Source organism: Rhodococcus sp. WS1, assembly GCF_003797745.1.
Lineage (GTDB): Bacteria > Actinomycetota > Actinomycetes > Mycobacteriales > Mycobacteriaceae > Rhodococcus_F > Rhodococcus_F erythropolis.
In genome coordinates this window covers 2,586,936-2,644,281 of sequence record NZ_RKLZ01000001.1, presented here as the reverse complement: position 1 = coordinate 2,644,281, position 57,346 = coordinate 2,586,936, and the positions used below count along the sequence as shown (strand labels likewise).

The window sequence follows — 57,346 nt, the reverse complement described above, 5'->3', positions numbered from 1 at the left end:
GCAACGATCAGGTACTCCACCAGAACCCGAACGGTGCTCGGGCGGCGTTCGAAAAGTCGGTAGCCGAACTCGTCGAGGCGGCGAAGGGCGTCGACGCCTTCTACAACGGGCATCGTGCGCACCTCGAGCAGGCGACGGTCACGATGTCCGCCATTCCCGTCCTCGGCCAACAGGCCCGAACCCTGGCAAACGCCGTCCGGGAAAAACTGGCTGCCACCGATCAGCGCTATCGCGAGTACCCGTCGGTGGTGACGGCCTCCGAACACCTCGACGACGCGGTTGCAGCGCTCGACAACGCGCGCTCATCCGGTCGCGCCGACGCAGTCCGCACGCGGTCCGAGAGTGTCCGCGAAGCGGTATCGGCGCTCGAGGAAGCATTGGCAGAAGCCCCGTCGACCCAGCACCGTGCCGAGATGACGATCTCCTCGGTCTCGACCAGGTTGTCGGCAGTGCGCACTCGAGTGGACCGCCTCGACCCGGCGTATTCCGCACTGCTGCGCGAGTTCAACGCCGCGAGTTCCGCTGACCTCGTCGACAACAGCAGTCGCAGTCGAGCGCATATCGATCAGGCCGACATCGATCTCAAGGAAGCGAAGCAGTCGCTGGCTGCGGGAAACCCCGAACATGCACTCGCTTTGATGGCCGAAGCCCGCGTGCACCTCGCCGACGCCGAAGCGTGTGCCGACGCCGTGACGGACCGTCTCGCTACTCTGCGTGCAGTTCGGGCAGATCCGAGCCAAAAGGAACGTGAGGTTCGTTTCCGGCTGAAAGACGCCCAGATGTTCGCTGTTAACCAAGGGTTGGTGGCGGAGTGGGGCTCCGTACTCGATGCTCAACTAGCAAGGATCGAGCGAGCGAGTGCGTCACTGTCGGGAACTCATCCGGACTACTGGTCGTATGTATTACAGCTGGACTCGGTATCGACGTTCATCACCGAAGTTGTCGAGAAGATGCGGGCGCGAGCCGGCAAAAACTGAATGGTCGGGCCGATCGGGGGATCGGAGTTGCTCGACGCGTTGTCACAGGGGGTCGTTTCATGGACTTGATTGCGGTTACAGAGAGAAGAGAAATGCAGCACTTTCAACATCTCGAGGATGACGTGCGGGAGCAACTGTTCCTGCATGCGCCTCGGTCGTTCGCGGATTCCGACGAGAGGGATCTGCTCGCGATTGCTCTGGGTGCAACTCTCTACGTTCCTGCCACTCGAGCCGGGTTGGCCGACATCGTGGTCAAGCGTGCGTCCGAGGGCGTCAGCTCGATGGTGCTCGATCTCGAGGACGCCGTCGCTGATCACGAGGTCGAATCGGCGCGAGCGAACGCGGTTGACGCTCTCGACAAGATCGCGTCCACCGACGCCGTCGGCATGCTGCTGTTCGTGCGGGTTCGTGAAGTCGCGGACATCCACAAGGTCGCCGCGTCGTTGACCGAGGGGCGCGCCGCGCTCACCGGGTTCGTCATCCCGAAGTTCGGCAGCGAGTCCGGCCCCGTGTTTCTCGACGCCGTCGCGGACGCATCCGAGTTGCTGGGTAAGCATCTCTACGCGATGCCGGTACTCGAATCACCCGCGCTGGTTCACCGCGATACACGTGATCTCGAATTGCGCACCATCAGTGGGATTCTCGCGCAACACCGCGAGCGCATCCTTGCCGTCCGCATCGGCGCCACCGACATGTGCAGCACCTTCGGTATCCGCCGCGACCGCGATCTGACCATCTACGACGTGCGCGTGGTGGTCGACGTCATCGCCGACATCGTCAACTACCTCGGGCGTGCCGACGGTTCGGGTTTTGTCATCACCGGGCCGGTGTGGGAGTACTTCGCCGATCACGAACGCATGTTCCGGCCGATGCTGCGCGCCACCCCGTTCGAGGAACATGACGCCGTCCGGTTCCGTCAGCATCTCGTCAGCCGCGACCTCGACGGCCTGCTCCGTGAGATCGCGCTGGACCGAGCCAATGGAATCCAGGGCAAGACGGTCATCCACCCGTCGCACGTCGCGGCGGTCAATGCTCTCTCCGCGGTCACGCACGAGGAGTACCACGATGCCCTCGACATTCTCGGTGCCGATGCCGGGGGAGTGCAGGCCTCCGGCTACCGGAACAAGATGAACGAGATGAAGCCGCACCGCAATTGGGCCCATCAGACTGCGCTCCGCGCTCACGTGTTCGGTGTGACCAACAAGGGGATCACGTTTGTCGAGTTGCTGACGGCGTTGGTCGATCGATGACAGAGGTTGTCCAGTCCCGGGACGTTCCCTGGGCTACAGCAGAATTCGGCTTGGACCTCGTTCACGGTGATTCGTCACTCGGGCATTCGGTGCCCGATCTGGTGATCCCGGGACTTCGGCGGAATCCGCGTCGCGCTCATCTGCTGGTGTCCACCGTGCTGGGAAAGCACGTGCCCACCGAGCCGTCCGTGGTCATCGGCGCTGCCGACGACCTCGGCGATCTGGTGCGGACAACCCTCGGTGAGGGTGTCGACGTCGTCGTGCTCGGGTTTGCCGAAACCGCAACAGGTTTGGGCCACTGCGTCGCAGCTCGCCTGCACGCTCACTGCTACCTGCACTCCACGCGCCGAGACGTACCAGGTGCCGCGACGCTCGCCGGATTCGAGGAGGGGCACTCGCACGCCACGAGCCATCTGATGCAGCCGACGTCCGCCGAACTGTTCGAGAACGACCTGCCACTGGTCCTCGTCGACGACGAGATCTCCACCGGCGCCACCGCGATCGATGCCATCCGGGCACTGCACGGGCAATGCCCGCGCAGCCGCTATGTCGTGGCCTCGCTGGTGGACATGAGAACCGAGGAACACCGAGCCGCCAGCGAAGCCGCGGCCACGGAACTGGGTGTACGAATCGACTACGTCTCTCTCGCTTCGGGTTCGACGGTCCTGCCCGACGGCCTGACCGAGCGCGTCACGGCGCTGGATGCTCCGGATCTCAACCCGATCGGTGATCGCCGCGGCACGCTGTCTCGGATGGATCTGCCGTGGCCCGCGCAAGTCCCCGACGGAGGCCGGCACGGTTTTCTCGATGGCGACACCGCGGCATTCGAGTCAGCCGTCGAGGCAGCGGTGTCCATTCTCGGATCGTCGATCGACGCGTCGCGTGCTGTGGTCGTGATCGGTCACGAGGAGTTGATGTACCTGCCACTGCGCATCGCCGCGGGCTTGGAAAGCTCTGGGCGAGCGGTTCGGTACCAGACCACGACGCGTTCACCCGCCTACGTCGTCGACGTGCCGGGATACCCGCTGCGTCGCGGGTTCACCTTTCCGGCACCGGAACTGGGCGAGAACGAACCCCGATACGTCTACAACGCGCAGTGGCCTGACGCGGCGGTCGACGCCCTTGCCTTGCTCGTCGTGGACGAGCCCGCCGATACCGATCGGTTGACGGCGATGGACGGGGTGATCGAGGTGTTGCGGAACTCCGGCACCGACGTCCTGGTTGCCACCGTTCGCGGGGCCGATCCGTCGGCGCTGCGAGAATCCAGAGCAGGAGGCTCGTCATGAACGAACCATTGGTCGGGCCCGAATTCGGTTCGTACGCGCCGGGCGAAGTGAAGTGGCTGCTCAAGGATCTCTCGCACGTGGATCTCGAAGCGGATGTATCCGTGCGCGAGAAGCGTATTCAGTCGGGTGAGGCGCACTATGCCGAGTCTCTCCCCATCGAGTACCAACCCGATCAGGCATACCGGGATCTTTTCGAGACGGTGCTCGCCGAGAGCGCTCCACGGTTGGCGCGCGCTGTCGGGACCGTGATGGACCTGGTCTTGGCCGAGCGGGGGAGTGACATCACGCTGGTCTCACTCGCCCGGGCCGGAACACCGATCGGGATTCTGATGCGGCGCTGGGCCCAGCAGACCCGCGGGTTGACGTTGCCGCACTACGCGGTGTCCATCGTCCGTGGCAAAGGAATCGATTCCGTCGCACTCGATTATCTTGCGCACCATCACGACTCGGAGAACGTCGTCTTCGTCGACGGCTGGACGGGCAAGGGCGCCATCGCCCGCGAACTCGACACAGCGTTGACGGAGTACCACGAGGCAGGCGGAGCGAAGTTCGACTCCGATCTGGCTGTTCTCGCCGACCCCGGACACTGCGTGCGAACGTACGGAACCCGCGACGACTTCCTGATCGCGTCGGCGTGCCTCAATTCGACGGTGTCCGGCTTGGTCTCACGAACAGTCCTCAACGACACCCTCATCGGGCCCGGCGATTTCCACGGCGCCAAGTTCTACGCCGACCTTGCCGACGTCGACGTCTCCAACAGGTTGCTCGACGTGGTCTCGGCCGAGTTCGACTCCGTTCGCGGCGCCGCAGCGGATTCTCTTGCTGCAGTGCTTGATTCCGACCGGACGCCAACCTGGGCCGGCTGGGAGTCGGTGGAGAAGGTGCAAGCCGAGTACGGGATCTCGACGGTCAACTTCGTCAAACCCGGTGTCGGAGAAACAACCAGGGTGTTGCTGCGACGGCTCCCCTGGAAGGTTCTGGTGCGTGAACTCGACGCCCCGGAGCATGCACACATCCGGTTGTTGGCGCAGGCCCGCGGGGTTCCGGTCGAGGTGGTACCCGACCTCGCCTACTCGTGTGTCGGGCTGATCAAGGACATCACGTGAGCCGTGCGGACACCGCTGCGTCCCAGGTCCTGATCGCTACGGATCTGGACCGCACGATGATCTATTCGCAGGCCGCGATCGGCGGCGATCCCAGTGGCTCCGACCTGGATTCGGCGCCGAGCCCGTTGTGCGTCGAGTACTACAACGGCGGTCCGCTCTCACACATGAGCGTCGAATCGATCGAACTGCTGACCGCGCTGAGCTCGCGGGTTCCGGTGATTCCGACAACCACCAGGACCATCGCACAGTTCCAGCGGATCGATCTTCCCGGCGGACCGTGGAAGTACGCCATTACGAGCAACGGCGGAAACATCCTGGTGGACGGCGAAGCCGATCGCGAGTGGCGAAACGAGATCGACCGTTCGACCAGCAAGTCCGGCGCCGAGTTGCCGCAGGTTCAGGCGGAACTGGAATCGCGGATCGACTCGAGCTGGGTCAGCTCCGTTCGTGTTGCCGACGACCTGTTTCCGTACCTGGTCGTCGATCTGGCCGTGATGCCGAGTGAATTCGAAACCGAATGGAATCACTGGTGCGTGACGCGGGGCTGGAACGTTTCGCGTCAAGGCCGGAAGATCTACACGATGCCCGACGCCGTGTCGAAGTCACGTGCACTGGCAGAGGTGCGCCGCAGACTGGTCGAGTCGGGTGATCTGGATCAATCCGCAGTCGTGATCTCGGCAGGTGACGGCGCATTGGATGCGGACATGCTCGAATACTCCGATTTCGCGATCCGGCCGAGGCACGGTGAGCTGGAAGAACTGAATTGGCAACGGCCGACCGTTACTGTGACAGAAAGGTCCGGTATCGCAGCGAGCGCGGAGATATTGCGGTGGTTCTCTTCCGCGCTCGGGTAATACACGCTCTCTATGAAGGGGATTTAGTTGTCTGTATCGCTTGCCAAAGGGCAGAACGGCCCGCTGGACGTCTCGGATGTAGTTGTGTCGGTTCAGCTGGCTGCAGCCGCTGACCTGTCTGCGCTCCTCGTGACGAGCAACGGAAAAGTTCGTTCCGACGCCGACTTCGTCTTCTTCAACCAGCCGACCGGACCCGGCGTGCAATTGGTGCCCAACCCGGGTGGCATTGCCTCACTCCGAGTCTCGCTCGCCGGCGTCCCTGCCGATATCGAGCAGGTTCGCGCCGTGATCACGCTCGACGACGCTTCGTCGAACTTCGGGCGCAGCGCTGCACCCACCGCTCGGGTCTCCGACGCGGCCGGGAACGTGTTGTACGAGTACGTGATCGACGGTCTCACCACCGAGTCCATCGTCATCGCGCTCGAGGTGTACCGACGCCAGGGTGCGTGGAAGGTGCGCGCCGTCGGCCAGGGGTACGCGGGTGGATTTGCCGCGCTGGTCACCGATCACGGTGTGTCCGTCGACGATGCGCCCGCGCCGCCGCCGCCCACTCCGGTCGCGGCTCCGGCTCCGATCACGCCGCCCTCGTCCGTCGCTCCTACTCCGCCGGCGTACAACCAGCCGCCGCAGCAGCAGCCTTCGTACAACGCGCCGCCGGTTCCGCCGGCCCCGCCCGCATACAACCAGCCGCCCGCCTACAACCAGGGACCGACGCCGCCGGCCTACCCGCCGGCGCAGCAGCCTGCGTACAACCAGCAGCCGACGTACAACCAGGCACCCCCGGCGCCTCCCGTGCAGAACCAGCCGCCGGCGCAGCAGCCCGAGGTGAGCCTGGTCAAGGGACGCCCCGTCAGCCTGACCAAGGGCCAGAAGGTCACGCTCCGCAAGGAGGGCGGCGTCGCGCTCACCATGATCCAGATGGGTCTGGGTTGGGATCCGATCAAGAAGAGCGGTCTGTTCGGAAGCCGTACCGCCGACGTCGACCTCGACGCTTCGGCACTCCTGTACGCCGACGGCAACCTCGTCGACGTCTGCTACTACGGTCAGCTGACGTCCAAGGACGGCTCGGTCCGTCACATGGGTGACAACCTCACCGGCGACGGAGACGGCGACGACGAGGTCATGCTCGTCGATCTGCAGCGGGTCCCGGCTCACGTGACCACCGTGATCTTCACCGTGACCTCGTACCGCGGACACACGTTCGAGCAGGTCTCCAACGCTTTCTGCCGTCTCGTGGACAGCACCACCAACTCCGAGCTCGCTCGATACACGCTCCAGGGCGGCATGGCTTTCACCGGAATGGTGATGGCAAAGGTGTACCGCGCGAACGGCGAATGGAAGCTGCAGGCCATCGGTGAAGGTATCCAGGCCAAGCACGCAGGAGAAGCTGCGCCGCAGCTGGGACGTTTCCTCACTGCTTGAGTCGAGACTGCATAGTCGAGATGAATCCGGTTCGGCGGTAGGTGGTTTCGATCGCCGTCCGCCGAATCGGACATCGTTGTCCCCTCCGTGCGTTAACCTCATGCGGCATGTCGAGCCGTCAGTCGAGCGGCCGTGCGCGAGAGGACTTGGCACAGTAGATGATCACTCGAGGGAAACTTCTCGGTCGGGCGGCGGCCGTCGCAGGCGTTGTGCTGGCGCTCGTGAGCACCGGAATCGCGCAGGCTTCGGTACCCCAGTCGGCACCGCCGGCAGGTTTTTCCGAGACCGGGATCAAGTACGTCGCCCTCGGTGACTCCCGCGCCTCCGGTCCAAGGCTGGAACCGATGTACCCCGACGCCTGCTCGCGTTCGTACGAGAACTTCGCGGGCAAAATCTCGCGGGCGCTCGACGTGGCCGAGTTCGCTGATGTCTCTTGCAGCGCGGCACGCGCCGAGAACATCATCGACACCCCACAGCTGATTCCGAACTACTGGCCCGTCCAGCTCGATGCCGTTCACCCGGACACCGACCTGATTACCATCTCGATCGGCGGCAACGACTCCAACAGCATCTTCCTCGGCCCCCTGTGCGTCGCTCCGGGACCAGGAACCGATCGTGGATGCCGGTACGACCCGCTCGCGAATTCCGTCGCCCAGTCCGGAATCGACCGGGCTGCCGGAGAATTGGATCGCATCCTGACCGCGGTCACGCAGCGCGCGCCTAACGCTCGCATCTACCTGATCGGAGAGGGCGGCATGATCTCCACTCGCGGATGCTGGCCGAACATCCCGTTCTCAGACGCCGACGCATCCTGGTTCATGGACTACTTCGCTCGCTACAACACGAAGTTCGACGAGGTCGCCCACGCCCACGGTGTCCGTACCGTCGACATTGCGGCGGCGAGCATCGCCGGCGGGCACGATGCGTGCGCGAGTGCAGATCAGCGTTGGTTCGAAGGACTGTTCTCGGAGTCGACGGCGCAGCGCTTGCACTTCACGGACGCCGGGATGACCGCGGTGGCCGATCTAGTGGTGGCGGACCTGCAAGGCTGACCGAGAGAGCCCGGTCATGGCATAGTTCGCTGCTGTGGGTATGACTTTTGTTCCCGGACAGAACGCGCCGCTGCAGGCGCCCGTGGTGACGTTTCGAGCCGAGAGCCAGACGCCGTTCGACGTGTCGGCGCTGGTAGCGGACGCGAACCTGCGGGCATTGACGTCCGAGGACTTCGTGTTCTACAACCAACCATCCACCGCTGGAGTGCAACTCGACCAGAGCGGCATCCGGGTGGAACTCGATCGACTTCACCCCGATGCCGCAGCAGTGTTGTGCATCGTCAGCGTGGATCCGGCAGCGACGGCCGCGGGAGCCTTTCGCACGGCCGAGCTCTCCGCCACCCTGAGCGATCAATCCGGTTCGGTCCTGGCCGAATTCGCGATCCCCACCGCAGGCACCGAGACAGCGGTCATCTGCTGGGAGCTGTACCGAAAGTCCGGTGCCTGGAAGATTCGGGCCGTAGGGCAGGGCTATGCGGGTGGTCTGGCGGAACTGATCTCGGTGCACGGCGTCGAGGTCGACGACGAGCCGGCACAACCAGCCCCGACAGCCGCGCCCGCGTGGGACTCCGCGGTGGAGCCGTTGGAGGTGGGCCGCGGCCTCGAGCGTGCGTGGATGATCTTCGAGGACGCCTCCCGATCTGCCGCTTCCTTCGTCTCCAGCAGTGAGTACGCGCTTGCCCGTTTGGACGAGGATCTGACCGCAGCCGTCGCAGATCCGTCGTTGCGGAACTCGGCAGCGGGAGTGGCGGCGCGCGATGCCGCACAGAAGCGTCACGACGACCTCGTCTCACTCGCGCGTGACAATCACGCCCGCGACAGCGCTCAGCTTGCGCACGAACTCGGTGTGATCGACGGCGTGCTCCCACGGTCGATGGCGTCGTGGAAGTCGGTGTCGTGGGCGGGAACAACTGATCCGGCCAGATCACGGCCGTCAGCGACGGTATGCGTCTTGGCGAGCTGTCGGCTCCGGACCGCGGCACGCTCACCGTTCCCTACTGCGTCCCGCTCCCACTGCGTCGGCCCATCTGGGTGGACAGCACGTCGAGCAAAGCAGCGCTCGGACTGATCAGCGCCGTCACCGTGCGCGTCATGGCCGCCGGCCCGATGCCGCTACTCGACGTCGTCGACCTGACCGGCTCGCTGACGCCACTGACCGACAGACTGGCACCGATGCTCGCGGGGCCGGTCATCACCGCTCACACCGAGATCTCGGCGCGCTTGCGGGCACTGGCCGAGGCCGTCGACATGGGCGAACTCGCGCGAATGAGTGGTGTCGCAGATGGCCCCAGTTCCCTGCGCCTGTTGATCCTCAGCGATTTCCCGCACGGATACTCCGCCGAAGACGCACAGACCATCATGTTCCTCGCCGAACGCGGACCGGCAATCGGTTTGTCGATACTGATTGTCGGAGAGGACGAGTCGAACTTCGCGGAAGAATCCGTCGCCGCACTGTCCGAGGGGTGCCAACATCTTTCGGCAGCAGGGCAGACGGAGGTTCACGATCCGTGGACCCGCACGCAATGGCACTTCACCCCGGACGTGCTCGACCCGATCTCCGAGTCGCGAATTCTGGCAGTGTTCGACCGCACCTAGTGGCCGATGGCGGATTGCCGAGCGCACAGGCAGAGTGGTGGTACGACCACGCGCGGTGTGTGGCGGCAATACTCGAGGAGACTCATGGCATTCTGGGATCAGTTGAAGGCTAAGGCTCAGGAGATGAACGGCCAGCTCAAGACAAAGACCAGCCAGTTCCAGAACAAGGAATTCAAGAACGCGAGCATGGCAATGTGCGCGTTGATCGCCGCCGCAGACGGTTCGATCGATCCGTCGGAGCGTCAGAAGACCGCCGCGCTGATCATGAGCAACGAGTCGCTCGCGGTCTTCCCGCCGGACGAGCTTCGTGAGCAGTTCGACTGGTACTGCAGCAAGCTGTCCTCGGACTACGAGTTCGGCAAGGTCGAGGCAACCGCGACCATCGCCAAGCTCAAGTCGAAGCAGGATCAGGCCCGCGCGGTCATCCAGATCGGCATCATCATCGGCGGCGCGGACGGCAACTTCGACGAGCACGAGCGCGGCGTCGTACGCGACATGTGTTTTGCAGTCGGAATCTCTCCGGCCGAGTTCGATCTCTGATCGATCCAGAGCATGAAAGCGGGTGCGGCGCGAAAGCGCTGCACCCGCTTTTCTTTTCAGTACTCGGGATAACCGTCCTCGGGTCCCAGCATGCGCTCGATCCTCGTCCGCGTGATCTTGGCGAGCTCGTCGACGCAGACCTTGCGCTCGACGGACCTCTCGTTGGACATGCGCTGGCCGATGTTCTCGAGCAGGTCGTCGGCGTCGTGGCCGTGCGAACACCACAGATACCGGAAGCCGAAGTTCCGCTCGTACTCCTCGCCGGCGCGATAGATGGTTGCCATGACGGCGTCGTCCGGAACCCAGATCGAGCATTGCTCGAGGTGGGACGGCACGCTGTTCCTACGGACGCCGACCGGTGGATGGCATTGCAATGCTCGCTCGACGTCCTCGTCCGAGAGGTTGAGAATCGCGTCCTCGGCGCGCGAGAGGATCTCCGCGTGATCGGCGAACGGACGTCCGTCGCTGACCCACCCGGCCCAGGTCAGCGAGCAGCAGCACTCGAACAATGCGTGAACCGCCTTCTGTCGCGGTAGTTCGTTGAAGCGCTCCAACCCGATCGATTGATGTAGCAGCATGTGACCTCCCGGCCCGTTGTGCCTTCAGGCGCGCTCGACATGCCGCGCGGTAACCAGATGCGCGGCCATTTCGATAATCCGCCGCTTCACCTGGGAAAGGAAGGTTTGCTCACCGAGTTTTCAGGTTCTTAACGCGGCGTAACGAGCTGACCCACACAACGCAGGAGCCCCACCGGCGACAACCGGCGAGGCTCCAGACCGGGACCCCTTGGAAGGAAAAGACCCGATCGTGACTGACCTTCTTCTCTGGTCGGCCCGTATCCAGCTAGGCGCTTTGCTCGCTCGGGCTCGCGATCGCCACCGGCGCCTTCGTACCTTCTTTCGCCGTGCAACGAGACCTCACACTGCAAGCACGGATCATCGAAAACCTCGTCGGGATCTTCCCTGCGAACGCCGACAGCGCAACCATCGCCATCACCAGCAAGCTCAAAACGAACACCAAGGTCGTTAATAGGGCGCTCGCTGCGAAAAAGTGCGCAGAGACCAGTTCCGCGGTCGACGTTGAGTAGTTGTACGGATTCGCGGGTGTCGCTGCGCGTGCAGGCTCAGGATGTGACCATCTGGCGGAAGATCGGCGTGTTGTTCCTTGCATTGGTCTGGACGCTCGTGGCGGCGGCCTTGGTGTTGTTCGGTCTGTGGGATTCAATCGACACGAGCTGTGACGGACCTGCGGAACGCGACATGGCCGGTGGCGGATGGCTGGTGATCGCGACGTTGTCCGTATGGTCTGGGGCATTCGTCGTCTGCGCGCTTCGTCTCCACACCGTGACTGCGGCCGTGCTCGCGACACTGTCGGTCGTATCGTCGACACTGGTCGTGGTCAACATGCTCGCCACTGCCTCGGGCCTTTGTTGGTGAATGTCTATTCGCCTTCCTGGTCGTTCACGCGTTCGGATTTTTCGATGATCGCGTGCATCGAAAAAATGCTTATACCCAACGTGATCACCCTCTCGAACTTCCCGAAAAGAACCGCGTTAAGAAATTCAGAAGTGTTGCAGGAAAACAATTTTGGTCCCGGGTTGCATAGGTGATCAAGTGCCCCACAGATTCGTTACCCCAGTTCCGCCCGTTCTGGACAGGCTTTCGGGTTCCGCTCATTAGCCACCGTGGTCTTGGACATACTGAGGTCATGACGAGCCGAGGAGTGGTACGTAGTTGGGACGTGGGGGGTATGCAGGGCGTGATCGACTCCGCAGACACTCCGGGCGGTAGCTGGACCTCATGGACATCTGTAGTGGTCCACGGGTTCCCGGGTTTGGTCGAAGGTCAGGAAGTCGAGTTCGAGTGGAATCAACTCGACGAGGCGGCAGACGGTTACGACTTTCACACCGTGCAGGCGTGGCCAGTCGGCGAGGACCACACGCCGCCGGGACCGCCCGGTTTCAGGGCTTGGGATATCGATCCCGACGGCACCGTTCACGAGGTCACCGATCTAGACATCACCGACCTCGACGATACGATCGCGCCCCCGATCGGCACCCCAGCGATCGGTGTCGTCACCACGTGGAATGGTGAGGAAGGCTGGGGAGTCATCGACTCCGCGGACACTCCGGGCGGTTGTTGGACCTTCTACAGCGCCCTACACCCCGACGAAGTCATCAACGCTCGGCCGGGCGACAGTTTCAGCATCGGCGGAGGGATCAGCGCTCTCGTCGTCGGAGAGCAGGTCGACTTCGAGTGGGAGCGGTCATCGATCAGGACGGATACAAATTTCGTGCGATCAAGGTCAGGCCGCGGCGGGATATCCCCCCGTGGCGCGTCGAACGAATCGGTAGGTAGCTCGACATCGACGGCACGTCGACGACCACTTGCCCTGCCTCGAACGCCGCGAAGCGCTCGCCAACCGCAGCCTCGAGCACCCTCGCATCAAAGTCCCACCTCACTGGCTCAACGTCGACGGACCGATCATGCTCGAGGTAGCCCTTGGGCATGCCTCTTCGTGCGCATTCGAGCCCGAAGACAACCATCAATCGTGCACCGTGCCACATCATTGCCCTCACCACGCATTTCCAGCCACACCTTGTGTGCGCCGTAGACCGAATAGTTCTCGGTACGCACGGCTGACCTCGGCTGTAAGTTCTTCGTCGCGCACGGTCCGCTGGCCCCTCGACTGCAGGAGCGGCACCCGAAGATGGTCGAACCAGTACGCCGGCGCCGCCGGTTCGCGCAGAATGGAAGTCGGCGCAGACACCGACGAACCACGGGAGCGATGCGATGATCCGACGACGGCTCGGCCAAGCATTGATGGTGATCGCACTCGCCTCCGCGGCCGTTTCGACCGCGCCCGTCCACGCGCAGGAACCGTCGTCAATCACGACGCCGGGCACAGTGACCGCGGCAACTTCCCTGCCGCACTCCTTCTGGATTCCCGGCGCCGCCAACGCATCAAAGCTCACGTACTGGTCCACGGGACCGCTGAACCAGCCCGCGTTGAGTACGGGCGCGCTCTTCCTGCCCCCCGGCGATCCACCCGACGGTGGCTGGCCGGTCATCTCGTGGGCTCACGGCACTGTAGGTATTTCCGACCAGTGCGCTCCCACCGTGACCGGGACCGTCGGCAGTCCGTACCTCACGAACTGGCTCTCGCAGGGCTACGCGATCGTCGCGACCGACTACGTGGGGCTCGGCACGCCGGGAATCCACGCGTACCTGGACGGACCGTCGGCGGCGCACAGCGTGATCGACATGGTGCGCGCCGCGCGTGCGGTCGAACCGTCGCTCTCACCGCGGTGGTTGGCACTCGGACAGTCTCAGGGCGGGCAGGCCGCTATGGTCACGGCAGCGATGGCCACACGGTACGCACCCGAATTGGACTACCGGGGCGCGGTCGCGACCGGGGCGCCGTCCAATCTGGAGAACCTTGCACCACTCGTGGGGCCGGACTTTCCCCGCTTGCCACTGACCGGCAGCACCGTGTTCGTCTCGTACCTCTTGGCCGGACTCCGGGCGGCGCGACCCGATCTCGACATCGATCGCTACCTGACACCACGCGGCACGGATGCCCTGGCCCGAGCCGAAACCGACTGCTACCAGGACATGGCATCGGGCCTCGGCGACGTCACGATCGGCGATCTGGTGAACCGGCCCCTCGACGATCCCGCGGTGCTGGCTGCTGCTCGCGGCATGCTGGAGATCCCGACGACCGGGTACGACCGACCAGTGTTCCTTGGGCAGGGGCTGACGGACGAGATGGTGCCGGCACCGCTGGCTTTGAAACTCGCGGCCGAACTCGCCGCCAACCGCCAGCCAGTTACATTCCGCACATATCCGACCGGTCATATCGAGACGATGCGGGCAGCGCTCCCCGAAAGCCTCTCCTTCGTCCGGAATCTCTTCCAGCCGTAGGTGAATTCACGCGTTTGTCGCATGGCTGGCAGGCGTCCGCTTGCGGCTCGCGATCTCGTCGGAGAGCTGCTGCACGTGGGCGGGGTCCGCGTCCCTGGCAAGGGCGACGTAGTGGTCCATGACGGCCGGCCGGTAGCGCACGGGCAACGTCTGTCCCGGGGCGAGTCGTGTCAGTTCGGTGATCGTGAGGTCTTCGTCTGCGATACCGCGGAACGAGATGCCGTCGGAGGTCTCCACGTCGAACATCAGGACCGCGCGTGGATTGCTGTTGACCTCCCGCCAGTCGACGAGAACGCCGAGCGCAAGCGCCCCCGTACGTAGTTCCGCATTGCGCTTGCGTGCATCACTGCTCATGAGCGGGTTCGGGGCGACGCCAGGAAAGTCGGGCCCGACGCCGAGCGATTCCCGACTCAGGTCAGGCCGGAGCTTTGACATCACATCGTCGAGCGTCATCTTCGAATCGTGGCGCTTCTTCTTCCAACCGAACATCCTGCCCCTCCCTCACATCGGGGCCGGAATCTCGGCCTGGCGCTTCGCTCTGACCGCGATTGTATGTCGCGGTCATTCCCGATCTCCGTCACATCGTCCCGTCGCGATGGGGTCACCGCCTGCGGTCGTGGACGGGCTCGGTCAGGGCACCTGTCTGTCGGACGAGTCATAGACCAGGAACCCTTGTCAGTTGGATCATCTACTGCATTCGCCTGCTCGGCGGTCCGGCCACCTGCGGTGTCCACGCGAAGAGAAATTCGCTGCGCTCCGCGATGACCTTTCCGCAGCGCTGGCAGGCCATGATCGAGCACCACGAGACCACGCCCGAACAGACCTACACGTGGGCAATTTGGATAAAAACTAAGGCGCCACAACAAAACCCGACGCCAGTCGAGATTCGGCCGACTCCCAAGCTGGGCGCTCCGGAGCGAAAACTAGCCGACCTCGACACCACCAAGTTTCATATCCACTGGCGCCCCGATGCCGATCACCACATGCAAGCAGGGCTGGGCGGAGGGTTTCGTGGTTGTCGACGCCGTCGAAGTCTCCTATGGCATCTCCGATGGAGATACGTCCAACCCTGGGTCAGCATCGCCGGAAAGTCGAGTATGGTCCGGTCATGGGCCGACTCACAGAACTACTCAAGTCCGTAAAAAAACTCGGATCGCGCAAAGACACCGCCGCCAAGCAGGAAAAACGCGCACTGGATCGGTGGGAAAACGAAGGCGGCCCTGTCGCAGAGGATCCACGACAACGCTGACCTCGGACGAGTGCCAGCGCGCCTGGACCGATCAACCCAGCCAGAATGGGCCGCAACGACCTGATCGGCTCCTCAAAGCCGCACCCACACTGACTCCGGTCAGTGGGTCGGCGCCGGCAGCGCAGACCTCGACGCACACGGAAATACAACAGACGTTTTCGACGGCTGAGGTCGGTCGCACCACGTCGTGGGCAGTGACGAATCCCCTTGGTGACCAGTGGCTATGACGACCACCTGAACAACAGCGTCTTCAGGCATCTCGGGGTAGTAGTTGACCCGGAGTTGTCTTGCGAAATTCGTCATGTCGGTGCCTGGTGAGCTGCTAGCGGCGACAGATGAGCGAGATCGTACGTTTCTACAGCGGTGACCTGTCCTGCAAGGGGGCGGGCGGTCGGGTGATTGTCGAAGATGAAAATTGCCGGCCCTTCGTGTATGTCTTCGCGCCAGCGGACGGTGGAAACTTTCGCGCCAGAAACCACTGCCGTGTAATGCTTCTGATGAAAGTGCACGGTTTGAGCAGGCGCGCCGGTCGTCATGTTCGCATTGTCCACTAAGTGTCTGCTCCGGACCATAGATCGAACGAAGAATCGCGTTCAACCACTCCCCGCCCCGGTAAGTCCGTCCTGCTCCCAACTGCTTGTCACTGATGTTCGCCGACTTCTGAGGCTGCAGATGTTCACCGGATGCGTTCTCGCAGGATGCTCGAACCTCGTGGCCGAGGTCGGTTGTGCCAGAAGCAATAAACAAAGCCGGCTGTGCGAGCAACGGCGCACCGGTACCCGCGTGAGCGGTCGGTGGGAGTGCGGCGTCAACCGACGTGGACGTGTGGCCGTCTGGATTGGTCGGGTTCGGCGCGGCGGAGAACCTCACGGGTCACCGGAGCGGTTTCGCCCTCACCGATGAAGAGGAATCGGAGCAGATACATGATCGGGTTTCCCTCGGTCCACTCGAAGTAGACGTCGGGAATCACGCCGGTGATGTCCCTCGTCCGCAGGAGAACCGCCGCAATGGTGTTGGGGACGGCAGGGCTGTCGACCCAGAGAATCCGGTGCTCACCGCGCTGTCGGCCGTGGACGAGGAGGTCGGTGCTGAATTCGGAGGAGTCCGTGACGTTGACCTCGATGAAGATGATCGACTCCGCCTCCGGGATGTTGCTTTCGGCGCGCTGCTGCGATTCCTTCTGCCGATACTCGTCCTCGTCGAGACGATCGACGTCGTGCGCCACCATCGCGAGGTAACCCTTCTCGGCTGCCTCGGCGATGAATCGCAGTGCAGTCTCGTCGAATTCGACAGAGGTTGCCCGTAGTTCGAAGGCTCGCGAGATCCGGGAAAGGAAGGACACCACCATGATCGCGGCGATGAAAAACGACGCCACTTTCACACCGTCTGGACGTTCGAAGATGTTCGCGATCGTCGTGTAGACGAACAAAACTGCGACAAAACTGAACCCTACGAACAGTTTTCGCTGACCGTGCTTGCGAGCGGACAGGGCAACGGCGACGGTCGCCGACGAGATGAGCACGAGGACACCGGTTGCGTACGCGGAACTCTGAGCGTCGACACCGGCGTCGAAGTAGATCGTGACAGTGATGGCGATGACGCTGAACACGAGGACCAGCGGACGCACGGCGCGGGCCCACGACGGCGCCATGCCGTAGCGGGGGAGATACCTCGGAACAAGATTGAGCAACCCTGCCATTGCCGACGCACCGGCAAACCAAAGGATGAGGATCGTGCTGAGATCGTAGACAGTTCCGAAGATCTCACCCAGATAGTCGTGCGCGAGGAAGGCAAGCGCACGTCCGTTGGCAGCGCCTCCGGGCTGGAACTCGCTTTCTGGGATCAGGATGGTGGTGACCAGGCTCGACGTCAGCAGGAATCCACTCATGATCAGCGCCGCAGTGGTGAGCAGGCGCCGTGCGCCTTTGATTCGGCCACGTGGATTCTGTTCCGTGTCGTGCGGATCGCCCTTGATCTGCGGCATGACCGCGACGCCGGTTTCGAAGCCGGACAGACCGAGAGCCAACTTCGGGAAGACGATCAGCGCGATCAGGATCATCATCGCCGGGTTTCCGTGCTCGGTGGTCATGGCGCGCGTCCAGTCGGTGACCAACGACGGCGCGGTCGCGATGTGCCACAAACCTACGGAGATGACCACCACGTTCAAGGCGAGGTAGACGGCGACCAATCCGACCGCGATACCGATCGCTTCGGTGAATCCGCGGAGGAATACCGCAGCGAGGAGCGCGAGCAGAACAAGGGTGACGGCGACGGTGTGTCCGGAGAGAAAGGTTGGAGCAAAAGGATTCTCGACGAGGTGCGCCGTGGCATCGGCAGCCGAGAGCGTCATGGTGATGAGGAAATCGGTGGCCGCGAATCCGAGAAGCACGAGAACGAAGATCTTGCCGCGCCACTTGGGCAGCAGCTTCTCGAGCATGGCGATCGACCCCTCGCCATGCGGACTCTCGCGAGCCACTCGCCGGTAGACCGGGAGCGCACCGAACAGCGTCAGCAGAATCAACACGACTGTCGCGATGGGAGCCAACGTGCCGGCCGCCAGTGCCGCGATACCGGGTTGGTAACCGAGAGTGGAGAAGTAATCGACACCCGTCAGGCACATCACCTTCCACCACGGGTGGCGCTTCTCCTTCTTCGGCGCCATCCGGTGTGGCCCCAGATGTCCGGCTGGTTCCTCGGTGATGTCCGCGAGCAGCCAGGCCTCGGTGCGTTGTTTCACAGACGGAGCCGTGTTGTCGGCCGGAACCTCGTTGTCGGCTGCGGTCACCACGGCGTCACGGCTTCAGATAGACGTCGTTGAGCGTGACGGTCCGCAGGTTCCGGCTCCGGATGATGTCCACCAGTTGCGGATACACGTGGGTCACGGGCAGATAGTTGAGGTGCCCGATCACGATGGCCCCCGGATTGAAGTACTGGTTCGCCATTTGGAGGATGTACTCCTCGGTGATCAACGAAGAATCCGACAGCGACCCGTACCAGAGGGTGGGCACGGTGTAGCCGACGCTCGCGGCCACGGAATCGACTGTCGCGTTGTGCCTTCCGTACGGCGGCCGAAAGTACGGCGCCGCGTCCACGCCGTAGGTGTTGCGCAGGAACGTGCCGTTCTTCGTCAGCTCGTCTGCGATCTGCTGCTTCGACACGGACGTCAGATCCGGGTGCGAGTAGGTGTGATTGCCGAGCTGAATTTGTCCGCTCTCGACAAGAGGTCTGAGAAGTCCGGCGTTTTCGGTCCACGAGTTGTATTGCCCGTTGACGAAGTACGTCAAACGGATGCCGGTGTCTTTTGCGAACTGTGTGTAGAGGCGCACGACTTCGGAGCTGGCTCCGTCGTCAACCGTCAGGGCAAACAGATCCCCACCGCCGGGCAGGGCGGTCAACGATCCGCCGGCGGGCAGCGGCACCCGGGCAGACGGCGGTGGAGGCGGCAACAAGGCAGGCGGGAGATCCGGGACGGGGTCGGTTGGTTCGTCGGCTGCAGCGATTGCCGTCCCGACCGAACGTGACGAACAAGCGGTTCCCATGGTCACCGCGGCGGTTCCGGTCAGAGTTGCTGCTGCGAGGGCACTGAGGAAGCGTCGGCGGTCCACAGGGCGGAGCCTAGAGCAGATTTGCCTAATTCGGACTTCATTCTCAGCGTTCTTTCAGCGAAAGACCAGCCGTGTCCGGTATCGACAGGTTCTACTCAGGAACGGTGGATAGCGTGTCGGCCGTGGAACCGCGACCTCGACACTCGGCAACCAGGCACAGGCGTAGGCGTCAACCGCAGCGGTCGACGCTCTCGGTAGGGCGCAAGCTGGCGGCCGCGTGCCTGTCGACGACGATTCTGGTGGGCGTCGGAATCGGGTGGTACGTGCAGTCGGATCTGACGTCGGGGCTGTACCGGTCGGATGCGCTCTCCGCCCTCGGTGACGACGCCGGCAGTTCTCTCGACGGGGATACCAACATCTTGTTGATCGGGCTCGACAGTCGCAAGGCGATGGACGGCAGCGATCTGCCGGCAGAGTTCGTCACCGACAAGTTGCACGCAGGGGACAGTGATGTGGGTGGGTACAACACGAACACGCTTATCCTGCTCCATGTTCCGGGCGATGGTGGCAAGGCCAGTGCAGTGGCGATTCCACGCGACGATTACGTCTCTGTACCCGGCTATGGAATGGCCAAGATCAAGGAAGCCTACGGAATGGCTAAGGCTGATGCGGACGCCAAACTCGTAGCGGACGGTGTGACGGATCCTGCTGCACGAGAACAACAAGCGCGTGAAGTCGGTAGGCGGTCGACACTGACCACCGTGCAGAATCTGCTCAAGGTTCCGATCGATCACTTTGCCGAAGTGAACCTGATGGGCTTCTACGACGTCGTCTCGGCTATCGGCCCTGTTCAGGTGTGCCTCAACAATCCGGTGCAGGACGATTTCTCGGGCGCCAACTTCCCGGCGGGGGTTCAGACTCTCGATGCGTCACAGGCACTTTCGTTTGTTCGTCAACGCCACGGCCTGGACAACGGGGACTTGGATCGCACCTACCGGCAGCAGGCTTTCATCAGCGCGGTGATCGCCAACTTGAAGGGCTCCGGCGTCATCGGAAACATTCCGAAGATGACGGCACTGGCCGACGTGGTGAAGAAGGACGTGGTGATCGATTCCGCCATGGATCCCGTCCGATTCGCTTCTCAGGCAAGCGCTCTCGCGGGTGGGGACATCGACTTCTACACCCTGCCCATCGAGGGATACGAGACCGTCGACGGCCAGGATGTCAACACGGTCGATCCGGCACGTCTGCGTAGTGAAGTGTCGCGGATCTTCGCCGGAGGTGACTCGGCATCTGCACCTGCGATGGACACTGCTGTCTCGACTGGGAGCGAAGTTGTGGATATCCGCAACGGAACCGCGACGGACGGGTTGGGCGCCGCGTTGGCAGCGGCGATGAAAGCGTCGGGAGTCGAAGTCGGAGAGGTGAGCACCGCAGCTGCGACGGCAAAGTCGGTGGTCAGCTATGGAGTTGGCGCCAAAGCCGTCGCAGAGGCGCTGGCCGAGCAGTTGGGCGTGGCCGCAGTGCCGAACGAGCAGGCAGCGGCCGAATCAGTGTCTGTACTGATCGGTGAGGACAATGCGCAGACCGTGTTCTCGGCCGCTCCGGCGCAGTCGGACTCCTCGGTATCCGCCGGCACAGTTCCCGACACGGGAGCACAGGGATCACCTATCCGAGCGGACGCGAATGGCGGCATTCCCTGTGTGGACTAACTCTCAGGTAATTCGCACGAAACTCACGCTGACTTCTTCGGTCTGCGGGTCTACATTGGAGAAGTCGAACTCAGTCGGGTACTTCACCTTTGGGGTACCTGACTGAGATTGCGTAGTTGAAAGGATCACCGACATGGCTACAACAGCAGCGGTACAGAATCCGACACGCTCACGTGCCAGGACCATGTCCTTGTCCGAGTACGTGGCAGAGCATCCGGCGCAGCGCGTTTTCCCGCCCACGAGTGAGCGGGCGGCCAGGATGGCGATGCTCATCATGTTCGCCCTGATGGCCGTCACCCTCGTCGTACTGGTACTTGACGAGGCAGGAATCTTCGGATGAAGGCAGCGGTCTTCGGCTGAGCCCGACCTTTAGTTACTCTTGAGTAATGACTGAACAGAAGAGCTGGAATGCGTTCACCGTCGAGCGCGAAGACAACATCGCCCAGGTGACGCTGATCGGGCCGAGCAAGGGCAACGCGATGGGGCCGGATTTCTGGAATGAACTCCCCGAAATCTTCGCCGACCTCGACGCCGATCCCGAGGTGCGTGCAATCGTCATCGCCGGTTCCGGCAAGCACTTCTCGTTCGGCCTGGACCTGCCGGCGATGAGCGGTGAATTCGGTGCCGTCCTCGCGGACAAGGCTCAGGCAGGCCCGCGCACCAAGTTCCACGACATGATCAAGCGCATGCAGTCGGGCATTAATGCCGTCGCAGATTGCCGCAAGCCCGTCGTCGCAGCTGTGCAGGGCTGGTGCATCGGCGGCGGCGTCGACCTGATCACGGCGGCGGACATCCGCTACGCAAGTGCCGATGCCAAGTTCAGCATCCGCGAGGTCAAGGTCGCGATCGTCGCAGACATGGGCAGCCTCGCGCGTCTGCCCGCGATCATTGGTGACGGACACCTGCGTGAATTGGCTCTGACCGGCAAGGACATCGACGCAGCGCGCGCCGAGAAGATCGGCCTCGTCAACGACGTTTTCGAAGATGCCGACGCGGTACTGGCCGCGGCGCGCGCGACCGCCAAGGAGATTGCGCTCAATCCGCCGCTCGTGGTCCACGGGATCAAGGACGTGCTCGATCACACCCGCAGCGCGAGCGTGAACGACAGCCTTCGCTACGTCGCAGCCTGGAACGCGGCGTTCCTGCCTTCGCAGGATCTGACCGAGGCCGTCACCGCCGTCTTCCAGAAGCGCCCGCCGGTCTTCCAGGGTGAGTAGAAACTGCAAGGGTGAGTAGAAACTGCAAGGGTGAGTAGGAACTGCAAGGGCGAGTAAAAACAGCACAAAAATCCCCGCACATCTTCCGATGTGCGGGGATTTTCGTTAGGCCTGAGAACTTGAGCTCAGTGACCGCCGTTGGCAGCGAGACGCTTGATCGAAGCCTCGATCTCGGCCTCTGCCTCGGCGCGGCCGACCCAGTTGGCTGCCTCGACGTGCTTGTTCGGCTCGAGGTCCTTGTAGTGGACGAAGAAGTGCTTGATCGCATCGAGCTCGAACTGTGAGATGTCACCCAGATCCTGGATGTGATCCCAGCGGGGGTCACCGGCCGGAACGCAGAGGACCTTGTCGTCTCCGCCGGCCTCGTCGACCATCTTGAACATCGCGACTGCGCGAGCCTCGACGATGACGCCGGGGAAGACCGACTCGGGGAGCAGGACCATGGCGTCGAGCGGATCGCCGTCCTCACCCAGGGTGTTTTCGATGAAGCCGTAGTCGGCCGGGTAGCCGAAAGCTGTGTAGAGGTAGCGATCGAGTTTGACGCGACCGGTTACGTGGTCGACCTCGTACTTGTTGCGCTGACCCTTGGGGATCTCGATGGTGACGTCGAACTCCACGCCGATTCCTCGCTGTCGTGTCGGTAATGATTCGTCGGAAGGATATCGGGTCAAGGATAAGGTTGCCTGACCACCCAGTAGGCAGAGCACAGACGGAGGGGCGTTGGCGGGCCAAGGAAAGAAGAAGATCGGCTCGTTGGAAGAGAGTCGACGGCGTAACTTCCGCATCCTTCTGGCGGTCGGTGCAGTGGTTGTACTGGCCGTCGCCGGAGTTGTCGTCGTGAAACTCGGTACGTCGAACGACACAGCCGGCAGCGCGACCGTGACTACGTCGCCGCAGCCTGCGCTCGTGACGCCGTCACCTCAGGTGGTGCCCGTCCCGACGGACGCACCGATCCCGAGCGCGTCGGGAATCGCAGCGGCGATCGGCCCGGCCGTGGCCAACCCGGATCTGGGGAAGTTCACCGGAGTTGTCGCTGATGCGCTCACCGGAAACATTCTGTGGAGCGCAGACCCGTCGACGCCGATGACACCTGCGTCCACGACGAAGGTGCTGACCGCATCGGCGGCACTGCTGAAGCTGCCGCTCGACCACCGGCTGGCCACGACGGTGGTCCCCGGAGCGAGCCCCGGGCAGGTCGTTCTGGTCGGCGGCGGTGACCCGACGCTGACGGCGACGCCGAAGGGGCAGAGCGGTTACTACGCCAACGCAGCGCACATCGCGGATCTCGTCGACCAGATCAAGGCTGCCGGTACGCCGGTGACCAGCGTCGTGGTGGACTCGAGTTTGTTCAAGGGCGACAACATGGCCACCGGGTGGTTCCCCGCTGACATCGCAGCCGGTTACATCACCCCGATCGAATCGGTGATGATCGAAGGTGGTCGGTACGACGGCACTCAAGACGAGTCGCCGCGTTCGGAAACGCCCGCGTTGGACGCGGGCAAGGTGCTCGCTCAGGCCCTCGGTGTCGATCCCGCCAACGTGAGTCTCGGCGCGGCGCCTGCCGGTGCCAAGCCGATCGCCACCGTGCAGTCGGCGCCGCTGAGCGACCGGCTGCTGCAGATGATGGAACATTCCGACAACGTGCTCGCCGAGACCATCGGGCGTGAGGTCGCGATTGCCTCCGGAATCGAAGCCTCGTTCACCGGAGCCGTCGACGCGACCGGCAAGACCCTGCAGGCCGCCGGGTTCGACTACACCGGAGTTTCGCTGCACGATTCCAGCGGACTTTCCGTCGACGATCTCATTCCCGCTCAGGTACTCGATCGCGTCATGACGGCGGCGGCCGGTGACGGTGATCCGAAACTGCGTCCGCTGCTGGACTACCTTCCGGTGGCCGGCGGAACAGGAAGTTTGTCCGACCGCTACGCGTCCGGAAACCGAACCGGTGCGGGTTGGGTACGGGCCAAGACGGGAACTCTCTCGACGGCCAGCGCGTTGTCAGGGTTCGTGGTCGATCAGAACGGGCGAGTGCTCACCTTCGCACTGATGTCCAATGACCGGCCGCCAGAAGTGAGCCGTCCTGCCCTGGACGCGATTGCCGGAGCATTGAGGAATTGCGGGTGCCAATAGTGGCCGAAAAGACTCCACAAGATGATGAAGCCTCGGCTCCGCTCGGTGGTGCCGTCGACTGGAGTCTTGCCGCCAAAGCCGGGATAAAACTGGCGCGCGGCGGCCCCGCGATGTCTCGCTACACGGCCGAGACGGCAACCGCAGAACTCGCCGAAGCGTCCAAGCGTGCAGAACTGCCGGTTCGTGAAGTGACCGGTTTGGCCGACGGTCTACCGGTCCCGGCCGCTGACGTGCTCGACCGGGCCGGGTGGATCACGGCGGCCTCGCGGTCGATGGCGCATCTCACCGGCGCCGACCCTGACGGCAGTGGCAATCTCATCGTCGGAAAGCCGGCGGGCCTGCAGGCCGGCGCAATGCTGGCGTACCTGTCTTCGGCGATCCTCGGGCAGTACGACCCGTTCACCGGCGAGCACGGCACCCTGCTTCTGGTCACACCGAACATCGTCTCCGTCGAACGGTCCCTTCGGCTGAACCCGAGTGACTTCCGGTTGTGGGTCTGCCTGCACGAGGTCACTCACCGGGTTCAGTTCTCTTCCTCGCCGTGGCTAGCGGAGTACATGAAGGAATCCGTCGAAACGCTTGGTGCGACGGTGGACGAGTCGATGACCGACGTTGTCGGGCGCCTTGCTGCAGAGCTGCGCTCGCGGAAGGAACCCGACTCCAGTGACGGTGCGACGGCGGGCGGGATCATCGGCCTGCTGCGTGCTTCGCAGGCGGAACCCCAGCGTGACGCGCTGGATCGGATGCTCGTACTCGGCACCCTCCTCGAAGGGCATGCAGACCACGTGATGGACGCCGTCGGCCCCGCCGTGGTGCCGTCGGTGGCAACTATCCGCGCGGCCTTCGACAAGCGTCGGCAGCGCAAGTCCAACCCCGTGCAGCGGATCATCAAGATGCTTCTCGGCATGGACGCCAAGATGGCGCAGTACGTACGCGGCAAGGCCTTCGTCGACGCGGTAGTTCTCAAGGTCGGCATGGAGCAGTTCAACACCATCTGGACCGGGCCCGAGACCTTGCCGTTGCTCGACGAGATCGACAATCCCGACGCGTGGGTAAAGCGCGTTCTCGGCTAGATGCTGCTGCCTGAGACGCCTGCCCTACTGGCGCTGCGACAGGCCGTGCGGGCATGGACGGTCGCATTCGAGCCACGACGCCGTGTGGTCGTCGCCCTGTCCGGGGGCGCCGATTCATTGGCGTTGACCGCAGCAGCGGTGGCGGAAACCGATTCTGTCGACGCGTTGATCGTGGACCATCGGCTGCAGCCTGGTTCTGATGCCGTCGCGCGCTCGGCCGCAGACCAGGCGCTGGCGCTGGGTTGCCGGACCGCGACGGTGCTGACCGTCGACGTAGCCGAAGGCGGGAGTCTCGAAGCCGCTGCGCGTGAGGCTCGGTACAGCGCTCTGCGCGACGCCAGGACTGACCTCCCGGTTCTGCTCGGACACACGCTCGACGATCAAGCAGAGACCGTCCTTCTCGGACTGTCCCGCGGGTCCGGTGGGCGATCGATTCAGGGTATGGCTGCATTCGACGCCCCCTGGGGACGGCCGCTACTCGGCATCCGTCGATCGGTGACCAGGGCGGCCTGCGTCGACCTGGGCATCACGCCGTGGGAGGACCCCCACAACAACAATCCCGAGTTCACTCGCGTGCGTCTGCGGCACGAGGCGTTGCCGCTGCTCGAAGAAATTCTCGGCGGGGGAGTTGCCGAGGCGTTGGCCCGAACCGCGACGCAGTTGCGTGAGGACGGCGAGGCGCTCGACGAGTACGCCGAGGCCCTACTTCTACGGGCTGTCGTCGACGGGGAAGTGGAAGTGGACACACTTGCCGAAGCGCCCACCGCAATCCGCCGACGCGCTCTCCGGGCCTGGCTGCTGCAGGGCGGCGCAAAAGCATTGACGGACAAACAGTTACGGGCGGTCGACGCCTTGTTGATCGACTGGCGGGGGCAAGGCGGCGTCGCGATCGGGGGCGGAACACCGGAGGCGAGGTTGGTGGCGGCCCGGCGACGTGGCAGGCTGATCCTCGGATTCGAAGACCGACGAAGGGTTTGACGCGTGTACGAGGGCGACATCGCATCGGTACTGATCTCCGAAGAACAGATCCGTGCACGAACGGCGGAACTAGCTGAGGAAATCGCCAAGCGTTACCCGGCAGGCGCCCCCGAAGGGGATCTGCTGCTGATCGGCGTCCTCAAGGGAGCGGTCTTCTTCATGACCGACTTCGCCCGCGCCCTGCCGATCCCGTCGCAGATGGAATTCATGGCGGTGAGCTCCTACGGATCCTCGACCTCGTCTTCGGGCGTCGTCCGCATCCTCAAGGACCTCGACAAGGACATCGCCGGTCGCCACGTGCTGATCGTCGAGGACATCATCGACTCGGGCCTGACGTTGTCGTGGTTGATGCGCAACCTCAAGACGCGCAATCCCGCTTCGCTCGAGGTCGTCACCCTGCTCCGCAAGCCGGACGCCGTCAAGATCGACGTCGACGTCCGCGACGTGGGCTTCGACATCCCCAACGAGTTCGTCGTCGGTTACGGCCTCGACTACGCCGAGCGGTACCGCGATCTGCCGTACATCGGCACCCTGGACCCTGAGGTCTACGGCGGCTGAGCCTGCTCGCGCCTGGAGTGCGGCTCAGGCGCGGACCCTGGGCAAGACATCGTCGTGCTCCAAATGGTTTCGTGTCGGGGCGCTGAGCGGTTCGTTCCAGTTTTGTGTTGGGATCGGGATGGATTTGATTTCCGAGTTGTGAACTGACGTGGATAACGCAGCTGCATCCCTGCGTGGCATACCAAATTGCTGTGAAGTGGTTCAATTCGCAGATCAGCGAATGGTGTCCCGGCGATTTCCGTTGAGGCATCTCGAAGTTCCTGCTGACGTGTCCACGGCTACGGCTACGGCCACAGACTCGAAGCATGGCGATGTCACGTGTCTCCGACAAGTAGCCGCGATGCTTGAACGTACCCATAAAACACGCAAATTCCGCGTCGACGGATTGATCTCTCGATCAATCGCCGATGGTAGGCGTAGCGATGCGCTTTCGACGGCTCCTCATATTTTGGCCGTGCTGGCAAGTTCATCGACGGCGTACGGCTGAAGTCGGGGTACTCGCCGACTAGGTGCTGCGGTTAGGTGAGTTTCGTTCTGGAAAAGGCGAGGTAGTAGGTCCAAGGCTCGTCCTTTGTTCCGATAGGGTGGCGCTCGATCTCCAAAACTGGACGGTTTGTCGGTATCACTCTCTATTCTGATTGAACTAACGAAATCCGTTTCAGCGGACCGGTCCCGAACGCGTTGCATTCAAGATTTATGGATGGGACAGATTCGCTAATTTTGGCAATTTCCAACCACACCCACCAGTGTGATCGGTTCTATCCAGGAATGAAGGAGCACGACGATGTCCGAGCCATCTGACCAGATACCCGCGGGCTGGTACCCAGATCCAGCGGGCGGTCAACGTTACTGGGATGGGACAAAGTGGCTACCCCTGCCTGCGCCGGATTCGAAGGACTCGCCCACATCGCGAAAGCGGCCACCGAAGAAGGTTTTGATAGCGGCGCTGGCGATTGTTCTTCTCGCGGCGGTCGGCGGGACAGTCTGGAAACTGTCCCATGATTCCAACGTGAAGGCTGAGCGGGATGCAGCGGCAGCGGCGGTTCAGTTGGCGGCCGATGAAGAAGCTGCCCGCGTTGCCGCCGAAAAATCCGCTCAGGAGAGTAAGGATGCTAGCGAACGCGCCCGACGTATCTTGGCGGTGACCAATATTGAAAGCAGCGTCAAGACAATGGCTGAGGATCACGTTACGAAAGGGTTTATGGACGGTCCGATTATTTCGGTGTCCTGTTCCCCTGTCGGGGGTGGTTCGACTGATGACCTATCTGAAAAAACCACGGTCTTTGAGTGCTTCGCAGCCAACGAGAATAAGGGCGACGGCATGATGAGTGGATACAAGTACCACGCGACGATGAACTGGAGTTCTGGAGAGTTCACCTACGGACTTGGGAAGCCCTGATTCGTAAGGCATCGAATCCCTTGGACGCTTACCGTCGAAGAGATGCTGCAATCGAGTTCACGGGCGGTAGGTAGTTATCTAGCTCAGCTTCGTTTGGTTTCAAGGTTGATGGCTGACTTTGACCTACGCAGGGAGCTGGCAAGGTAACCATCCTCGTAGAGGGTGCGATCGGGTCCTCGGCGATTCGTGAAAACGAAAAGACTTCCGCGAGTGACGGGGCAGCCTGGCGGCAAACTGTGCGAGTGCGAGTGAGAACCTTGAGGCGCATCGGTGCTGTACCGCCGTCTCGATGCTGGTATCGGGTGCGGTCGTGCAGAACTCACGACCGCACCGCGTCGATTGCGCAAGCGAGTTGCCTTCAGAGCGTCAGCAGCTTCTTCTGGACTTTGCCCATAGCGTTGCGGGGCAAGCTGTCCACCAGACAAACCTGACGAGGGCGCTTGTGGATCGACAGCGATTCGGCGACGAAGTCCGAAACCACCGCGCAGTCGGCTACATCTCCGACGATGAATGCGACTATGCGCTGGCCGAGATCGTCGTCCGGCACACCGACGACGGCGGCCTCGCGAACACCGGGGTATGCCAGAAGTGCCTGTTCCACCTCGCCTGCACCGATGCGGTATCCACCGGACTTGATCATGTCGACCGACTCGCGGCCGACGATGCGGTGGAATCCGCTGTCGTCGATCACCGCGATGTCGCCGGTGCGGAACCAGCCGTCCTCGGTTATGGATTCCGCTGTCTTCGAGGGGTTCCCGAGGTACTCGTCGAAGAGCACGGCTCCCGCAACTTCCAGTTGCCCAAGCTGCTCTCCGTCGTGCGCCGACAATTCGCCGTTCTCGCCGCGCAACCTCGTCCTGACTCCGGGAACAGCGTGCCCGACCCAACCCGGGCGACGTTCGCCGTCGTGCGTCGTGCTGACGGTGATGAGGGTTTCACTCATGCCGTAGCGCTCGACGGGAGCCAATCCGGTCAGCGATTTCATCCGCTCGAACAATGGAACCGGAAGTGGTGCACTTCCGGACACGAGCAAGCGCGCGGATCGCAATGCTGCCGCAGCCGAGGGATCACCGCACACGCGTGACCAGACGGTCGGAACACCGAAGTACAACGAGCCACCCGCTGCGGCATACGAATCCGGAGTTGGTCTGACGGTATGAATCAGCGGTGAACCGACGCGCAATGCGCCCAACACGCCGAGAATCAACCCATGGACGTGGAAGAGGGGCAGTCCGTGGACGAGTGTGTCGTCCGGAGTCCAATTCCACACGTGGGCAAGTGCGTCGAGATCTGCTGCGATCGCTGCTCGCGAGAGGACGACGCCTTTCGGCGCTCCGGTGGTTCCTGAGGTGTACATGATCAGTGCGGTAGCTGCCGCGCTCGGTTCGGGATAGGACGTCGCAGATCGCGCGTGAATATTGATGGGAATCAACGGGATACTCGAATCCGACGGTCCGTCTCCGAGTATCAGTTCGGCCTGGGAATCGGCGATGATGTGCTGACGTTCGAGCGGACCGGAGTCCGGTGGGATCGGTACCACGGCAACATCGGCGATCAGCGCGCCGGCGACGGCGACCACTGTCTCGAGGCCGGCGGCGGCTTGTACTGCCACTCGCTGTGCACCGTGGATTCGATCGGCGACCGCGGTGGCGGCGGCCAACAGGTCGGCGCGAGAGAGGGTCGCGCCTTCGCCGAAGGTGACCGCAGCTCCGTGATCGTCGAAGATGCGGGGGTCGAGGGAGCGCAGAAGTGTGGATTCGCTGTTCATCGCGAGTTTCCTTTCTTTGAGCGAAGATTCAGACGGACCAGGGAACAACGAACAGCAACCAGGCGAGAATCGGCGTCACCACCATGATGGTCATGCCCCACCGCATCGTCAGCCCGAACACCACGTCGCGTTCTTCCGGAGCGGCGTTCGCCACCACCAGCGCGCCGTTGGTCGAGAACGGACTGCAATCGACCAGAGACGACGAGATTGCCAGTGCGATAACCAGGCCGGTTGCATTGACCTGGCCGGTCATGAGGAAGGGAATTGCCAAAGGGATGAGTGCACCGAGGATTCCGGTGGTGGATGCAAACGCCGACACGATCGCGCCGATCAAGCAGATCAGGAACGCCGCGAGAAGTGGAATGCCCACGTGAGCTACCGAATCCCCGAGCCACTGGACGGTGTTTTGGTTCTGCAATAGGGCCACGTATGTGACGATTCCGCCGATGAGGAGGACGGTGCCCCAGCTGATCTTGTCGACGGCCCCGCGGGCGGAGGCCGGGAAGATCAGGGTGAGAAGTACCGCGACGGTCAGTGCGGTGAATCCGACGTCGAGGTCGAAGACCAAGGCGCCGAGTGCAAGTGACGCCAGTCCGAGCAGGGTGAGTCGCCGCTCGAGATTGAGTGCTCCCTCGTGCGGAGCGGTCCCAACCGAGGACTTGCCGCCACCCTTCGAGCTGTCGCCGGAACCCGAACCGGTGATGGTGTCGCCACCGCCCGAAGCGTTGCCGACTGCGCTGACAAGCACGCGCTCCGAGGCGCCGCGTGCAATCAATGCGCGACCGCCGAACGAGACGTACGCGATTGCGGCAACAACGGCTGCGGCCGCGAAGGTCGAGACGAACAGCAAGGCCGGGCTGGACGGGAGGCCGTTCTGGCGCATGACGTCGTTGGTGATCACACCGAAGATTCCGATAGGGGAGAAGCTGCCCGCCGTTGCGCCCTGGACGACCATGAAGCCCATCAGCATGGGGTGGATCCGGTAGCGGGTGGCGAAGCCCATTGCCACGGGCGCGATGATGGCGACGGCAGCGGGACTGACCGCGCCCATGGCGGTGACGGCCGCGCACACCGCGAACATCGCCCACGGCACGAGGGCCACTCGTCCTCTGACCGCACGGACCGCCGCGTGAATGATCCAATCGACCGTGCCGTTGTTTCTTGCCAGCGCGAACAGGTAGGTGACGCCGACCAGGATGACGAAGAGGCTGGCCGGGAAGCCGTCGAGGATCTCGCTGGTATCGACGGTGAAGACCAGTGTTCCGACGACGAAGGCAGCCACCAGGGCAAGCGCACCCATGTTCACCGACCTCACGGTGGATATGACGAACACCAGGACAAGTACTGACAGGGCTATGACATTTGCCATCGAACTCTCAATCCGTTCGCGACCAGCTTGTGGTCTGCATCACTTGGAATTGGCCTAGCCTCTCTGCCACTGCTCCATTTGTCAAGTACACTCCGAGGCATGAATTCGACGTCATCGCCCGGCTCGCGCTCGGGCCTGCCCGGACGATTGAAGCGTCCGCGTCTGTATGAGCAGTTGGCCGAGCACATTTCGAATTTCATCGAGGCTCAAGGCCTTTCGCCCGGCGATCGGCTTCCTCCCGAACGCAGCCTGGCTGCCGAACTCGGCGTGAGTCGAGCGTCGCTGGCTCAAGCGCTCGTGGCCCTCGAGATTCGGGGCAGAGTCGAAATCCAGCACGGTAACGGTGCGGTGATTCGCGAAGCTCCGGCGCCCGACGCGGGTAGGTCTGCAGACTCGGGAGTGCGGTTGCAAGACCGAACCGTCGACGAACTGACTGCTGCCAGGGAAGCGATCATGGCCGGCCTGGCTCGGGCGGCGGCGTCGAATCCCAACGCTGCGCTTCGGGTCGCGATGTTGACCGACGACGGGACCGCGAGAAACTTCGCCGAGACGTGGCGCTGCGTCAGGCACCTGGCCGGCGGCGGCTTATTGGCTGATCTCGACGACACCATCGCCAAGCAGGCAGACGTGCCCGAGTCCTCGGCGCGACTGTCTGCGCGACTCGAGCAGCTCGCGCACCGGATCATCGACGGTGACCAATCGGGCGCCGCTGACGCTGTTGCGGGAATCCTCTCCGAAACGGCCTGACGAATAACGACGGACGAGCGTCGGAAAAGCGCACGATAACCACTATGAGCATGTTCGCTCACAGGAAACTGTGCTGCGACGTAGCCCGGGAACCTGATCGGCAATGCGCACGTTGAACACAGTGACGACCGTTCCAACCAAGCGGCACGGCCGCTGGCGGGCATCGATGGGGCCGATCGCGGTAACCTGCAGGTGTCCGGTTGGCAGCCGGAAGGCGACCTGGCAGACCCGCACTCTCGAAAGGACCGGCCACATCGGCCGACCTGTATGAACCGTAAGACTGTGTTCCGTAACGTGCTACTCGTAGCCGTCGTGCTGTTGGTGATCTATGCCTTCAGCTACTTCAGCAACGACACCCGCGACTTCAAGACCGTCGACACCTCGGTCGCGATATCCCAACTCGACGCCAAGAACGTTGAGTCGGCGCAGATCGACGACCGTGAGCAGCAGGTTCGTCTGTGGCTCAAGAACGGCAACGACGCCACCGACGGTAGGACGCAGATCCTGGCGAAGTACCCCGCGAGTGCGTCGGAGCAGATCTTCGACAAGGTCGAAGGCGCCGGAGCGGACAAGTTCAACACGACGGTCACTCAGGAGAGTTGGCTGACGTCGATCCTTCTGTTCGTGCTGCCGATGATCATTCTGTTCGGCATCTTCTTCTTCGTCATGAACCGGATGCAGGGCGGCGGTGGTCGCGGCGGAGTCATGGGATTCGGTAAGTCGAAGGCCAAGCAGCTCACCAAGGACATGCCGAAAACCACGTTCGCCGACGTCGCCGGTGCGGACGAGGCTGTCGAAGAGCTGTACGAGATCAAGGACTTCCTGCAGAACCCGGCTCGCTACCAGGCGCTCGGCGCCAAGATTCCGCGCGGTGTGCTGCTGTACGGCCCTCCCGGAACCGGTAAGACGCTGCTCGCTCGCGCTGTCGCAGGCGAAGCCGGCGTCCCGTTCTTCACCATCTCCGGTTCGGACTTCGTCGAGATGTTCGTCGGTGTCGGTGCTTCGCGTGTTCGCGACATGTTCGAGCAGGCCAAGCAGAACAGCCCCTGCATCATCTTCGTCGACGAGATCGACGCCGTCGGTCGTCAGCGCGGCGCAGGACTGGGCGGCGGACACGACGAGCGCGAGCAGACGCTCAACCAGCTGCTCGTCGAGATGGACGGCTTCGGTGATCGCACCGGCATCATCTTGATCGCCGCAACCAACCGCCCCGACATCCTCGACCCCGCACTGCTGCGTCCGGGACGCTTCGATCGCCAGATTCCGGTCGGCGCCCCCGACCTCGCCGGTCGCCGTGCGATCCTGCGAGTGCACTCGCAGGGCAAGCCGATCGATCCCAACGCCGATCTCGAAGGCCTCGCCAAGCGGACCGTCGGAATGTCGGGCGCCGATCTTGCCAACGTCATCAACGAGGCTGCGCTGCTCACCGCACGCGAAAACGGGACCGTCATCACCGAAGCCTCGCTCGAGGAATCGGTGGACCGTGTTGTCGGTGGACCGCGGCGTAAGAGTCGCATCATCAGCGAGCACGAGAAGAAGATCACGGCGTACCACGAGGGCGGTCACACGCTGGCTGCTTGGGCAATGCCTGACATCGAGCCGGTCTACAAGGTCACGATCCTCGCTCGCGGTCGCACCGGCGGTCACGCGATGACCGTGCCCGAAGACGACAAGGGTTTGATGACGCGTTCGGAGATGATCGCTCGTCTCGTCATGGCAATGGGTGGACGCGCCGCCGAGGAGTTGGTGTTCCACGAGCCCACTACCGGAGCGTCGTCCGATATCGACATGGCGACCAAGATCGCACGCGCGATGGTCACCGAATACGGCATGAGTGCCAAGCTCGGCGCGGTTCGCTACGGACAGGAGGGCGGGGATCCGTTCCTCGGCCGTTCGATGGGCGTTCAGTCCGACTACTCGCACGAGATCGCCCGCGAAATCGACGAGGAGGTGCGCAACCTCATCGAGGCGGCGCACACCGAAGCGTGGGCCATCCTCAACGAGTACCGCGATGCGCTCGACCTCATCGCTACCGAACTGCTCGAGCGTGAGACGTTGACTCGCAAGGACCTCGAGAAGATCCTTGCCGGCGTCGAAAAGCGTCCCCGCATCACGGCTTTCAACGATTTCGGTGGGCGCACGCCTTCGGATCGTCCGCCGGTGAAGACTCCGCGCGAACTCGCGATCGAGCGCGGCGAAACGTGGCCGGAGCCCGCTGCTGCACCTGTTCTCGTCAAGGCAGGCGCACCCAACAGCGGTGCACCCAACGGCGGTGTCCCCAACAACGGTGGTCTCCCCAACAACGGCAACCAGGGACCCTCGAACGGCTACGCACAGCCCTCGTACCCGCAGCCGAGTGCCCCGCAGCAGACTCCGCAACCGGGAACACCCGACTACGGAGCGCCCGCCGGATGGTCTGCACCGGGTTGGCCTCCGCGTGAGAACCCGTCGCCGACGTACCCCGGACAGCAGTCGGGTGGGTACACCGGTGGACAGAATCCGACCCCGCCGAACCAGTCGCAGGGCCAGTACGGTCAGCCCCAACACGGTCAGCCCCAGCCCGATCAGGGGCAGTACGGTCAGCCGCACCCGGGACAGCAGGCGTACCCCGAGCAGCCGCACCCCGGCCGTCGTTACCCCGCGCAGCCCGACTACCCGGTGCAGTACCCGGACGGTGGACCCTTCGCCGATCCGAACCGGGGAAACCCGACCGGCGAAAACCAGTGGCAGAGCCCCGCACCGGAACAGCCGCAGACTCCGCCGCCGCATCATTCGGCTGAGGACGACGGCCCGAGCACCGCTCGCTGGGACGGACCGGACGGATCCCGCTGACCTTGCGCCACTAGGCTCTGCGGCGGGGGACCTGTGAACAATTCTCGAGGAGAGTTCGGTTGTCGGTGAATGATGTGGCCAGTGAACTGGTGTCGCTCGGAACGGGCCGCCCGTTCGATCAGGCGCGGGCAGAGGCTGCCGTACGGGAATTGTTGATCGCGGTCGGTGAAGATCCGGAGCGCCCAGGTCTGCTCGATACGCCGGCCAGGGTTGCGCGCTCGTACAAGGAGATCTTCGCGGGTCTGTACTCCGAGCCCGACGACGCGTTGAATACAACTTTCGACGAGGGTCACCAGGAATTGGTGCTCGTGCGAGACATTCCGATGTTCTCGACGTGCGAGCACCACCTGGTGTCCTTCCACGGTGTTGCTCACGTTGGCTACATCCCGGGAAAGTCGGGGAAGGTCACCGGTTTGTCGAAGCTCGCGCGCGTCGTCGATCTGTACGCCAAGCGTCCGCAGGTTCAAGAACGCCTGACCAGCCAGATCGCGGATGCTTTGATGCGCAAGCTCGACCCGCGTGGAGCCATCGTCGTCATCGAAGCCGAGCACCTCTGCATGGCGATGCGCGGTATCCGCAAGCCTGGAGCCAGCACGACCACGTCAGCGGTTCGTGGGCTCCTGCAATCCAGCGCGGCCTCACGGTCCGAAGCGCTGGACCTCATCCTTCGTAAGTGAGCGAGATGTCCGCGGCTCCCGTTGCAGGTAGCGATCCGGCCCGGATGGTCGTGATGGGGATTCTGAACGTCACCGCCGATTCGTTTTCCGACGGTGGTCAATTTCTCGATCGTGACGCGGCGATCGCTCGCGGGCTCGAACTGCAACGCATAGGCGTCGACATCGTCGACGTCGGCGGCGAGTCGACGCGCCCCGGAGCCACCCGCGTCGATCCGAAACTCGAGGCGGATCGTATTGCCCCGGTGATCGAAGAACTCGTGGCAGCCGGAATTCGCGTCAGCGTCGACACGATGCGTGCTTCCGTCGCCGCCGCCGCGATCGAAGCGGGCGCAGGCATCGTCAACGACGTGTCGGGTGGTCGCGCAGACCCCGACATGGCATCCGTTGTGGCCGACGCCGGAGTGCCCTGGATCCTCATGCATTGGCGCTCGGCCGGTGACTACGTCCATCGTGGCAGCGCCGATCACTACGACGACGTGGTCCGCGACGTCCGAGACGAACTGCTGTCGCAGGTCGATCTGGCGTTGAAGGCAGGGGTCGATTCGTCGTCGATCATCCTCGACCCCGGCCTCGGGTTCGCGAAGAACGCCGACCACAACTGGGCACTGTTGCGTGCACTACCCGAGTTCAACGCGACCGGATTCCCGGTACTGGTCGGCGCTTCCCGAAAGCGGTTCCTCGGGTCTCTGCTCAGCGATCCCGACGGCAATCCCTGTCCACCTGGTGGCCGCGAGACTGCGACGGCCGTGGTCTCGGCCCTTGCAGCACGTGAGGGTGCCTGGGGAGTTCGGGTGCACGACGCACAAGCCTCGCTCGACGCCATTGCCGTGGTCGACGCCTGGAACCGTGGACGAGAAAGGGCCTGACATGGGGGACCGAATCGAATTGCGCGGGCTGAAGGTTCGCGGCAATCACGGAGTGTTCGACCACGAGAAGCGTGACGGTCAGGACTTCTTCATCGACATCACCGTGTGGATGGACTTGGCTCCCGCCGCGGCGTCGGACGATCTGACCCAGACCCTGCACTACGGCGAGTTGGCGGAAGCCGCCGCAGCCATCGTCGCCGGCCCGTCGCGCGATCTCATCGAGACTGTCGCCGCTGAGATCGCCGACGACGTCATGAAAGATTCGCGAGTCGAGAGCGTCGAGGTCGTGGTCCACAAACCGTCGGCACCGATTCCGCTGGTTTTTGCGGACGTCGCCGTCGTCGCACATCGGACCAGATCGGCATGACGCGCGCTGTTCTGTCGATCGGTTCCAACATCGGCGACAGCGTGGCTCACCTGCAGTCCGTTGTCGACGGGTTGGGCAGCGCCGTCGTTGCTGTCTCACCGGTCTACTCGACGGCGCCGTGGGGTGGCGTCGAGCAGCAGGATTTCTTCAACGCGGTGGTGGTGGTCGACGATCCCGAGGCCGACGCCGCTGAGTGGCTTCGCCGGTCGCAAGCTCTCGAGGAAGCTGCAGACCGGGTGCGCGAACAGCGTTGGGGACCCCGGAGCCTGGACGTGGACGTGGTCGATTGCGAAGGCGTCGTCAGTTCCGATCCCGTGCTCACCCTTCCGCATCCGCGAGCGCATCTACGGGCATTCGTGCTCGTTCCCTGGCTGGACGTCGAGCCTGACGCGACGCTGATCGTCGACGGCCAGAAGTTGTCGGTGGCACAAATTCTCGACGGCCTCGATCGCACTGAGCGTGAAGGTGTGCGCACTACCGATGTGGTGCTTGCGCGGTGACCGAAGAAGGCAAGGGTTTGAAGCCGACCCGGATCAGTGAACTCGCGGTTCTGGCTGCGGTTGCTGCTGTGGCGACCTGGATTCTGATTCGCGTGTTCTACGGTTCGATGCCGCCCATCCCCGTTTATGCGGGAGCGTCGCTGTACTTCGTGGCCGTTGCCGAGGCCGTCTTCGCTTTTGTCATTCGTTCGCGCGTCAAGAATCGTCAGGTGGGTGACGGGCTCAGACAGCTTCATCCCATCACCGCCGCCCGAGCGCTGGCATTGGCCAAAGCATCCGCTTTGGTCGGTTCAGCTACCGTCGGTGTCTGGGTCGGAGTGCTGGTGTATCTCATCCCACAGCGCTCGGTTCTGCAGGCCGCAGCCTCCGACACGCCGGGCGCGTGGGTGGGGTTGGGCGCCGCAATTGCGCTGGTAGCGGCAGCTCTGTGGCTCGAACATTGTTGCAAGACGCCGGAAGATACACCTGACGAGCCCGCGCACTGACAGCCTGGTCGGCAAATCACCCACCGAGGTACGTGGCGACCCCGGTCTCGGCAAGTACCCTGGCAACCATGACAAATTCTGGTCGATCGAAGTCTGCGCGCCGAAGCAAGCGCAGCGCGAGCCAGATGATCATTGCTGCTCTTCTGGCACTTGCTGTCATTGCTTCGCTGTTTCTGATCTTCAGCAACAGCGTTCAGCTTCTTCGGGTGGGACTGGTCGTCGCTCTGTGGGCAGCCACCCTCGGCGCTATCGCCATGACCAAGTATCGGCGTGAGTCGGCACTGGACAAAGCCAAGGTTGCCGATCTGCAGACCGTGTACGAACTGCAGCTCGAACGTGAAATTTCGGCTCGACGTGAGTACGAACTGAGCGTCGAAGGTCGCGTGCGACGTGAGGTGACCGCGGACGCGGAGGAACTGGCCGGGCTGCGCGCCGAATTGGTGGCGCTGCGCCGAAACCTCGAAGCACTGTTCGAAGGTGGACTGCTGCCCGAACAGACCGCGCTCAAGACCGATTCCACGCGAGTACCGGAACTTGGCGGTAGTTCGTACGGCGCGTACCAGCCGGCACCGTCGGGGTTGTACGTTCCCGGCGCCGGCCAGAACGGACCCAGCCAACCGGCACCGAACGTCGGCGGCTTGGCATCGCCCAACGACGATCCGGTGACTGCTGAGACAACCGTCGTGTTCGCTGAGACGTCGTGGCGTGACAGCAGCTTCGTGGCGCCGCGCGTCATCCCGACGCAGAAGCCACAAGAGACGCAGAAGCCACAAGAGACGCAGAAGCCACAAGAGACGCAGAAGCCACAAGAGACGCAGAAGCCACAAGAGACGCAGAAGCCACAAGAGACGCAGAAGCCACAAGAGACGCAGAAGCCGCAGAATCAGAGCGGGAACCAGGCACCGAAGAGTTCCCCAGCGAGTTCCACTGTGAGTTCCTCGCCGACACGAACGGTGAAAGACGTTCCGGTGGAGAAGGATCCGGAACCGGTAGCGCCGGTCGAGCCTGAAATCAAGGCTCCCGCCCAGGCCCCGAACATCGAAGACGCCGTCATCGAAGACGCTGTCGTCGAGGAGGCGCCCGAGGTTGTTCCCGAGATCGTCGCGGAAGCTGAACCCGCTGCGGAGCCTGACGCAGAGCCGCGCCGTCGTCGTCGCGCTGCCCCGGAAGATGCCGCGAGCGGTGCTCATTCCAACGGGTTGACCGTCGCCGAAATAATGGCGAACCTGAGTTCGAACAACCCGTCCGAAGGCTCCGGTCGACGTCGTCGCCGAGAGGACTGAGTCGCAGATCACTCGCCCGGCCATGGCATGACGGTTCGGGCGAAGGATATCCTCGGACGCAGAACGTCTGGTACCCGCCGAGCGGGACTGGAACGAACGAGAGGAATCCGGTGACTTCCTTCGGGATCACTAATGGGCCTGCACCTGCGCGATTGACGGTAGGAATTGTCTCAGCAGGACGGGTCGGAACAGCTGTCGGTGCCGCATTGGAGCGAGCCGGTCATGTTGTCAGCGCTTGCTCCGCCGTCTCCAGTGCCTCGGTCGCCCGCGCTGTGAAGCGGCTTCCCGATACCGAAATTCTTCCGGCTGCCGACGTCGCAGCTCGCTCCGAACTGCTGATTCTTGCCGTTCCTGACGACCAACTTGCGGATCTTGTGCGAGGTCTCGCGGCCACCCAAGCCGTCAAGCCGGGCACGCTCGTCGCCCACACGTCCGGTGCCAACGGCATCGCGATCCTGTCTCCGCTCACCGAACTCGGCGCGCTGCCCTTGGCTATCCATCCGGCGATGACGTTCACCGGTCACGACGAGGACACCGCACGGCTGTCGTCGGCATGCTTCGGAATCACTGCTGCCGACGACATCGGTTACGCGATCGCGCAGTCACTGGTCCTCGAGATCGGCGGCGAGCCCGTCCGAGTGCGCGAGGAGAACCGCGCGCTCTACCACGCGGCACTGGCTCACGGCAGTAATCACCTGGTCACGCTCGTGGTCGACGCCGTCGAGGCGCTGCGAGCGTCGTTGCAAGGTGACGAGCTGCTCGGTCAACAGTTGGTCGACGGAGATCCGGGTGGAGTGGCCGAGCGTGTCCTGCAGCCGCTGCTGTCGGCAGCCTTGGACAACGCGCTACGACGCGGTCCCTCGGCGTTGACCGGCCCGGTGGCACGCGGCGACGCTGCTGCTGTCGACACACATTTGCGCGTACTGACAGAACTGGATCCGGAGCTCGCTGCCGGCTATCGGGCGATGTCCTTGCGATCGGCCCAGCGGGTGGGCGCCCCCACCGAATTGTTCGACATCTTGACTGAAACGGGAGGTGACCGTCGTGAGTGATCTGCAGGGCGGATACAAGCGCGGCGAACTGACGGTGCACCACGATCCGGACAAGCTTCGGCGCGTCTCGCGGGCACTGCGAGGTGTCGGGCGTCAGGTGGCGCTCGTTCCGACGATGGGTGCGTTGCATGCGGGCCACATCGAATTGGTTCGTCAGGCCAAGGTCACCGGCGCCGTCGTGATCGTTTCCATCTTCGTGAACCCGCTCCAGTTCGGTGCGGGCGAAGACCTGGACGCGTACCCGCGCACTCTCGATGCGGATCTCGACCTGCTTCGTGCCGAGGGCGTCGAATTGGTGTTCGCGCCGAGCGCCAAGACGATGTACCCGCGGGGCCAGCGCACCACCATCGTGCCGGGCCCGTTGGGTAGCGAACTCGAAGGCGGAGCGCGCCCCACTCACTTCGCCGGAATGCTGACGGTTGTGGCGAAGCTGCTGCAGATCGCGGCACCCAATCACGCCTACTTCGGTGAGAAGGACTACCAGCAGCTGACGCTCATCCGTCAGATGGTGTGGGATCTCAATTTCGACGTACAGATCATCGGAGTTCCGACGGTCCGCGAGTTCGACGGCCTCGCGTTGTCCTCTCGCAATCGCTACCTCGACGAGGGCCAGCGCGGCGCAGCGGTCGCGCTGTCCGCTGCTCTGATCGCCGGTGCACACGCGGCATCCGGGGGAGCGGAAGCAATTCTGGAAACCGCACGCGCTGTTCTGGCAGCTGTTCCGGAAATCGAGGTCGACTACCTCGAGGTTCGGGGCGTCGATCTGGGCCCCGCGCCCGAGCGAGGTGACGGCCGACTGTTAGTGGCCGCCAAGCTCGGAACCACCCGTTTGATCGACAACGTCGGTGTCGCGGTGGGAACCGGGTTCCTCGAGCGTGACACCGACCCATCCGCCGACGCCATCGACGACCTGCTGTCTCACTGAGCACTTTTCACGAGTAAGGACCTGGATATGTTTCGCACAATGATGAAGTCGAAGATCCACCGCGCCACCGTGACTCACGCCGACCTGCATTACGTCGGCTCCGTCACCGTCGACCAGGATCTGATGGACGCCGCAGACCTCCTCGAGGGTGAACAGGTGTGCATCGTCGACATCGACAACGGTGCGCGTCTCGAGACGTACGTCATCGCCGGCGAGCGCGGAACCGGTGTCATCGGAATCAACGGTGCGGCAGCGCATCTGGTCAAGCCGGGCGATCTGGTCATCCTCATCGCCTACGGCGTGATGAACGAGCAGGAAGTCAAGGAATACTCCCCGCGCGTCGTCTTCGTCGATGCCGACAACAAGCAGATCGAACTCGGCTCAGACCCGGCTCACGCGCCGGAGGGTTCGGGTCTGATCACCCCGCGTATGCTGTCGACACTCGAGGCCTCGCGCGAATCCAGCCTGGTGTAATCCATGCTGCTCACGGTCGACGTGCGGAACACCAATATCGTTCTGGGATTGTTCTCCGGGACTGGTGAGTATTCGAAGCTGTTGCAGGACTGGCGAATGCGAACCGACCCTCGGATGACTGCCGACGAGTTGGCGTTGACCTTCCGTGGGCTGTTGGGTACTCATGTCGATGAGATCACCGGCGTTGCGGCGCTGTCGACAGTGCCGTCCGTCTTGCGTGAAATCCGCGTGATGCTGGAACGGTACTGGGGTCACGTTCCCCACGTGGTGGTCGAACCGGGTATTCGCACCGGTGTGCCACTGCTGGTGGACAACCCCAAAGAGGTGGGAGCCGACCGGATCGTCAACAGTCTTGCCGCTCACCATCTTTACGAGGGTCCGTGCATTGTCGTGGACTTCGGTACGTCGACCTGTGTCGACGTCGTTTCCGCCAAGGGTGAGTTTCTGGGCGGCTGCATCGCGCCCGGACTCGAGATCTCGACCGATGCCTTGGCGTCGCAGTCCGCTGCGCTGCGCAAGGTCGAATTGGTGCGCCCGCGTTCGGTGGTCGGCAAGAACACCGTCGAATGCATGCAGTCCGGTGCGGTATTCGGCTTTGCCGGCCTCGTTGACGGATTGGTCAACCGCGTACGCGACGAACTGCCGGAGTTCGGTGGTGACGACGTCTCCGTGATCGCAACCGGGGACAGCGCACCGCTGATCATTCCCGAATCCGACACTATCGATCACCTCGAACGGGACCTCACTCTCGAGGGGCTGAGGTTGGTCTTCGAGCGCAATCAGGCGCGTCGTGGATCCGGTCGACGACCGGTCGCCTGATCGATGGTTTCGTTCCAGCAGTTTCGCGATTGCAAAAGTTATGCCACAATGGTGCTCGTGAATCGCTGCGTGGGTGCTCAGGAGTGTTGTCGAGGCTGACCGCTGCCTTGACCAATTCACATTCCTTGGAGCTAGCTCGTGCTATCCACATATTCTGCAGATCTCTCTGTTTTGACCCCTACTCTCGCTGCTGATCGTGCTGTTTCCGCAGGTCGTAGCGCTAATCGTGGGGCGTCCGGACGCCGTCCGAGTGGTGCGTCGTTGCCTACCCGACTTCGCCCGGCCGATTTGCTGCGACTGACCGACGAGGGAGCGAACGGCGTGCTCGACGGCCGTTTCGACCACCTCATTCCCGACGCCTTCCCGACGCTCGATCGTTGGTCCACTCGCCTGCATGCGGACGACGACGTCGATGTGTGGCTCATCAGCTGGGTACCCGAACGCAACACCGAATTGCACGACCACGCAGGCTCGTTCGGCGCATTGACCGTCCTCAGTGGTTCTCTCACCGAATTCCGTTGGGCCGGTGACGCCCTGGTGGAACGCCAGCTCGACGCCGGCGATCAGGCTTCGTTCCCGCTCGGCTGGGTTCACGATGTCGTGCGTTCGACGGATGTTCCTGGTGCTCCGATCGAAATCAGCTCTGATGCACCGACTCTGAGTGTTCACGCTTACTCGCCGCCGCTGACGGCAATGTCCTTCTACGAAGTGACGGATCACCGGACTCTTCGTCGCACCCGTACCGAGCTGACCGACCTGCCCGAGGGGGGCACCAAATGACCATCGACCAAATGCTCGACGACGCTCGCGCACAGATCGATCGTATGTACGTCTTCCAGCTCACCGAAGCCTTCCATCGCGGCGCGATCTTCGTCGACATTCGCCCGCAGGCGCAGCGCGCCATCGAGGGAACTCTCCCCGGTGCACTCGCGATCGAGCGGAACGTTCTCGAGTGGCGACTCGACCCCACCAGCAGCGCACACCTCGCGTTGGCCACCGACCACGACGTCGAGTGGGTAATCGTCTGCTCCGAGGGCTACACCTCGAGCCTGGCCGCAGCGTCGTTGCAGCAGTTGGGTCTGCACAAGGCAACCGATCTCGTGGGCGGGTACCAGGCGATCAAGGCCGCCGGACTGCTCGGTGCTCTCAGCGGAGTTCGTCATTGCTCCCGCGAGTTGGCGGCGGTTTCGGCTCATTGAGGTATCTGCTGTGCGCCTTTATTAACCGCGGGCGGTTAATAAAGGCGCACAGCGGGTCTGGCGGTAAATCTTCGGGCTCATTCCGTGATGGCGGGTGAAGGCCGTCGTGAGCGCAAAGGGGCTCGAGTAGCCCACTTCTCGCGCGATCGAGGACACCGTTCGTGCCGGGTCTGCGAGTAGATCTGCCGCCACCGACAAGCGCCACTCGGTCAGATAGCCGACGGGTCCGATCCCCATGAAGTTGGTGAACCGGCGTGCGAAGGCCGCTCGTGAACTGCCGGACTCCTGGGCCAGGCTCGCGACCGTCCAGGGGTGTTCCGGCCGATTGTGTATGAGCCGCAAGGCATGCCCGATGACAGGATCCTCGTAGGCCTTGATCCATCGCGGTGATCGATTCGGGTTCTCGGCGAACCATGTACGGACCGCCGAGATCAGGACCAGGTCCAGGAGCCTGTCCAACAACACTTCTTGTCCTGGCCCGTCGGCGGCGATCTGTTGTTCCAGAAGCGTCGTCATCGGCGTGGTTTCCAGGCTGCGTCGCACTACCGCGACGGGTGTCAGGCTGTCGAGGATCTGACGGCTGACATAGGAGTCCAAACGGTATGTGCCCGTGAGCATGACGGTCTGGCCACTGGTCGAGTTGCCCCAGGTGCGAACGCCGAGAACCGACATGTCCTCGAGTGGCGATCCGTCGACTGCGGCGCAGTTTTGTGCCTCGTCGATGAGTACGTGGACCGGGGTGTCCGGGTGATCGGCGACCGTATAGGGATCGGGGCCGCGCAGGAGTGCAACGTCGCCGGCCTCGAGATCTTCTGTCTGTCCGGTGTCGGAGACGACGACTGCGCTTCCACGAACCAGAACCAGCACGGTGATCGGTGCGTGGTCCTCGATACGTAATGACCACGGTGGATCGAGCAGCGAGCGCAGCAGAAAAGCGCCCTCCGCCCGCGATCCGGCCAGCATCATCGACAATGCATCCATGTTTCGACGGTAGACGCTGACGTATGTTTTTGCGACCTTCAGCTATGGATCGTATTGCCGCCGCGCGATCGAATGAGTTCATGACGACAACAAGCGACATTCAATCGGCAGTAGTGATCGGTGGTACCGGCAAGACCGGTGCGCGCGTTGCGCAGAGGCTGACGGCGGTGGGAATCCGTACCCGAATCGCGTCGAGAACATCCGGGACGCGTTTCGACTGGAACGATCAGTCGACGTGGCAGCCCGCGATGTCCGGTGTCGAAGCGGCATACGTGACGTATGCGCCGGACCTCGCAGTGCCGGAATCGAGCACCCACATCGAGGAACTCGCGGAGCTTGCGTACCGCGAAGGGGTTCGTCGCATGGTGCTCCTGTCCGGGCGCGGTGAACCGGCGGCGCAGAAAGCCGAGCAGGTTCTGGCCGACACCGGTCTGGAATGGGCTGTGGTGCGGGCCAGCTGGTTTGCCCAGAACTTCAGTGAGGGGTATCTACTCGATCCGATTCGGGAAGGCCACCTGGCACTTCCGGTCGGTGAAGTGGGGGAGCCGTTCATCGACGTCGACGATCTCGCTGACGTGGCGGTCGCCGCATTGACTCGAACCGACCTCCTCGGCCGAGTTCTCGAGGTGACGGGTCCGGAGTTGCTCACCTTCGCGGAGGCGGTTGAGGCGATTTCGGCGGCGTCGGGGCGTGCGGTGTCATTCGAAAGAATTGGACTGCAACAGTTTTCCGACGGCATGGCAGAAGTTGGCGTCCCGAGTGATGTCGTGGAGTTGCTCACTTACTTGTTTGCCGAGGTTCTCGACGGACGAAATCAAAGTGTGACCGGCGTCGTCGAAGAGGTCCTGGAACGACCCGCTCGAGATTTCACCACTTTTGCCGCCGAGGCTGCTCGAACGGGGGTCTGGTCGTGAAGAAATCCGAGATCTTCTTGGAGTTGCTCGTCGGCGTGACTGCGCTCGGCGCGCTCGTTGCCGGTGGCGCGTTGTTCGCGTTCTCATCCTTCGTAATGCCCGCTCTGCGGTCGGTCGATGCACACGCCGCGATCACGTCGATGCAGGCGATCAACGTCGAAGCACCGCGGAGCGCCTTGATGCTGCCCCTCGTCGGATCGGCGCTCACCGCGATCGCCGCCGGAATCTGGGCAGCGATCTCCAGACCGGACGGCTGGGTCCTTGCCGTTGTCGGTTGTGTCGGGGTGCTCGCGTCCTTCGCGGTGACAGCGATCTACCACGTCCCCCGCAACGACGCTTTTGCCTCGGTCAGCGCTACCGATGCAGCCGCATGGGCGTCGTACGAGGCGGGTTGGACGGTGTGGAATCACGTCAGGGTTGCGCTGTACCTCCTGTCGGGAATCGTGCTCGCGGTCGCCGCGGTGCTACCAGCAACAAACGCGGTGGACACGGCCCAGTAGTCTTGTACCCCGTGAGTGATGTAGAAGCCCAGCCAGTCGACGACACCCCCGAGCAGCTCCGTATCCGGCGCGAGAAGCGTGAACGGATCCTCGCGCAGGGGCAGGAGGCGTACCCGGTCTCGGTCGATCGCACCCACACGCTCGCGCAGATCCGCGCGGAGTACCCGGAACTCGAGCCGGACACGGCGACTGGTGTGCTGGTCGGCGTCGTCGGCCGCGTCATCTTCATGCGCAACACCGGCAAGTTGTGCTTCGCGACTCTGCAGGAAGGCGACGGTACCCAGCTGCAGGCCATGATCAGCCTCGCCGGCGTCGGCGAAGAGGCACTGGCTGCCTGGAAGTCCGACGTGGACCTCGGCGACTTCGTCTTCATCCACGGTGAGGTCATCAGCTCCCGTCGCGGCGAGCTCAGCGTGATGGCCGACGCCTGGCAGATCGCATCCAAGTCGCTGCGCCCCCTGCCGGTTGCTCACAAGGAGATGAGCGAAGAGTCCCGGGTGCGTCAGCGCTACGCGGATCTGATCGTTCGCCCCGAGGCTCGCGACAACGCCCGCAAGCGCGTCGCTGTTGTCCGTGCGCTGCGCAATGCGCTCGAGAGCCGCGGCTTCCTCGAGGTCGAGACGCCGATGCTGCAGACGCTGCACGGCGGCGCGGCAGCTCGCCCGTTCGTCACGCACTCGAACGCCCTCGACATCGACCTGTACCTGCGTATCGCGCCGGAACTGTTCCTCAAGCGTTGCGTCGTCGGCGGTATCGAGAAGGTCTTCGAGATCAACCGCAACTTCCGCAACGAGGGCGTCGACTCCACTCACTCGCCCGAGTTCGCGATGCTCGAGACGTACGAGGCCTACGGCACGTACGACGATTCCGCGAAGATGATTCGTGAACTCGTCCAGGAAGTTGCGCAGGAAGCATTCGGCACGCAGGTCCTCACCCTCGCCGACGGTTCCGAGTACGACGTAAGTGGCGAGTGGCAGGTTCTCGAGATGTACCCGTCGCTGTCGGCGGCCATCGGCACCGAGGTCACGCCGGATACGACGGTCGACGAGCTTCTCGCTCTGGCGGAGAAGGTAGGCCTCGAGGTTCCCAAGGACAAGGGCTACGGCCACGGCAAGCTCGTCGAGGAGTTGTGGGAGCACCAGTGCGGCGATCAGCTGTACGTGCCGACGTTCGTCCGTGACTTCCCGGTCGAGACGTCGCCCCTGACCCGTGATCACCGAAGCAAGAAGGGTGTCACCGAGAAGTGGGACCTGTACATCCGCGGATTCGAGTTGGCGACCGGCTACTCCGAACTTGTCGACCCGGTCATCCAGCGTGAGCGCTTTGTCGACCAGGCGCGCCTCGCGTCGGCAGGCGACGACGAAGCGATGGTGCTGGACGAGGAGTTCCTCGCCGCGATGGAACAGGGCATGCCGCCGACCACCGGCACCGGCATGGGAATCGATCGACTGCTGATGGCTTTGACGGGTCTCGGTATTCGCGAGACGATTCTCTTCCCGATCGTTCGTCCGTCCGCTCGCTAGCTTTACTTCGATCAAGGTTCGGCCGCACATGTTGCGGCCGAACCTTTTTCAGTTGGGGCGCTCCCAAGGTATTCGATACGGTTCACAGTCGGCGTCGTCGTCGGCTATCGGCGGTGCCGAAAACCAGATGAATCTGGGTGAACTCTTCAGCTCGATCAGCTCAGCGGGGAGCGCTCGTAGTTGGGATTCGATTTATTCCCAACGACATTCGCCTGCGGCAAAGGATTCATCCATGCGTGGTCGCCTGAGTTTCGGACTTTCGAATTGTTGCGATGATTTGGTAGATCGTGCCCTGGTTGAGTGCGTCAGGTAGTCCCTGATCCGACTGGACAAGGAAGACCATGACCTCGGCTGTGGAGTATCCGGGTGTGGTGACGACATCGAATTGTGCTGAGGGCGGATCGCATTCCTTGTCCGCCGGGATATTTGTGACGGTTGCGGTGTGCCGGATCGCAGGGCGTCCGGAGATGGTGAAATTCGTGGGTCCGCTGTAAGCGATGCTGGCGAGAGTGCCGTTCTTGGAGGCGAAGATTGCGCTCGGTAGAGGTCTTGTCTCGAGCCGTCGTCTGTCATGATTCCCACGTCTGGATGCATCCCCCGATGCGCCGCAAGGAATGTATCGGCACTGTCTTTGTCGCAAGACAAGTCGACTGGCATACCCGGCGGAGATCAGTCCCAATCATCCGGACGAGCCAAGACAGGACGTTTGTCCAGGTGCTATTGTCGCTGCTTATCGAAGGATCTGGGGAGGAATGGTCGTGGTGAAAAAGGTTGTTGTCACGATGGTTGACGATCTGGACAAAAAATCGCCCGCGGACGAAACTGTGGAGTTTTCCGTCGACGGAGTTGCTTACGAAATCGATCTGACCGCCGCCCACGCCGCGGAACTGCGCGATGCACTGAAAAGGTGGATTCCTCATGCGAGAAAGTCGAATTCCGCCAAATCGGTCAACGGAGCGGTGACCAAATCCCGTCCCGTTGCGGACCGCGATCAGAGTGCCGCCATCCGCGAATGGGCCAAGGGTGCGGGCTTCGAGATTTCGGCCCGCGGTCGTATTTCCACGGAGGTGCGCCGAGCCTACGAAAAGGCCGTCTGAAATGGATCGCGAATGGATTCGGGCGCATTTTGCCGAAACGGATTGATAACGCGTTCTAGTTTGTTAGCGTCTGCACGGTTCGCATCTCTCGTAGAGGAGTCGGTCGTGCACAGAATCGGGTTGTTCGGGGGCGTGGTTCTTGCCGCTCTGATGCTTGTCGGGTTCACCTCCGTGGCTTCGGCTCAGGCCCCGTTGCCCGTGCCCAATGCCTTCCTTGCCGGTGTTCCTCAGGAGTTGGGAAATCCTGGCGGTTCAGCTCCGGGATCCAATGACTTTTCGTGTAAACCTACTGCCGAACATCCCAATCCGGTTGTGCTCGTTCACGGAACGGGTGGAAACAGGCAGACCAACTGGGCCACCTATGCGCCGTTGCTCGCCAACGAGGGCTACTGCGTCTTCGCGCTGACGTACGGCAACTTCCCCGAGCAGCCGTGGCCGTTGTCGGCCATCGGTGGAATGCAGGAAATTCCTTCCAGCGCAGCACAATTGTCGAATTTCGTCGATCAAGTTCTGGGCGCTACGGGCGCAACGTCGGTGGATCTCGTCGGGCATTCGCAAGGCACGATCATCAACGGGTACTACGCGAAGTTCCTCGGCGGTGCCGACAAAGTGGACAACATCGTCTCGGTGGCATCGCTGTGGAAGGGAACCCTCGGAAACGAGCAGGCAAGTATCGGCCGCAGCCTACGCGAACTCGGGGTATCCGAGGCGGCACAGGCAGGATTCCCGATCTGCAAGGCGTGCCTGAACATGGGGGCCGGTTCGGAGTTCATCGAAAATCTCCGTGCGGGAGGCGTTTACGCGCCGGGCGTTCACTACACGAACATCACGACGCGCTACGACGAACTGGTGCTGCCGTATACAAATGGGCTGGAGCCCGGGCCGAACGCAACCAACATCGTCGTCCAGGACGGTTGTGAGCAAGACATCTCCGATCATCTCGCCATCGCGGCGTCGCTGCGCGCGGCGACTTTTGCTCTCAATGCACTCGATCCCGCGCATCAGCGGCCGGTACCGTGCAACTCGGTATTGCCCGTCGTGGGTTGATCAATATGTGGAGGCCTTCGGTGGGGATTCGAACATGCGTGGGTGCGCTCGCTCTGGCGGGGGCCGTGGCCGCGACCGCCGCACCTCTTGCGTCGGCGAACGAACCTCTTCCCGTTCCGTCCGGTTTCTTCAGCGGAATCGCCCTCGAAGCGACCAACCCGGGCGGATCGGCCCCTGGCACCAACGACTTCTCGTGCACGCCTTCCGCTGCTCATCCTGATCCAGTCGTCCTGGTGCACGGGACGGCGGCCAACCGTCAGACCAATTGGGGCGTACTCGCACCCGTACTGGCCAACGAGGGATACTGCGTTTTCGCGCTCACCTTCGGGAATCGAACGGACCAGCCGTGGCCGATTTCCGCAGCCGGCGGTCTCGCACCACTCGGAGACAGCGCAGGGCAGCTGTCGGACTTCGTCGATGACGTTCTCTCTGCGACGGGTGCCTCGAAGGTCGACCTGATCGGACACTCTCAGGGGACGACGGTCAGTGCGTACTACGCCAAGTTTCTCGGCGGCGACGCGAAGGTTTCCAAGATCGTCTCCATCGCTCCGTTGTGGGACGGCTCGGAGGTCGGGCCGCCGGAAGGCGTCGGGGGACCGGATTTCGACAACGCCACCTTCGTGACCGAACTGCGCGACGCGGGCGCCTACTCCGATGACGTCGAGTACACCAACATCGTGACTCGGTTCGATCAAGTGGTCGTTCCGTACAGCAGCGGAATACTGGCCGCGTCGAACGCGTCGAACATAGTTGTTCAGGACGGTTGCGAGCAGGACCTGTCGGATCACATCGCGCTGGTGGCGTCGCAGCGAACGGCGACTCTGACACTCAACGCGCTTGATCCGTCGAATCCGCGTGAGGTGCCGTGCACTCGGGTACTCCCGATATTCGGCTGATCAGGCGTCGAAAATCGCTGTTCGCTTCAGGCGTACAGGAACCGGGAAACGATTCCCTCAGCTGCGACGTTGTGAACGGTAAGCAGTCCGGCTTCCGCCGCCAATCGGGTGGAGGAGCAGCAGGTGGACTTCGCGCCCTCTAGAGTAATAAGTGGGGTCGTGCAACCTTTGTCGATTCGTGGACGTCAGTCCGCTGACCGGCGAGGCGATCAGTCTGTAGTGCCGGAGCGAAACGCGGCGACCAGGGACGAGACATCCGGTCTCGAACCTGCCCGCCGGAGAGTGTGAGGGAGAGCGATGTTCGAGAGGTTCACCGATCGCGCGCGGCGCGTTGTTGTCCTGGCTCAAGAAGAAGCCAGGATGCTCAACCACAACTACATCGGCACGGAGCACATCCTTCTCGGCCTCATTCACGAGGGCGAAGGTGTTGCAGCCAAGTCGTTGGAGTCGTTGGGTATCTCCCTCGAGGGAGTCCGCAGCCAGGTCGAGGAGATCATCGGCCAGGGCCAGCAGGCTCCGTCCGGTCACATCCCCTTCACACCGCGCGCCAAGAAAGTCCTCGAGCTGAGTCTGCGCGAAGCGCTGCAGCTCGGACACAACTACATCGGTACGGAGCACATTCTGCTCGGTCTCATCCGTGAGGGTGAGGGCGTAGCAGCCCAGGTTCTGGTCAAGCTCGGTGCCGATCTCAACCGTGTCCGCCAGCAGGTCATCCAGCTGCTGTCGGGCTACCAGGGCAAGGAGCCCACCGAAACCGGTGGCACCCGCGGAGAGGCCGGCACGCCGTCCACCTCGCTCGTGCTCGACCAGTTCGGTCGCAATCTGACGCAAGCTGCCCTCGAAGGCAAGCTGGACCCGGTCATCGGCCGCTCGAAGGAAATCGAGCGCGTCATGCAGGTTCTCTCGCGTCGTACCAAGAACAACCCGGTTCTCATCGGTGAACCCGGTGTCGGTAAGACCGCTGTGGTCGAGGGCCTGGCTCAGGCAATCGTCAACGGTGAGGTCCCCGAGACCCTCAAGGACAAGCAGCTGTACACGCTCGACCTCGGGTCGCTCGTGGCCGGCAGCCGTTACCGCGGTGACTTCGAAGAGCGCCTGAAGAAGGTTCTCAAGGAGATCAACACCCGCGGAGACATCATCCTGTTCATCGACGAGCTGCACACCCTCGTTGGTGCGGGCGCGGCCGAGGGCGCTATCGACGCGGCCTCCATCCTCAAGCCCAAGCTTGCCCGCGGTGAGCTGCAGACCATCGGTGCTACCACTCTCGACGAGTACCGCAAGTACATCGAGAAGGATGCCGCTCTCGAGCGTCGTTTCCAGCCCGTCCAGGTGGGCGAGCCGACCGTCGAGCACACCATCGAGATCCTCAAGGGTCTTCGTGACCGCTACGAGGCTCACCACCGTGTCTCCATCACGGACGGTGCTCTCGTGGCAGCGGCGACGCTGGCCGACCGCTACATCAACGACCGCTTCTTGCCGGACAAGGCGATCGACCTCATCGACGAGGCGGGCGCGCGAATGCGCATCCGTCGGATGACTGCACCGCCGGACCTGCGCGAATTCGACGATCGCATCGCCGACGCGCGTCGCGAGAAGGAGTCCGCGATCGACGCGCAGGACTTCGAGAAGGCTGCGAACCTGCGTGACAAGGAGAAGACCCTCGTTGCTCAGCGCGCTGAGCGTGAGAAGCAGTGGCGCGCGGGCGACCTGGACGTCATCGCCGAGGTCGACGACGAGCAGATCGCCGAGGTTCTGGGTAACTGGACCGGTATCCCCGTCTTCAAGCTCACCGAGGAGGAGACCACTCGTCTGCTCCGCATGGAAGAGGAACTGCACAAGCGGATCATCGGCCAGGAAGAGGCAGTCAAGTCCGTCTCGAAGGCGATCCGTCGTACGCGTGCAGGTCTGAAGGATCCCAAGCGTCCCTCGGGCTCGTTCATCTTCGCCGGCCCGTCCGGTGTCGGTAAGACGGAGCTCGCGAAGTCGCTCGCCAACTTCCTGTTCGGCGACGACGACGCTCTGATCCAGATCGACATGGGCGAGTTCCACGACCGCTTCACCGCTTCGCGTCTGTTCGGTGCCCCTCCCGGGTACGTCGGATACGAAGAGGGTGGCCAGCTCACCGAGAAGGTGCGCCGCAAGCCGTTCAGCGTTGTGCTGTTCGACGAGATCGAGAAGGCACACCAGGAGATCTACAACACCCTCCTGCAGGTGCTCGAGGACGGCCGTCTCACCGACGGTCAGGGACGTACCGTCGACTTCAAGAACACGGTGCTGATCTTCACGTCCAACCTCGGTACGTCGGACATCTCCAAGGCAGTCGGCCTGGGCTTCAGCTCGGGAACGGGCACGGAGTCGAACTACGAGCGCATGAAGCTCAAGGTTCACGACGAGCTGAAGAAGCACTTCCGTCCCGAGTTCTTGAACCGTATCGACGACATCGTCGTCTTCCATCAGCTCACGAACGAGCAGATCGTTCAGATGGTCGACCTGATGCTCGCTCGCGTCGAGGCGGCACTCAAGAACAAGGACATGGCCATGGAGGTCACCGACAAGGCCAAGTCGCTTCTGGCCAAGCGCGGATTCGATCCGGTACTGGGTGCACGACCGCTGCGTCGCACCATCCAGCGCGAGATCGAAGACCAGATGTCCGAGAAGATCCTCTTCGGAGAGATCGGACCCGGCCACATCGTGCTCGTCGACGTCGAGAACTGGGACGGCGAAGGCTCGGGCGAGGACGCGAAGTTCACGTTCACGCCCACCAAGAAGCCGATCGACGTGCCGGACGCACCGCCGATCGAGCTGACCAAGGCCGGCGAAAGCGAAAGCGCAGCAGAGTAGTACAGCAGAGTAATTAACGAACGGGCGGCACCTCACCGGTGCCGCCCGTTTCGTGTATCACGGGAGAGGGCGTACACATGAACGACATCGAACTGGGTCACCTGCGTCGTTGCGTCGAATTGGCAACGGAAGCATTGGATGCCGGCGACGAACCTTTCGGTTCCGTCCTGGCAGCGGCCGACGGAACATTTCTGGCGGAAGATCGAAACAGGATCGCGGGCGGCGACAACACTCGCCACCCCGAGTTCGAGCTGGCTCGGTGGGCGGCTCAGTATCTGACGCCGGAAGAGCGTTCGACGGCAACGGTATTCACCTCGGGAGAGCACTGCGCGATGTGTTCGGCTGCGCACGCATGGGTGGGCCTCGGACGTATCGTCTACATCTGCTCTTCGGCTCAACTCGGCGACTGGCTCGCGGAGTGGGGTGCGGCCCCGGCGCCGGTGAAGTCTCTGTCCGTCAACGAGGTTGCGCCGAACGTCCCGGTCGAAGGTCCGGTGCCGGAGTTGGTTCCGCTGGTGCGAGAACTGCATCGGAAGTTGCATTCGCAGAGCGCTTGACGGGCACACGCAAACGGGCGGCACCCCGCTGGAGGTGCCACCCGTTTGCGTGTGGAGTCAGGAAACTGCGTCGACCGCTCGAACCTTCTCTCGCAGTTCGCCCTTGACGACCTTGCCGCTTGCATTGCGCGGCAGCGCTTCCACGACGACGATGTCCTTCGGGTGCTTGTAACGCGCGAGACGATCATTGAGGAAGCTGCTCAGTTCCTCGATGGTCAGGTCCACGGCTGAACCTGGCGCCATCGCGACGATCGCTACCGGCACCTCACCCCACTTGGCGTCGGGGCGACCGACGACGGCCGCTTCGACGATCAATTCGTGTTCGTAGAGAACGTTTTCCACCTCGGCGCAGTAGATGTTCTCTCCGCCGGAGATGATCATGTCCTTCTTGCGATCGACGACGTAGACAAAGCCTTCGTCGTCGACTCGAACGAGATCGCCGGAGTGGAACCATCCACCGTGGAAGGCGTCAGCGGTGGCGGTGGAGTTGTTCCAGTACTCGCTCATCATCGTGGGCCCGCGGTAGACGATTTCACCGATTTCACCGGGCGCCACGTCGTCCATGTTCTCGTCGACGACCCTGGCCGAAATGGTCGGGATGACCCGACCGACGGATCCGAGCTTGCGAATCGCATCCTCACCGTCGAGAACGCAAGTGATGGGCGACATCTCGGTCTGACCGAAGACTGCGACATTGAACGCGTCCGGAAAGGTTTCGGCCATTGCCCGCAGGATCGTATCGGACGATGGTGCGGCGCCCCACGAGATGTTCTTCAGCGACAGTGCTCGAGGTTGCGCCTTCTGCACTGCGCACACGGCCTGCCATTGCACGGGCACGAGGAACAAGCTGGTGACCTTCTCGGCTTCGAGAATGTCGAGTAGTTGACCAGGGTCGAATGCGCCGACCGGATGGATCACCGTGGTCGTGCCGAGTTGCAGGCTCGGCGCGATGGAACCGAGGGCTGCGATGTGGAACATGGGCGACGCGCAGAAGCCGATGGAATCGGCATTGAACAGGTGGAAGGCCCTGATACAGGTCAATGCTTGCGAAGACAGGTTGGAGTGGGAGAGCACCGAACCCTTGGGGCGGCCGGTGGTTCCCGAGGTGTACATGATGAGTGCAGGAGTGTCGTCCGGGATGTCGACGAACGCGTGCGGCTCGCCCGCCTCGCTGATCAGGTCCTCGTAGTTCAGGCTGTCACCCTCGGCGGGGGCGCCCACGGTGATGGAGATGTCGATACCCTCTGACGCGGCACGCGCCGCTCCGGCCAGTGGAGCCAATGGTCCCTCGGCGACAATGACTTTGGAGCCGGAGTCGTTGACCAGGTACGCGATCTCGGGTGGCGTGAGACGGAAGTTCACCGGAACAGCTATCGCGCCCAATGCGTTGGTCGCGAGCACGATCTCGAGGTATTCGGGGCGATTGAGCATCAGGATGAGCACGCGGTCGCCGAAGCTGACGCCGCGTCGGGCTAGAGCGTCTGCCAGCTTCTCGACGCGTGCGTCGAGGGTGCTCCAGGTGATGGAATCGCCCAAGAATCGCAGCGCGGTGCGATCGGGAATCATCTGCGCATGCCTGGCGATCTGATTGTTCCAGTTGGTGCGGCGTGAACGCTGCGCCTCGGAGACTGCATCGGTGGAGGCCATCGATGGGTTCCTCTCATGCGTGGGTGATTGTGTGACTCAGGCTACAGTGAGCCGTCGATTCTCACAGTGGTTTTGTTAACGAAAATTCGCAACGACTACTTGAAGTGCGGTGCGCGCTTCTGCAGCATCGCCATCGCGCCTTCTTTGAAGTCATCGCCGGTGAGAAGTTCTGCCTGACCGGTATTTTCGAGCTCCAACGCGGCATCGAGGCGGTCCAGCGTCGCCGCATTGAGTGCGCGCTTGGTGAGTTCGAGTGCGCGTCGGGGAGCCTTCGACGTGCGATCGACGACCGAGTCGACGAGTGCGTCGAACGCGTCGTCTGCGACGGTGCGGGACACGAGCCCGAAACGCTCTGCGTCCTCGGCGGAAACCCGCTCGCCCAGCAACGCCATCTCGGCCGCTCTGGCACGTCCGATCGCTGCCGGCACCAGCGCACTGGCGCCGCCGTCGGGCATCAGGCCGATGTTGACGAACGAGAGGAGGAAATAGGCGCTCGATGCTGCGTACGTCAGGTCAGCGGCCAGGGCGATGGACACTCCGACGCCGGCTGCCGGGCCGTTGACCGCGGCGATCACCGGGACCGGGGCGCTGGTGATGGCGCGAATCAGAGAAGTCGCGGCATCCATGACAACTTTCGGGTCTGCGGGGTTGAGGGCCGCTGCCGCAAGATCGGCTCCGGTGCAGAACGCTCGACCGGATCCGGTGATCACGATGGTACGAACTCTCGGGTCTGCGCCGCCCTCTCTGACGGCGGCTGCGAAAGCAGTCATCGTGGGTAGATCGATCGCGTTCATCCGCTTCGGGCGGTCGAAGGTCAATCGCAGTACACCGTCGGTGATTTCGGAGCGAAAGCCCGTCTCGGCGGTGGCGGTCATGCCGCGCTCACAGCGGTGACGAATCCGGAAAGCCGTGAGGTGATGAGGTGTTCGGCCTCCGAGACCATGCGGTCGATCATGTCGGCGACGGTCGGGATGTCGTTGATCAACCCTTGGCTTTGCCCGGCGGACCAGATGCCTGCATCGAGATCGCCGTCTTCGAAGACCTTGCGCCCGCGTGCCCCGGCGACCAGATGCTGGATGTCGCTGAACTGCGCGTCGCCGCGCGCCTCGATGTCGACGACTTCGGCGCTGATCGCATTCGCTGCTACGCGTGCGGTGTTGTGCAGAGTCCGGAAAATCAGCTTGGTGTCACGCTCGGTGTTGGCGACTATCTGCTCTTTAACCGATTGTGCTACAGGAGATTCCACGGTGCACATGAATCGAGTTCCCATGTTGACGCCGTCTGCTCCGAGCGCAAGCGCCGCGACGAGTCCGCGGGAATCTGCGATTCCGCCTGACGCGATCACCGGAATCGTGAGTTGCTGCGTGGCCGCCGGAATCAGAATCAGCCCTGGTATGTCGTCTTCACCTGGGTGTCCGGCGCATTCGAAGCCGTCGATGCTGACGGCGTCGACGCCCAGTCTCTCGGCCTTGACCGCGTGACGAACTGCAGTGCACTTGTGGATCACCTTCACTCCCGCGTCCTTGAAATGCGGAAGATGATCGATCGGATTGGAACCGGCCGTCTCGACGATCTTGATCCCGGATTCGATGATCGCCTGGCGATATTCGGCGTACGGCGGCGGCGTGATCGACGGCAGAATCGTGAGATTGACGCCGAAAGGCTTGTCGGTGAGATCGCGGGTCCGAGCAATTTCCTTGACGAGATCTTCCGGAGTGGGTTGGGTAAGGCCGGTCAGGAACCCCAGGGCGCCGGAATTTGCCGTGGCCGCAACAAGTTCTGCGCGTCCTACCCACATCATGCCGCCCTGCACGATCGGATGGTCTACGCCGAACATCTCGGTGAAGCGAGTGCGAATCATCTGCTCACAACTACTTTCTTACGATCGGTCAATCGGCATCGAACCCTATTGCAGGCGAAGAAAAATCCTGCGCTGCATGGAACGAGCCCGCCAGCGGACTGCGTGCAAGTTTGTGCGAATCATCACTAACATAACACCGGTGTGAGAGCGGGTGTCAAGACTCTTTCTCCGGAATCCGTCCGCAGTGACAGCCGCGTTGTAGGGTTTCGGGTGAAGCCGTACCGGGCGCGAATTGCGACCTTCGCGACGGTT

General features: G+C 63.0%; 56 protein-coding genes (1 of these 56 running past the window's edge). 44 read left to right on the top strand and 12 right to left on the bottom strand.

The window, feature by feature from the left end; all coding sequences use genetic code 11:
- The 10 genes from EEB12_RS12200 to EEB12_RS12160 all read left to right on the top strand — a co-directional run.
- Window positions 1-977, top strand: the 3' portion of a protein-coding gene (locus EEB12_RS12200) for a hypothetical protein (RefSeq protein ID WP_141487831.1). 169 nt of this gene lie to the left of the window's left edge; only the last 977 of its 1,146 coding nucleotides appear in the window; the start codon falls outside the window, past its left edge; the stop codon is at window positions 975-977.
- A gap of 92 nt (window positions 978-1,069) precedes the next feature.
- Window positions 1,070-2,227, top strand: coding sequence for an HpcH/HpaI aldolase/citrate lyase family protein (locus tag EEB12_RS12195; protein WP_021342746.1), 1,158 nt, complete (start codon window positions 1,070-1,072; stop codon window positions 2,225-2,227).
- Window positions 2,224-3,513 (top strand): phosphoribosyltransferase family protein, encoded by a 1,290-nt coding sequence (locus EEB12_RS12190; RefSeq protein WP_141487830.1) that lies wholly within the window; start codon window positions 2,224-2,226, stop codon window positions 3,511-3,513. Before EEB12_RS12195 ends, EEB12_RS12190 begins: the two co-directional genes overlap by 4 nt.
- Window positions 3,510-4,619, top strand: a complete 1,110-nt coding sequence (locus EEB12_RS12185) for a cysteine protease StiP family protein (RefSeq protein WP_019746737.1) — start codon at window positions 3,510-3,512, stop codon at window positions 4,617-4,619. Before EEB12_RS12190 ends, EEB12_RS12185 begins: the two co-directional genes overlap by 4 nt.
- 56 nt (window positions 4,620-4,675) lie before the next feature.
- Window positions 4,676-5,473 (top strand): HAD family hydrolase, encoded by a 798-nt coding sequence (locus EEB12_RS12180; RefSeq protein ID WP_070387133.1) that lies wholly within the window; start codon window positions 4,676-4,678, stop codon window positions 5,471-5,473.
- A gap of 27 nt (window positions 5,474-5,500) precedes the next feature.
- On the top strand, window positions 5,501-6,895 hold the full coding sequence (locus EEB12_RS12175) for a TerD family protein (protein ID WP_019746739.1): 1,395 nt from the start codon (window positions 5,501-5,503) through the stop codon (window positions 6,893-6,895).
- A 158-nt stretch (window positions 6,896-7,053) separates the two neighbouring features.
- Window positions 7,054-7,947, top strand: coding sequence for an SGNH/GDSL hydrolase family protein (locus EEB12_RS12170; protein ID WP_019746740.1), 894 nt, complete (start codon window positions 7,054-7,056; stop codon window positions 7,945-7,947).
- A 40-nt stretch (window positions 7,948-7,987) separates the two neighbouring features.
- Window positions 7,988-9,016, top strand: a complete 1,029-nt coding sequence (locus EEB12_RS12165) for a TerD family protein (protein WP_258537491.1) — start codon at window positions 7,988-7,990, stop codon at window positions 9,014-9,016.
- On the top strand, window positions 8,980-9,543 hold the full coding sequence (locus tag EEB12_RS30830; protein WP_258537492.1) for a hypothetical protein: 564 nt from the start codon (window positions 8,980-8,982) through the stop codon (window positions 9,541-9,543). The genes EEB12_RS12165 and EEB12_RS30830 overlap by 37 nt, the downstream gene beginning before the upstream one ends.
- An 84-nt stretch (window positions 9,544-9,627) precedes the next feature.
- Window positions 9,628-10,083: a tellurite resistance TerB family protein gene (locus tag EEB12_RS12160; protein WP_003941110.1), complete on the top strand. Its 456-nt coding sequence runs from the start codon at window positions 9,628-9,630 to the stop codon at window positions 10,081-10,083.
- A gap of 56 nt (window positions 10,084-10,139) precedes the next feature.
- Here the strand turns inward: EEB12_RS12160 and EEB12_RS12155 are convergent, their stop codons facing one another.
- Window positions 10,140-10,661, bottom strand: coding sequence for a 2-oxo-4-hydroxy-4-carboxy-5-ureidoimidazoline decarboxylase (locus EEB12_RS12155; RefSeq protein ID WP_019746742.1), 522 nt, complete (start codon window positions 10,659-10,661; stop codon window positions 10,140-10,142).
- A gap of 525 nt (window positions 10,662-11,186) precedes the next feature.
- Between EEB12_RS12155 and EEB12_RS12145 the strand changes: the two genes are divergently transcribed.
- The 3 genes from EEB12_RS12145 (at window position 11,187) to EEB12_RS12125 (ending at window position 14,006) form a co-directional block, all read left to right on the top strand.
- A complete protein-coding gene (locus EEB12_RS12145) occupies window positions 11,187-11,519 on the top strand; it encodes a hypothetical protein (protein WP_113682054.1) in 333 nt (110 codons plus the stop codon).
- Window positions 11,520-11,790: 271 nt separating this feature from the next.
- On the top strand, window positions 11,791-12,696 hold the full coding sequence (locus EEB12_RS30685) for a hypothetical protein (protein ID WP_220095795.1): 906 nt from the start codon (window positions 11,791-11,793) through the stop codon (window positions 12,694-12,696).
- Between the two features lie 179 nt (window positions 12,697-12,875).
- A complete protein-coding gene (locus EEB12_RS12125; protein WP_141487828.1) occupies window positions 12,876-14,006 on the top strand; it encodes a lipase family protein in 1,131 nt (376 codons plus the stop codon).
- A gap of 6 nt (window positions 14,007-14,012) precedes the next feature.
- Here EEB12_RS12125 and EEB12_RS12120 read toward each other — a convergent pair whose 3' ends face one another.
- Window positions 14,013-14,495: a hypothetical protein gene (locus tag EEB12_RS12120; protein WP_030534824.1), complete on the bottom strand. Its 483-nt coding sequence runs from the start codon at window positions 14,493-14,495 to the stop codon at window positions 14,013-14,015.
- Window positions 14,496-15,114: 619 nt separating this feature from the next.
- Between EEB12_RS12120 and EEB12_RS30490 the strand changes: the two genes are divergently transcribed.
- Window positions 15,115-15,255 (top strand): hypothetical protein, encoded by a 141-nt coding sequence (locus tag EEB12_RS30490; protein WP_181447632.1) that lies wholly within the window; start codon window positions 15,115-15,117, stop codon window positions 15,253-15,255.
- A gap of 299 nt (window positions 15,256-15,554) precedes the next feature.
- On the opposite strand, the gene EEB12_RS30680 is transcribed toward EEB12_RS30490, so the two are convergent.
- The 3 genes from EEB12_RS30680 to EEB12_RS12095 form a co-directional block, all read right to left on the bottom strand.
- Entirely contained in the window at window positions 15,555-15,791 is a 237-nt protein-coding gene (locus EEB12_RS30680) for an ASCH domain-containing protein (RefSeq protein ID WP_220095796.1), read from the bottom strand.
- Window positions 15,792-16,063: 272 nt separating this feature from the next.
- Window positions 16,064-18,043: an amino acid permease gene (locus EEB12_RS12100; RefSeq protein ID WP_141487826.1), complete on the bottom strand. Its 1,980-nt coding sequence runs from the start codon at window positions 18,041-18,043 to the stop codon at window positions 16,064-16,066.
- A 4-nt stretch (window positions 18,044-18,047) separates the two neighbouring features.
- A complete protein-coding gene (locus EEB12_RS12095) occupies window positions 18,048-18,860 on the bottom strand; it encodes a polysaccharide deacetylase family protein (protein ID WP_141487825.1) in 813 nt (270 codons plus the stop codon).
- A 122-nt stretch (window positions 18,861-18,982) separates the two neighbouring features.
- Here EEB12_RS12095 and EEB12_RS12090 point away from each other — a divergent pair, with 122 nt between their 5' ends.
- From EEB12_RS12090 to EEB12_RS12080, 3 genes are all read left to right on the top strand, one after another.
- Window positions 18,983-20,512: an LCP family protein gene (locus EEB12_RS12090; protein ID WP_258537494.1), complete on the top strand. Its 1,530-nt coding sequence runs from the start codon at window positions 18,983-18,985 to the stop codon at window positions 20,510-20,512.
- Window positions 20,513-20,645: 133 nt separating this feature from the next.
- Complete coding sequence (locus EEB12_RS12085) at window positions 20,646-20,852, top strand: hypothetical protein (RefSeq protein WP_124568973.1); 207 nt, start codon at window positions 20,646-20,648, stop codon at window positions 20,850-20,852.
- A 46-nt stretch (window positions 20,853-20,898) separates the two neighbouring features.
- Window positions 20,899-21,729, top strand: a complete 831-nt coding sequence (locus EEB12_RS12080; protein WP_141487823.1) for a crotonase/enoyl-CoA hydratase family protein — start codon at window positions 20,899-20,901, stop codon at window positions 21,727-21,729.
- A gap of 125 nt (window positions 21,730-21,854) precedes the next feature.
- Here EEB12_RS12080 and EEB12_RS12075 read toward each other — a convergent pair whose 3' ends face one another.
- Window positions 21,855-22,346 carry an inorganic diphosphatase gene (locus EEB12_RS12075; RefSeq protein ID WP_003941181.1) on the bottom strand — a complete coding sequence of 164 codons (492 nt, stop codon included), beginning with the start codon at window positions 22,344-22,346 and terminating at the stop codon, window positions 21,855-21,857.
- Between the two features lie 103 nt (window positions 22,347-22,449).
- Between EEB12_RS12075 and dacB the strand changes: the two genes are divergently transcribed.
- From dacB to EEB12_RS12050, 5 genes are all read left to right on the top strand, one after another.
- Complete coding sequence (gene dacB, locus EEB12_RS12070) at window positions 22,450-23,859, top strand: D-alanyl-D-alanine carboxypeptidase/D-alanyl-D-alanine-endopeptidase (RefSeq protein WP_029254401.1); 1,410 nt, start codon at window positions 22,450-22,452, stop codon at window positions 23,857-23,859.
- Window positions 23,859-24,932, top strand: a complete 1,074-nt coding sequence (locus EEB12_RS12065) for a zinc-dependent metalloprotease (RefSeq protein ID WP_019746776.1) — start codon at window positions 23,859-23,861, stop codon at window positions 24,930-24,932. Before dacB ends, EEB12_RS12065 begins: the two co-directional genes overlap by 1 nt.
- Window positions 24,933-25,910, top strand: a complete 978-nt coding sequence (tilS, locus tag EEB12_RS12060; RefSeq protein ID WP_046377881.1) for a tRNA lysidine(34) synthetase TilS — start codon at window positions 24,933-24,935, stop codon at window positions 25,908-25,910.
- Between the two features lie 3 nt (window positions 25,911-25,913).
- Entirely contained in the window at window positions 25,914-26,468 is a 555-nt protein-coding gene (hpt, locus tag EEB12_RS12055; RefSeq protein ID WP_019746778.1) for a hypoxanthine phosphoribosyltransferase, read from the top strand.
- Window positions 26,469-27,252: 784 nt separating this feature from the next.
- A complete protein-coding gene (locus EEB12_RS12050; RefSeq protein WP_029537491.1) occupies window positions 27,253-27,867 on the top strand; it encodes a DUF2510 domain-containing protein in 615 nt (204 codons plus the stop codon).
- Between the two features lie 358 nt (window positions 27,868-28,225).
- On the opposite strand, the gene EEB12_RS12045 is transcribed toward EEB12_RS12050, so the two are convergent.
- Window positions 28,226-29,635, bottom strand: a complete 1,410-nt coding sequence (locus EEB12_RS12045) for an acyl-CoA synthetase (RefSeq protein WP_141487822.1) — start codon at window positions 29,633-29,635, stop codon at window positions 28,226-28,228.
- Between the two features lie 28 nt (window positions 29,636-29,663).
- Window positions 29,664-31,004 carry an SLC13 family permease gene (locus EEB12_RS12040; RefSeq protein WP_070796406.1) on the bottom strand — a complete coding sequence of 447 codons (1,341 nt, stop codon included), beginning with the start codon at window positions 31,002-31,004 and terminating at the stop codon, window positions 29,664-29,666.
- 99 nt (window positions 31,005-31,103) lie between these two features.
- Between EEB12_RS12040 and EEB12_RS12035 the strand changes: the two genes are divergently transcribed.
- From EEB12_RS12035 to EEB12_RS11970, 14 genes are all read left to right on the top strand, one after another.
- A complete protein-coding gene (locus EEB12_RS12035; protein ID WP_141487821.1) occupies window positions 31,104-31,751 on the top strand; it encodes a FadR/GntR family transcriptional regulator in 648 nt (215 codons plus the stop codon).
- A gap of 267 nt (window positions 31,752-32,018) precedes the next feature.
- On the top strand, window positions 32,019-34,583 hold the full coding sequence (gene ftsH, locus EEB12_RS12030; protein ID WP_141487820.1) for an ATP-dependent zinc metalloprotease FtsH: 2,565 nt from the start codon (window positions 32,019-32,021) through the stop codon (window positions 34,581-34,583).
- A 59-nt stretch (window positions 34,584-34,642) separates the two neighbouring features.
- Window positions 34,643-35,260 (top strand): GTP cyclohydrolase I FolE, encoded by a 618-nt coding sequence (gene folE, locus EEB12_RS12025; RefSeq protein ID WP_019746783.1) that lies wholly within the window; start codon window positions 34,643-34,645, stop codon window positions 35,258-35,260.
- Between the two features lie 5 nt (window positions 35,261-35,265).
- A complete protein-coding gene (gene folP, locus EEB12_RS12020) occupies window positions 35,266-36,126 on the top strand; it encodes a dihydropteroate synthase (RefSeq protein ID WP_141487895.1) in 861 nt (286 codons plus the stop codon).
- 1 nt (window position 36,127) lies between these two features.
- Window positions 36,128-36,493: a dihydroneopterin aldolase gene (gene folB, locus EEB12_RS12015; RefSeq protein ID WP_003945780.1), complete on the top strand. Its 366-nt coding sequence runs from the start codon at window positions 36,128-36,130 to the stop codon at window positions 36,491-36,493.
- Complete coding sequence (folK, locus tag EEB12_RS12010) at window positions 36,490-36,993, top strand: 2-amino-4-hydroxy-6-hydroxymethyldihydropteridine diphosphokinase (RefSeq protein WP_030534807.1); 504 nt, start codon at window positions 36,490-36,492, stop codon at window positions 36,991-36,993. The genes folB and folK overlap by 4 nt, the downstream gene beginning before the upstream one ends.
- Window positions 36,994-37,010: 17 nt before the next feature.
- The gene (locus EEB12_RS12005; protein WP_153213529.1) at window positions 37,011-37,478 is read left to right on the top strand and encodes a DUF3180 domain-containing protein; all 468 of its coding nucleotides are present in this window, start codon (window positions 37,011-37,013) and stop codon (window positions 37,476-37,478) included.
- A gap of 68 nt (window positions 37,479-37,546) precedes the next feature.
- A complete protein-coding gene (locus EEB12_RS12000; protein WP_187326677.1) occupies window positions 37,547-38,761 on the top strand; it encodes a DUF6779 domain-containing protein in 1,215 nt (404 codons plus the stop codon).
- 110 nt (window positions 38,762-38,871) lie between these two features.
- Entirely contained in the window at window positions 38,872-39,813 is a 942-nt protein-coding gene (locus EEB12_RS11995; protein WP_141487819.1) for a Rossmann-like and DUF2520 domain-containing protein, read from the top strand.
- Window positions 39,806-40,738, top strand: coding sequence for a pantoate--beta-alanine ligase (gene panC, locus EEB12_RS11990; protein WP_181447634.1), 933 nt, complete (start codon window positions 39,806-39,808; stop codon window positions 40,736-40,738). The genes EEB12_RS11995 and panC overlap by 8 nt, the downstream gene beginning before the upstream one ends.
- Window positions 40,739-40,765: 27 nt before the next feature.
- A complete protein-coding gene (gene panD / locus EEB12_RS11985; protein WP_003945761.1) occupies window positions 40,766-41,212 on the top strand; it encodes an aspartate 1-decarboxylase in 447 nt (148 codons plus the stop codon).
- Window positions 41,213-41,215: 3 nt separating this feature from the next.
- Window positions 41,216-42,031, top strand: a complete 816-nt coding sequence (locus EEB12_RS11980) for a type III pantothenate kinase (protein WP_019746791.1) — start codon at window positions 41,216-41,218, stop codon at window positions 42,029-42,031.
- Window positions 42,032-42,292: 261 nt separating this feature from the next.
- The gene (locus tag EEB12_RS11975) at window positions 42,293-42,811 is read left to right on the top strand and encodes a cysteine dioxygenase (RefSeq protein WP_019746792.1); all 519 of its coding nucleotides are present in this window, start codon (window positions 42,293-42,295) and stop codon (window positions 42,809-42,811) included.
- Entirely contained in the window at window positions 42,808-43,230 is a 423-nt protein-coding gene (locus tag EEB12_RS11970) for a rhodanese-like domain-containing protein (RefSeq protein ID WP_003945445.1), read from the top strand. Before EEB12_RS11975 ends, EEB12_RS11970 begins: the two co-directional genes overlap by 4 nt.
- A 21-nt stretch (window positions 43,231-43,251) precedes the next feature.
- Here EEB12_RS11970 and EEB12_RS11965 read toward each other — a convergent pair whose 3' ends face one another.
- The gene (locus tag EEB12_RS11965; protein WP_141487817.1) at window positions 43,252-44,211 is read right to left on the bottom strand and encodes an AraC family transcriptional regulator; all 960 of its coding nucleotides are present in this window, start codon (window positions 44,209-44,211) and stop codon (window positions 43,252-43,254) included.
- Between the two features lie 80 nt (window positions 44,212-44,291).
- Between EEB12_RS11965 and EEB12_RS11960 the strand changes: the two genes are divergently transcribed.
- The 8 genes from EEB12_RS11960 (at window position 44,292) to EEB12_RS11925 (ending at window position 53,586) form a co-directional block, all read left to right on the top strand.
- On the top strand, window positions 44,292-45,125 hold the full coding sequence (locus EEB12_RS11960; protein ID WP_029537495.1) for an NAD(P)H-binding protein: 834 nt from the start codon (window positions 44,292-44,294) through the stop codon (window positions 45,123-45,125).
- On the top strand, window positions 45,122-45,625 hold the full coding sequence (locus EEB12_RS11955; RefSeq protein ID WP_019746795.1) for a DUF1772 domain-containing protein: 504 nt from the start codon (window positions 45,122-45,124) through the stop codon (window positions 45,623-45,625). Before EEB12_RS11960 ends, EEB12_RS11955 begins: the two co-directional genes overlap by 4 nt.
- An 11-nt stretch (window positions 45,626-45,636) precedes the next feature.
- Entirely contained in the window at window positions 45,637-47,148 is a 1,512-nt protein-coding gene (gene lysS / locus EEB12_RS11950) for a lysine--tRNA ligase (RefSeq protein WP_003945834.1), read from the top strand.
- 758 nt (window positions 47,149-47,906) lie between these two features.
- On the top strand, window positions 47,907-48,245 hold the full coding sequence (locus tag EEB12_RS11945; RefSeq protein WP_020906082.1) for a histone-like nucleoid-structuring protein Lsr2: 339 nt from the start codon (window positions 47,907-47,909) through the stop codon (window positions 48,243-48,245).
- A gap of 105 nt (window positions 48,246-48,350) precedes the next feature.
- Window positions 48,351-49,292, top strand: coding sequence for an esterase/lipase family protein (locus tag EEB12_RS11940; RefSeq protein WP_019746799.1), 942 nt, complete (start codon window positions 48,351-48,353; stop codon window positions 49,290-49,292).
- 5 nt (window positions 49,293-49,297) lie between these two features.
- Complete coding sequence (locus EEB12_RS11935; protein WP_371326912.1) at window positions 49,298-50,188, top strand: esterase/lipase family protein; 891 nt, start codon at window positions 49,298-49,300, stop codon at window positions 50,186-50,188.
- 297 nt (window positions 50,189-50,485) lie between these two features.
- Window positions 50,486-53,029, top strand: coding sequence for an ATP-dependent Clp protease ATP-binding subunit (locus EEB12_RS11930; RefSeq protein ID WP_003945604.1), 2,544 nt, complete (start codon window positions 50,486-50,488; stop codon window positions 53,027-53,029).
- A gap of 77 nt (window positions 53,030-53,106) precedes the next feature.
- Window positions 53,107-53,586 (top strand): nucleoside deaminase, encoded by a 480-nt coding sequence (locus tag EEB12_RS11925; protein WP_019746801.1) that lies wholly within the window; start codon window positions 53,107-53,109, stop codon window positions 53,584-53,586.
- 57 nt (window positions 53,587-53,643) lie between these two features.
- On the opposite strand, the gene fadD5 is transcribed toward EEB12_RS11925, so the two are convergent.
- The 3 genes from fadD5 to EEB12_RS11910 all read right to left on the bottom strand — a co-directional run bounded on the left by fadD5 (window position 53,644) and on the right by EEB12_RS11910 (window position 57,094).
- Complete coding sequence (gene fadD5 / locus EEB12_RS11920) at window positions 53,644-55,233, bottom strand: fatty-acid--CoA ligase FadD5 (protein ID WP_019746802.1); 1,590 nt, start codon at window positions 55,231-55,233, stop codon at window positions 53,644-53,646.
- 95 nt (window positions 55,234-55,328) lie between these two features.
- Window positions 55,329-56,108, bottom strand: a complete 780-nt coding sequence (locus EEB12_RS11915) for an enoyl-CoA hydratase (RefSeq protein ID WP_019746803.1) — start codon at window positions 56,106-56,108, stop codon at window positions 55,329-55,331.
- Window positions 56,105-57,094: an NAD(P)H-dependent flavin oxidoreductase gene (locus EEB12_RS11910; protein ID WP_019746804.1), complete on the bottom strand. Its 990-nt coding sequence runs from the start codon at window positions 57,092-57,094 to the stop codon at window positions 56,105-56,107. Before EEB12_RS11910 ends, EEB12_RS11915 begins: the two co-directional genes overlap by 4 nt.
- Window positions 57,095-57,346: the final 252 nt, after the last annotated feature.

Coding starts and splice junctions, on each gene's coding strand:
- EEB12_RS12035 (WP_141487821.1), top strand. CDS start 31,104: ATGAATTCGACGTCATCGCCCGGCTCGCGCTCGGGCCTGCCCGGACGA.
- EEB12_RS12040 (WP_070796406.1), bottom strand. CDS start 31,004: ATGGCAAATGTCATAGCCCTGTCAGTACTTGTCCTGGTGTTCGTCATA.
- tilS (WP_046377881.1), top strand. CDS start 24,933: ATGCTGCTGCCTGAGACGCCTGCCCTACTGGCGCTGCGACAGGCCGTG.
- EEB12_RS11970 (WP_003945445.1), top strand. CDS start 42,808: ATGACCATCGACCAAATGCTCGACGACGCTCGCGCACAGATCGATCGT.
- fadD5 (WP_019746802.1), bottom strand. CDS start 55,233: ATGGCCTCCACCGATGCAGTCTCCGAGGCGCAGCGTTCACGCCGCACC.
- EEB12_RS30490 (WP_181447632.1), top strand. CDS start 15,115: ATGGGCCGACTCACAGAACTACTCAAGTCCGTAAAAAAACTCGGATCG.
- panD (WP_003945761.1), top strand. CDS start 40,766: ATGTTTCGCACAATGATGAAGTCGAAGATCCACCGCGCCACCGTGACT.
- ftsH (WP_141487820.1), top strand. CDS start 32,019: ATGAACCGTAAGACTGTGTTCCGTAACGTGCTACTCGTAGCCGTCGTG.
- EEB12_RS11930 (WP_003945604.1), top strand. CDS start 50,486: ATGTTCGAGAGGTTCACCGATCGCGCGCGGCGCGTTGTTGTCCTGGCT.
- EEB12_RS11960 (WP_029537495.1), top strand. CDS start 44,292: ATGACGACAACAAGCGACATTCAATCGGCAGTAGTGATCGGTGGTACC.
- folB (WP_003945780.1), top strand. CDS start 36,128: ATGGGGGACCGAATCGAATTGCGCGGGCTGAAGGTTCGCGGCAATCAC.
- EEB12_RS11915 (WP_019746803.1), bottom strand. CDS start 56,108: ATGACCGCCACCGCCGAGACGGGCTTTCGCTCCGAAATCACCGACGGT.
- EEB12_RS12050 (WP_029537491.1), top strand. CDS start 27,253: ATGTCCGAGCCATCTGACCAGATACCCGCGGGCTGGTACCCAGATCCA.
- folP (WP_141487895.1), top strand. CDS start 35,266: ATGTCCGCGGCTCCCGTTGCAGGTAGCGATCCGGCCCGGATGGTCGTG.
- EEB12_RS11965 (WP_141487817.1), bottom strand. CDS start 44,211: ATGGATGCATTGTCGATGATGCTGGCCGGATCGCGGGCGGAGGGCGCT.
- EEB12_RS30680 (WP_220095796.1), bottom strand. CDS start 15,791: ATGACGACCGGCGCGCCTGCTCAAACCGTGCACTTTCATCAGAAGCAT.
- EEB12_RS12080 (WP_141487823.1), top strand. CDS start 20,899: ATGACTGAACAGAAGAGCTGGAATGCGTTCACCGTCGAGCGCGAAGAC.
- EEB12_RS12185 (WP_019746737.1), top strand. CDS start 3,510: ATGAACGAACCATTGGTCGGGCCCGAATTCGGTTCGTACGCGCCGGGC.
- EEB12_RS12125 (WP_141487828.1), top strand. CDS start 12,876: ATGATCCGACGACGGCTCGGCCAAGCATTGATGGTGATCGCACTCGCC.
- EEB12_RS30685 (WP_220095795.1), top strand. CDS start 11,791: ATGACGAGCCGAGGAGTGGTACGTAGTTGGGACGTGGGGGGTATGCAG.
- EEB12_RS12045 (WP_141487822.1), bottom strand. CDS start 29,635: ATGAACAGCGAATCCACACTTCTGCGCTCCCTCGACCCCCGCATCTTC.
- EEB12_RS11925 (WP_019746801.1), top strand. CDS start 53,107: ATGAACGACATCGAACTGGGTCACCTGCGTCGTTGCGTCGAATTGGCA.
- EEB12_RS12120 (WP_030534824.1), bottom strand. CDS start 14,495: ATGTTCGGTTGGAAGAAGAAGCGCCACGATTCGAAGATGACGCTCGAC.
- EEB12_RS11910 (WP_019746804.1), bottom strand. CDS start 57,094: ATGATTCGCACTCGCTTCACCGAGATGTTCGGCGTAGACCATCCGATC.
- EEB12_RS12155 (WP_019746742.1), bottom strand. CDS start 10,661: ATGCTGCTACATCAATCGATCGGGTTGGAGCGCTTCAACGAACTACCG.
- EEB12_RS11980 (WP_019746791.1), top strand. CDS start 41,216: ATGCTGCTCACGGTCGACGTGCGGAACACCAATATCGTTCTGGGATTG.
- EEB12_RS12165 (WP_258537491.1), top strand. CDS start 7,988: ATGACTTTTGTTCCCGGACAGAACGCGCCGCTGCAGGCGCCCGTGGTG.
- EEB12_RS12180 (WP_070387133.1), top strand. CDS start 4,676: ATGATCTATTCGCAGGCCGCGATCGGCGGCGATCCCAGTGGCTCCGAC.
- EEB12_RS12160 (WP_003941110.1), top strand. CDS start 9,628: ATGGCATTCTGGGATCAGTTGAAGGCTAAGGCTCAGGAGATGAACGGC.
- EEB12_RS12085 (WP_124568973.1), top strand. CDS start 20,646: ATGGCTACAACAGCAGCGGTACAGAATCCGACACGCTCACGTGCCAGG.
- EEB12_RS12000 (WP_187326677.1), top strand. CDS start 37,547: ATGACAAATTCTGGTCGATCGAAGTCTGCGCGCCGAAGCAAGCGCAGC.
- EEB12_RS12190 (WP_141487830.1), top strand. CDS start 2,224: ATGACAGAGGTTGTCCAGTCCCGGGACGTTCCCTGGGCTACAGCAGAA.
- folK (WP_030534807.1), top strand. CDS start 36,490: ATGACGCGCGCTGTTCTGTCGATCGGTTCCAACATCGGCGACAGCGTG.
- EEB12_RS12195 (WP_021342746.1), top strand. CDS start 1,070: ATGCAGCACTTTCAACATCTCGAGGATGACGTGCGGGAGCAACTGTTC.
- EEB12_RS12170 (WP_019746740.1), top strand. CDS start 7,054: ATGATCACTCGAGGGAAACTTCTCGGTCGGGCGGCGGCCGTCGCAGGC.
- EEB12_RS11935 (WP_371326912.1), top strand. CDS start 49,298: ATGTGGAGGCCTTCGGTGGGGATTCGAACATGCGTGGGTGCGCTCGCT.